This window comes from Microbacterium sp. NPDC076895 (genome assembly GCF_040687115.1).
Classification (GTDB): domain Bacteria; phylum Actinomycetota; class Actinomycetes; order Actinomycetales; family Microbacteriaceae; genus Microbacterium.
On record NZ_JBFBMQ010000009.1, the window covers coordinates 1 to 54995 of the forward strand.

General features: G+C 67.0%; 60 protein-coding genes, 1 tRNA gene, 4 pseudogenes and 1 riboswitch (1 of these 66 running past the window's edge). Of the genes and pseudogenes, 26 read left to right on the forward strand and 39 right to left on the reverse strand.

Annotation, left to right across the window (positions count from 1 at the left end; translation table 11 throughout):
* Nucleotides 1–96: 96 nt before the first annotated feature.
* The 4 genes from gcvP to AB0O89_RS09240 all read right to left on the reverse strand — a co-directional run bounded on the left by gcvP (nucleotide 97) and on the right by AB0O89_RS09240 (nucleotide 6130).
* Nucleotides 97–3012: an aminomethyl-transferring glycine dehydrogenase gene (gene gcvP / locus AB0O89_RS09225; RefSeq protein WP_363496640.1), complete on the reverse strand. Its 2916-nt coding sequence runs from the start codon at nucleotides 3010–3012 to the stop codon at nucleotides 97–99.
* On the reverse strand, nucleotides 3009–3392 hold the full coding sequence (gene gcvH / locus AB0O89_RS09230) for a glycine cleavage system protein GcvH (protein ID WP_363496643.1): 384 nt from the start codon (nucleotides 3390–3392) through the stop codon (nucleotides 3009–3011). Before gcvH ends, gcvP begins: the two co-directional genes overlap by 4 nt.
* Entirely contained in the window at nucleotides 3389–4624 is a 1236-nt protein-coding gene (locus AB0O89_RS09235; RefSeq protein ID WP_363496646.1) for a glycine cleavage system aminomethyltransferase GcvT, read from the reverse strand. Before AB0O89_RS09235 ends, gcvH begins: the two co-directional genes overlap by 4 nt.
* A gap of 164 nt (nucleotides 4625–4788) precedes the next feature.
* Nucleotides 4789–4880: riboswitch (glycine riboswitch) on the reverse strand.
* A gap of 65 nt (nucleotides 4881–4945) precedes the next feature.
* Nucleotides 4946–6130: a MarP family serine protease gene (locus AB0O89_RS09240; protein ID WP_363496649.1), complete on the reverse strand. Its 1185-nt coding sequence runs from the start codon at nucleotides 6128–6130 to the stop codon at nucleotides 4946–4948.
* Nucleotides 6131–6243: 113 nt separating this feature from the next.
* Here AB0O89_RS09240 and AB0O89_RS09245 point away from each other — a divergent pair, with 113 nt between their 5' ends.
* The 6 genes from AB0O89_RS09245 to AB0O89_RS09270 are packed head-to-tail and all read left to right on the forward strand — an operon-like array spanning nucleotide 6244 to nucleotide 12826.
* Nucleotides 6244–7029 (forward strand): NUDIX domain-containing protein, encoded by a 786-nt coding sequence (locus AB0O89_RS09245; protein WP_363496652.1) that lies wholly within the window; start codon nucleotides 6244–6246, stop codon nucleotides 7027–7029.
* The gene (gene nadA, locus AB0O89_RS09250) at nucleotides 7026–8375 is read left to right on the forward strand and encodes a quinolinate synthase NadA (protein ID WP_363496655.1); all 1350 of its coding nucleotides are present in this window, start codon (nucleotides 7026–7028) and stop codon (nucleotides 8373–8375) included. The genes AB0O89_RS09245 and nadA overlap by 4 nt, the downstream gene beginning before the upstream one ends.
* The gene (nadB, locus tag AB0O89_RS09255) at nucleotides 8372–9931 is read left to right on the forward strand and encodes an L-aspartate oxidase (protein WP_363496658.1); all 1560 of its coding nucleotides are present in this window, start codon (nucleotides 8372–8374) and stop codon (nucleotides 9929–9931) included. The genes nadA and nadB overlap by 4 nt, the downstream gene beginning before the upstream one ends.
* On the forward strand, nucleotides 9931–10800 hold the full coding sequence (gene nadC, locus AB0O89_RS09260) for a carboxylating nicotinate-nucleotide diphosphorylase (protein WP_363496661.1): 870 nt from the start codon (nucleotides 9931–9933) through the stop codon (nucleotides 10798–10800). The genes nadB and nadC overlap by 1 nt, the downstream gene beginning before the upstream one ends.
* The gene (locus AB0O89_RS09265; protein WP_363496664.1) at nucleotides 10797–11939 is read left to right on the forward strand and encodes a cysteine desulfurase family protein; all 1143 of its coding nucleotides are present in this window, start codon (nucleotides 10797–10799) and stop codon (nucleotides 11937–11939) included. The genes nadC and AB0O89_RS09265 overlap by 4 nt, the downstream gene beginning before the upstream one ends.
* Entirely contained in the window at nucleotides 11936–12826 is an 891-nt protein-coding gene (locus tag AB0O89_RS09270) for a glycosyltransferase family 2 protein (protein WP_363496667.1), read from the forward strand. Before AB0O89_RS09265 ends, AB0O89_RS09270 begins: the two co-directional genes overlap by 4 nt.
* 7 nt (nucleotides 12827–12833) lie before the next feature.
* On the opposite strand, the gene AB0O89_RS09275 is transcribed toward AB0O89_RS09270, so the two are convergent.
* The gene (locus AB0O89_RS09275; protein WP_363496670.1) at nucleotides 12834–13478 is read right to left on the reverse strand and encodes a DUF2461 domain-containing protein; all 645 of its coding nucleotides are present in this window, start codon (nucleotides 13476–13478) and stop codon (nucleotides 12834–12836) included.
* A gap of 44 nt (nucleotides 13479–13522) precedes the next feature.
* Here AB0O89_RS09275 and AB0O89_RS09280 point away from each other — a divergent pair, with 44 nt between their 5' ends.
* Nucleotides 13523–13732, forward strand: coding sequence for a hypothetical protein (locus AB0O89_RS09280; protein WP_363496673.1), 210 nt, complete (start codon nucleotides 13523–13525; stop codon nucleotides 13730–13732).
* Between the two features lie 167 nt (nucleotides 13733–13899).
* Nucleotides 13900–15444, forward strand: coding sequence for a DHA2 family efflux MFS transporter permease subunit (locus tag AB0O89_RS09285; protein WP_363496676.1), 1545 nt, complete (start codon nucleotides 13900–13902; stop codon nucleotides 15442–15444).
* A 32-nt stretch (nucleotides 15445–15476) separates the two neighbouring features.
* Here AB0O89_RS09285 and AB0O89_RS09290 read toward each other — a convergent pair whose 3' ends face one another.
* Both AB0O89_RS09290 and AB0O89_RS09295 read right to left on the reverse strand, forming a co-directional pair.
* Complete coding sequence (locus AB0O89_RS09290) at nucleotides 15477–15731, reverse strand: hypothetical protein (protein WP_300592971.1); 255 nt, start codon at nucleotides 15729–15731, stop codon at nucleotides 15477–15479.
* Entirely contained in the window at nucleotides 15718–16053 is a 336-nt protein-coding gene (locus AB0O89_RS09295; RefSeq protein WP_300592974.1) for an ATP-dependent DNA ligase, read from the reverse strand. The genes AB0O89_RS09290 and AB0O89_RS09295 overlap by 14 nt, the downstream gene beginning before the upstream one ends.
* A gap of 305 nt (nucleotides 16054–16358) precedes the next feature.
* Between AB0O89_RS09295 and AB0O89_RS09300 the strand changes: the two genes are divergently transcribed.
* Entirely contained in the window at nucleotides 16359–17189 is an 831-nt protein-coding gene (locus AB0O89_RS09300; RefSeq protein WP_300593091.1) for an SDR family oxidoreductase, read from the forward strand.
* A gap of 35 nt (nucleotides 17190–17224) precedes the next feature.
* Nucleotides 17225–17491: a Rho termination factor N-terminal domain-containing protein gene (locus AB0O89_RS09305; RefSeq protein ID WP_300592977.1), complete on the forward strand. Its 267-nt coding sequence runs from the start codon at nucleotides 17225–17227 to the stop codon at nucleotides 17489–17491.
* Here the strand turns inward: AB0O89_RS09305 and AB0O89_RS09310 are convergent.
* From AB0O89_RS09310 to AB0O89_RS09320, 3 genes are all read right to left on the reverse strand, one after another.
* The gene (locus AB0O89_RS09310) at nucleotides 17466–17627 is read right to left on the reverse strand and encodes a hypothetical protein (protein WP_300592980.1); all 162 of its coding nucleotides are present in this window, start codon (nucleotides 17625–17627) and stop codon (nucleotides 17466–17468) included. The genes AB0O89_RS09305 and AB0O89_RS09310 overlap by 26 nt on opposite strands.
* Before the next feature lie 44 nt (nucleotides 17628–17671).
* A complete protein-coding gene (locus AB0O89_RS09315) occupies nucleotides 17672–17989 on the reverse strand; it encodes a hypothetical protein (protein ID WP_300592983.1) in 318 nt (105 codons plus the stop codon).
* A gap of 109 nt (nucleotides 17990–18098) precedes the next feature.
* Complete coding sequence (locus AB0O89_RS09320; RefSeq protein ID WP_363496681.1) at nucleotides 18099–18929, reverse strand: oxidoreductase; 831 nt, start codon at nucleotides 18927–18929, stop codon at nucleotides 18099–18101.
* 112 nt (nucleotides 18930–19041) lie between these two features.
* Between AB0O89_RS09320 and AB0O89_RS09325 the strand changes: the two genes are divergently transcribed.
* Nucleotides 19042–19377: a hypothetical protein gene (locus tag AB0O89_RS09325; RefSeq protein ID WP_300592989.1), complete on the forward strand. Its 336-nt coding sequence runs from the start codon at nucleotides 19042–19044 to the stop codon at nucleotides 19375–19377.
* On the opposite strand, the gene AB0O89_RS09330 is transcribed toward AB0O89_RS09325, so the two are convergent.
* From AB0O89_RS09330 to ychF, 5 genes are all read right to left on the reverse strand, one after another.
* The gene (locus AB0O89_RS09330) at nucleotides 19359–20036 is read right to left on the reverse strand and encodes an alpha/beta hydrolase (RefSeq protein WP_363496684.1); all 678 of its coding nucleotides are present in this window, start codon (nucleotides 20034–20036) and stop codon (nucleotides 19359–19361) included. The genes AB0O89_RS09325 and AB0O89_RS09330 overlap by 19 nt on opposite strands.
* A 24-nt stretch (nucleotides 20037–20060) precedes the next feature.
* Nucleotides 20061–20471 carry a type II toxin-antitoxin system VapC family toxin gene (locus AB0O89_RS09335; protein ID WP_300592995.1) on the reverse strand — a complete coding sequence of 137 codons (411 nt, stop codon included), beginning with the start codon at nucleotides 20469–20471 and terminating at the stop codon, nucleotides 20061–20063.
* Nucleotides 20468–20749 (reverse strand): type II toxin-antitoxin system prevent-host-death family antitoxin, encoded by a 282-nt coding sequence (locus tag AB0O89_RS09340; RefSeq protein ID WP_300592998.1) that lies wholly within the window; start codon nucleotides 20747–20749, stop codon nucleotides 20468–20470. Before AB0O89_RS09340 ends, AB0O89_RS09335 begins: the two co-directional genes overlap by 4 nt.
* A 73-nt stretch (nucleotides 20750–20822) precedes the next feature.
* Complete coding sequence (locus tag AB0O89_RS09345) at nucleotides 20823–21014, reverse strand: hypothetical protein (protein ID WP_300593001.1); 192 nt, start codon at nucleotides 21012–21014, stop codon at nucleotides 20823–20825.
* A gap of 94 nt (nucleotides 21015–21108) precedes the next feature.
* On the reverse strand, nucleotides 21109–22182 hold the full coding sequence (ychF, locus tag AB0O89_RS09350; protein ID WP_363496689.1) for a redox-regulated ATPase YchF: 1074 nt from the start codon (nucleotides 22180–22182) through the stop codon (nucleotides 21109–21111).
* Between the two features lie 83 nt (nucleotides 22183–22265).
* Here ychF and AB0O89_RS09355 point away from each other — a divergent pair, with 83 nt between their 5' ends.
* Both AB0O89_RS09355 and AB0O89_RS09360 read left to right on the forward strand, forming a co-directional pair.
* Nucleotides 22266–22865, forward strand: a complete 600-nt coding sequence (locus AB0O89_RS09355) for a 3'-5' exonuclease (protein WP_363496692.1) — start codon at nucleotides 22266–22268, stop codon at nucleotides 22863–22865.
* 69 nt (nucleotides 22866–22934) lie between these two features.
* On the forward strand, nucleotides 22935–24278 hold the full coding sequence (locus tag AB0O89_RS09360; protein WP_363496695.1) for a DNA recombination protein RmuC: 1344 nt from the start codon (nucleotides 22935–22937) through the stop codon (nucleotides 24276–24278).
* Here AB0O89_RS09360 and AB0O89_RS09365 read toward each other — a convergent pair.
* From AB0O89_RS09365 to AB0O89_RS09375, 3 genes are all read right to left on the reverse strand, one after another.
* A complete protein-coding gene (locus AB0O89_RS09365) occupies nucleotides 24259–24483 on the reverse strand; it encodes a UDP-N-acetylmuramyl pentapeptide phosphotransferase (RefSeq protein ID WP_292708410.1) in 225 nt (74 codons plus the stop codon). The genes AB0O89_RS09360 and AB0O89_RS09365 overlap by 20 nt on opposite strands.
* A 119-nt stretch (nucleotides 24484–24602) precedes the next feature.
* Entirely contained in the window at nucleotides 24603–25592 is a 990-nt protein-coding gene (glpX, locus tag AB0O89_RS09370) for a class II fructose-bisphosphatase (RefSeq protein ID WP_341579698.1), read from the reverse strand.
* An 88-nt stretch (nucleotides 25593–25680) separates the two neighbouring features.
* Entirely contained in the window at nucleotides 25681–26010 is a 330-nt protein-coding gene (locus AB0O89_RS09375; RefSeq protein WP_363496699.1) for a hypothetical protein, read from the reverse strand.
* Between the two features lie 185 nt (nucleotides 26011–26195).
* Here AB0O89_RS09375 and fbaA point away from each other — a divergent pair, with 185 nt between their 5' ends.
* Nucleotides 26196–27227, forward strand: a complete 1032-nt coding sequence (gene fbaA / locus AB0O89_RS09380) for a class II fructose-bisphosphate aldolase (protein WP_363496702.1) — start codon at nucleotides 26196–26198, stop codon at nucleotides 27225–27227.
* Between the two features lie 45 nt (nucleotides 27228–27272).
* On the opposite strand, the gene AB0O89_RS09385 is transcribed toward fbaA, so the two are convergent.
* Together AB0O89_RS09385 and AB0O89_RS09390 are read right to left on the reverse strand one after the other, a co-directional pair.
* Complete coding sequence (locus tag AB0O89_RS09385) at nucleotides 27273–27836, reverse strand: DUF6264 family protein (protein WP_363496705.1); 564 nt, start codon at nucleotides 27834–27836, stop codon at nucleotides 27273–27275.
* The gene (locus tag AB0O89_RS09390; RefSeq protein ID WP_363496708.1) at nucleotides 27833–28879 is read right to left on the reverse strand and encodes a 4-hydroxy-3-methylbut-2-enyl diphosphate reductase; all 1047 of its coding nucleotides are present in this window, start codon (nucleotides 28877–28879) and stop codon (nucleotides 27833–27835) included. The genes AB0O89_RS09385 and AB0O89_RS09390 overlap by 4 nt, the downstream gene beginning before the upstream one ends.
* Nucleotides 28880–28934: 55 nt before the next feature.
* Here AB0O89_RS09390 and xseA point away from each other — a divergent pair, with 55 nt between their 5' ends.
* The 7 genes and pseudogenes from xseA (at nucleotide 28935) to AB0O89_RS09425 (ending at nucleotide 35005) form a co-directional block, all read left to right on the forward strand.
* Nucleotides 28935–30230, forward strand: coding sequence for an exodeoxyribonuclease VII large subunit (gene xseA / locus AB0O89_RS09395; RefSeq protein WP_363496711.1), 1296 nt, complete (start codon nucleotides 28935–28937; stop codon nucleotides 30228–30230).
* A gap of 1 nt (nucleotide 30231) precedes the next feature.
* The gene (locus AB0O89_RS09400; protein ID WP_300593026.1) at nucleotides 30232–30489 is read left to right on the forward strand and encodes an exodeoxyribonuclease VII small subunit; all 258 of its coding nucleotides are present in this window, start codon (nucleotides 30232–30234) and stop codon (nucleotides 30487–30489) included.
* Nucleotides 30489–31079: pseudogene (locus tag AB0O89_RS09405) on the forward strand (DUF4245 family protein); the annotation flags it as partial. The gene AB0O89_RS09400 and the pseudogene AB0O89_RS09405, both read left to right, overlap by 1 nt.
* A gap of 12 nt (nucleotides 31080–31091) precedes the next feature.
* A pseudogene (locus tag AB0O89_RS09410) lies at nucleotides 31092–31765 on the forward strand (carbonic anhydrase).
* Nucleotides 31766–31813: 48 nt separating this feature from the next.
* The gene (locus AB0O89_RS09415) at nucleotides 31814–33208 is read left to right on the forward strand and encodes a class II fumarate hydratase (protein ID WP_363496714.1); all 1395 of its coding nucleotides are present in this window, start codon (nucleotides 31814–31816) and stop codon (nucleotides 33206–33208) included.
* A gap of 46 nt (nucleotides 33209–33254) precedes the next feature.
* Complete coding sequence (locus AB0O89_RS09420; RefSeq protein WP_363496717.1) at nucleotides 33255–34352, forward strand: HAMP domain-containing sensor histidine kinase; 1098 nt, start codon at nucleotides 33255–33257, stop codon at nucleotides 34350–34352.
* Nucleotides 34349–35005: a response regulator transcription factor gene (locus AB0O89_RS09425; RefSeq protein ID WP_300593035.1), complete on the forward strand. Its 657-nt coding sequence runs from the start codon at nucleotides 34349–34351 to the stop codon at nucleotides 35003–35005. The genes AB0O89_RS09420 and AB0O89_RS09425 overlap by 4 nt, the downstream gene beginning before the upstream one ends.
* A 206-nt stretch (nucleotides 35006–35211) precedes the next feature.
* Here AB0O89_RS09425 and AB0O89_RS09430 read toward each other — a convergent pair whose 3' ends face one another.
* The 3 genes from AB0O89_RS09430 to AB0O89_RS09440 form a co-directional block, all read right to left on the reverse strand.
* Nucleotides 35212–36525, reverse strand: coding sequence for a PhoH family protein (locus tag AB0O89_RS09430; protein ID WP_300593097.1), 1314 nt, complete (start codon nucleotides 36523–36525; stop codon nucleotides 35212–35214).
* A 239-nt stretch (nucleotides 36526–36764) separates the two neighbouring features.
* Complete coding sequence (locus AB0O89_RS09435) at nucleotides 36765–37889, reverse strand: aminotransferase class V-fold PLP-dependent enzyme (protein ID WP_363496720.1); 1125 nt, start codon at nucleotides 37887–37889, stop codon at nucleotides 36765–36767.
* Between the two features lie 50 nt (nucleotides 37890–37939).
* The gene (locus AB0O89_RS09440) at nucleotides 37940–38728 is read right to left on the reverse strand and encodes an isoprenyl transferase (protein ID WP_363496723.1); all 789 of its coding nucleotides are present in this window, start codon (nucleotides 38726–38728) and stop codon (nucleotides 37940–37942) included.
* Between the two features lie 167 nt (nucleotides 38729–38895).
* Here AB0O89_RS09440 and AB0O89_RS09445 point away from each other — a divergent pair, with 167 nt between their 5' ends.
* A complete protein-coding gene (locus AB0O89_RS09445) occupies nucleotides 38896–39585 on the forward strand; it encodes a hemolysin III family protein (protein ID WP_228177181.1) in 690 nt (229 codons plus the stop codon).
* Nucleotides 39586–39609: 24 nt separating this feature from the next.
* Here the strand turns inward: AB0O89_RS09445 and AB0O89_RS09450 are convergent, their stop codons facing one another.
* Nucleotides 39610–39906 (reverse strand): hypothetical protein, encoded by a 297-nt coding sequence (locus tag AB0O89_RS09450; RefSeq protein WP_363496726.1) that lies wholly within the window; start codon nucleotides 39904–39906, stop codon nucleotides 39610–39612.
* Between the two features lie 65 nt (nucleotides 39907–39971).
* Between AB0O89_RS09450 and AB0O89_RS09455 the strand changes: the two genes are divergently transcribed.
* Together AB0O89_RS09455 and greA are read left to right on the forward strand one after the other, a co-directional pair.
* On the forward strand, nucleotides 39972–40391 hold the full coding sequence (locus AB0O89_RS09455; protein WP_363496729.1) for a DUF4307 domain-containing protein: 420 nt from the start codon (nucleotides 39972–39974) through the stop codon (nucleotides 40389–40391).
* Between the two features lie 79 nt (nucleotides 40392–40470).
* Nucleotides 40471–40962 (forward strand): transcription elongation factor GreA, encoded by a 492-nt coding sequence (gene greA, locus AB0O89_RS09460; RefSeq protein WP_363496732.1) that lies wholly within the window; start codon nucleotides 40471–40473, stop codon nucleotides 40960–40962.
* Nucleotides 40963–40973: 11 nt separating this feature from the next.
* On the opposite strand, the gene ilvA is transcribed toward greA, so the two are convergent.
* Together ilvA and AB0O89_RS09470 are read right to left on the reverse strand one after the other, a co-directional pair.
* A complete protein-coding gene (ilvA, locus tag AB0O89_RS09465) occupies nucleotides 40974–42200 on the reverse strand; it encodes a threonine ammonia-lyase (RefSeq protein WP_363496735.1) in 1227 nt (408 codons plus the stop codon).
* Nucleotides 42197–43390 carry an AI-2E family transporter gene (locus tag AB0O89_RS09470; protein WP_363496738.1) on the reverse strand — a complete coding sequence of 398 codons (1194 nt, stop codon included), beginning with the start codon at nucleotides 43388–43390 and terminating at the stop codon, nucleotides 42197–42199. The genes ilvA and AB0O89_RS09470 overlap by 4 nt, the downstream gene beginning before the upstream one ends.
* 62 nt (nucleotides 43391–43452) lie before the next feature.
* Here AB0O89_RS09470 and AB0O89_RS09475 point away from each other — a divergent pair, with 62 nt between their 5' ends.
* On the forward strand, nucleotides 43453–44364 hold the full coding sequence (locus AB0O89_RS09475; protein WP_363496741.1) for a hypothetical protein: 912 nt from the start codon (nucleotides 43453–43455) through the stop codon (nucleotides 44362–44364).
* Nucleotides 44365–44388: 24 nt separating this feature from the next.
* On the opposite strand, the gene AB0O89_RS09480 is transcribed toward AB0O89_RS09475, so the two are convergent.
* The 5 genes from AB0O89_RS09480 to AB0O89_RS09500 all read right to left on the reverse strand — a co-directional run bounded on the left by AB0O89_RS09480 (nucleotide 44389) and on the right by AB0O89_RS09500 (nucleotide 49940).
* Nucleotides 44389–45282, reverse strand: coding sequence for a M48 family metalloprotease (locus tag AB0O89_RS09480; protein WP_363496744.1), 894 nt, complete (start codon nucleotides 45280–45282; stop codon nucleotides 44389–44391).
* A 17-nt stretch (nucleotides 45283–45299) separates the two neighbouring features.
* Nucleotides 45300–45869 carry a LemA family protein gene (locus AB0O89_RS09485; RefSeq protein ID WP_292708368.1) on the reverse strand — a complete coding sequence of 190 codons (570 nt, stop codon included), beginning with the start codon at nucleotides 45867–45869 and terminating at the stop codon, nucleotides 45300–45302.
* 66 nt (nucleotides 45870–45935) lie between these two features.
* Complete coding sequence (locus AB0O89_RS09490) at nucleotides 45936–47249, reverse strand: D-arabinono-1,4-lactone oxidase (RefSeq protein ID WP_363496747.1); 1314 nt, start codon at nucleotides 47247–47249, stop codon at nucleotides 45936–45938.
* Complete coding sequence (locus tag AB0O89_RS09495) at nucleotides 47246–48475, reverse strand: alanine racemase (RefSeq protein WP_363496750.1); 1230 nt, start codon at nucleotides 48473–48475, stop codon at nucleotides 47246–47248. The genes AB0O89_RS09490 and AB0O89_RS09495 overlap by 4 nt, the downstream gene beginning before the upstream one ends.
* Nucleotides 48476–48587: 112 nt before the next feature.
* Nucleotides 48588–49940 carry a DUF222 domain-containing protein gene (locus AB0O89_RS09500; RefSeq protein WP_363496753.1) on the reverse strand — a complete coding sequence of 451 codons (1353 nt, stop codon included), beginning with the start codon at nucleotides 49938–49940 and terminating at the stop codon, nucleotides 48588–48590.
* 72 nt (nucleotides 49941–50012) lie between these two features.
* Between AB0O89_RS09500 and AB0O89_RS09505 the strand changes: the two genes are divergently transcribed.
* On the forward strand, nucleotides 50013–50474 hold the full coding sequence (locus AB0O89_RS09505; RefSeq protein WP_363496756.1) for a GNAT family N-acetyltransferase: 462 nt from the start codon (nucleotides 50013–50015) through the stop codon (nucleotides 50472–50474).
* On the opposite strand, the gene AB0O89_RS09510 is transcribed toward AB0O89_RS09505, so the two are convergent.
* From AB0O89_RS09510 to AB0O89_RS09545, 8 genes and pseudogenes are all read right to left on the reverse strand, one after another.
* Nucleotides 50458–51138 carry a response regulator transcription factor gene (locus AB0O89_RS09510; RefSeq protein ID WP_300593076.1) on the reverse strand — a complete coding sequence of 227 codons (681 nt, stop codon included), beginning with the start codon at nucleotides 51136–51138 and terminating at the stop codon, nucleotides 50458–50460. The two genes, AB0O89_RS09505 and AB0O89_RS09510, sit on opposite strands and share 17 nt — an antisense overlap.
* A pseudogene (locus AB0O89_RS09515) lies at nucleotides 51135–52235 on the reverse strand (ATP-binding protein); the annotation flags it as partial. The gene AB0O89_RS09510 and the pseudogene AB0O89_RS09515, both read right to left, overlap by 4 nt.
* Nucleotides 52228–52452: pseudogene (locus AB0O89_RS09520) on the reverse strand (potassium-transporting ATPase subunit KdpA); the annotation flags it as partial. The pseudogenes AB0O89_RS09515 and AB0O89_RS09520, both read right to left, overlap by 8 nt.
* A 1-nt stretch (nucleotide 52453) precedes the next feature.
* Nucleotides 52454–52543, reverse strand: coding sequence for a K(+)-transporting ATPase subunit F (kdpF, locus tag AB0O89_RS09525; protein WP_300593079.1), 90 nt, complete (start codon nucleotides 52541–52543; stop codon nucleotides 52454–52456).
* Entirely contained in the window at nucleotides 52540–52677 is a 138-nt protein-coding gene (locus AB0O89_RS09530; RefSeq protein ID WP_300593082.1) for a hypothetical protein, read from the reverse strand. The genes kdpF and AB0O89_RS09530 overlap by 4 nt, the downstream gene beginning before the upstream one ends.
* A 239-nt stretch (nucleotides 52678–52916) precedes the next feature.
* Nucleotides 52917–52989 (reverse strand) — tRNA-Leu (locus AB0O89_RS09535).
* A 53-nt stretch (nucleotides 52990–53042) separates the two neighbouring features.
* Nucleotides 53043–54425: an FAD-dependent oxidoreductase gene (locus tag AB0O89_RS09540; protein ID WP_292708826.1), complete on the reverse strand. Its 1383-nt coding sequence runs from the start codon at nucleotides 54423–54425 to the stop codon at nucleotides 53043–53045.
* 23 nt (nucleotides 54426–54448) lie between these two features.
* On the reverse strand, nucleotides 54449–54995 hold the end of the coding sequence (locus AB0O89_RS09545) for a S8 family serine peptidase (RefSeq protein WP_363496898.1). The gene runs 680 nt beyond the window's last position; only the last 547 of its 1227 coding nucleotides appear in the window; its start codon lies off the right edge, out of view; the stop codon is at nucleotides 54449–54451.

A 54995-nucleotide genomic window follows, 5' to 3' on the forward strand; every position in this document is an offset into this window, starting at 1 on the left:
CCCCGGCTGGCTGCACTTCTACAATCAGCACAGACGCCACTCCGCAATCGGAGCCGCACCCTTCAGCAGACTCAACAACCTGCCTGGACATCACAGCTAGGCGAAGGACTCGGGGGGCGGGCAGGCGCAGACGAGGTTGCGGTCGCCGTAGGCCTGGTCGATGCGGCGCACCGGGGGCCAGTACTTCGAGCGCACCAGGGAACGAACCGGATACACCGCCCGCTCGCGCGAATACGGATGCGGCCAGTCGCCGACCGCGATGGCCTCGGCTGTATGCGGCGCATTCACCAGCGGATTGTCTCCCGCGGGCCACTCCCCTGCGGCCACCGCGTCAGCCTCGGCCTTGATCGCGATCATCGCCTCGATGAACCGCTCGAGCTCACCGAGATCCTCAGACTCGGTCGGCTCGACCATGAGCGTGCCCGCAACGGGGAACGACATCGTCGGCGCGTGGAATCCGTAGTCAATGAGGCGCTTGGCCACGTCATCCACCGTGATCCCGGTCGCCTCCCGCAGGGGGCGCAGGTCAAGGATGCACTCGTGCGCGACGAGCCCGTTCTCTCCCGCGTAGAGCACCGGGTAGTGCTCGCGCAGGCGGGCCGCGATGTAGTTCGCCGCCAAGACCGCGCTGCCGGTCGCCTGACGGAGGCCCTCGGCGCCCATCATCCGCACGTACGCCCACGAGATCGGCAGGATGGATGCCGACCCATACGGCGCACCCGAGACCGGACCCCCGGCAAACACCGCGCCCTCGGCATCCGCCAGCGACGGATGCCGATCCCGCTGCGCCATCGGATGCGAGGGCAGGAACGGCGCGAGGTGCGCCTTCGCGGCCACCGGGCCGACTCCCGGCCCGCCACCACCGTGCGGGATCGCGAAGGTCTTGTGCAGGTTCAGGTGCGACACGTCGCCACCGAGATCACCGAGGCGCGCGTACCCGACGAGCGCGTTGAGGTTCGCGCCGTCGACGTACACCTGGCCGCCTGCCTCGTGCACCGCCGCGGTGATCGCCAGCACCTCGTGCTCGTACACGCCATGCGTTGAGGGATACGTGATCATGAGCGCAGCGAGCGTCTCGGCGTGCTCGGCGATCTTCGCCTGCAGATCGCCGAGATCGACATTTCCGGCCTCATCGCAGGCGACGACCACGACCCGCATCCCGGCGAGCACAGCGGATGCCGCGTTCGTGCCGTGCGCGGATGACGGAATGAGGCACACGGTGCGCTGCTCGTCGCCCCGCGAGCGGTGGTACCCGCGAATCGCGAGCAGGCCCGCGAGCTCGCCCTGAGATCCGGCATTCGGCTGCACCGAGACGGCGTCGTAGCCGGTCACCTCGGCCAGCCACGTCTCAAGCTGATCGATCAGCTCGAGATAGCCCTCGACGTCGGATGCCGGAGCGAACGGATGCATCCGCGCGAACTCGGGCCACGAGACCGCCGCCAGCTCGGTAGCGGCATTGAGCTTCATCGTGCACGAGCCCAGCGGGATCATGCCGCGATCGAGCGCGTAGTCGCGGTCGGCGAGCGTCTTGAGGTACCGCATCATGGCGGTCTCGGACCGGTGCGCGTGGAAGACCTCGTGGGCGAGGTAGGCGTCCGTGCGCCGCAGCCCGTCGGGGTACATGCGCACTGCGGCCAGCGCAGTGAAAGCTGAACCCTCGGGAGATTCCGCCGGTGTCTCCACCGCGCGGATCTCGCCCGCAGCGCCGAACGCCGCGAGCAGATCCGCCTCGATCGACGGATCGGCAGCGCTCACCTCGTCGAGCGAAATCCCGACCGTGGTCTCATCCACGCGTCGCAGCAGGATGCCGAGCCCCGCCGCGGCCGAGACGACGGCATCGGCATCCGCGACCCGCGCGTGGATCGTGTCGAAGAAGTGCTCCGTCAGCACCTCGACGCCGCGCGCGCGCAGCGATCCGGCGACCAGGGCGGTCTTCGCGTGCACGCCCTGAGCGATCCGCTTCAGTCCCTCCGGACCGTGATACACGGCATACATCGCCGCCATGACGGCCAACAACACCTGCGCGGTGCAGATGTTGGACGTCGCCTTCTCACGACGGATGTGCTGCTCGCGCGTCTGCAGCGACAGCCGGTACGCGGGGCGACCGTCGGCATCCACCGATACGCCGACCAGGCGCCCCGGCAGCTGCCGTTCGAGTCCCGCGCACACCGCGAGGTATCCGGCGTGGGGTCCGCCGAAGCCCATCGGCACCCCGAAGCGCTGCGTCGTCCCGACTGCCACATCGGCGCCGAGCGAGCCGGGCGAGCGCAGCAGCGTCAGAGCGAGCAGGTCGGCGGCCACCACGGCAAGCCCGCCATGAGCGTGGATCGCCGCAATCGCCTCGCTCGGATCTCCCACCCGGCCCGATGCGCCGGGGTACTGGATGAATCCGCCGAAGGCCTCGGGAAGCACCTCGGGCTCATCGAAGGACACGACCCGGATGTCTATCCCGAGAGCTTCGGCCCGGTGCCGCAGCAGCGCGATCGTCTGCGGGAGCGCATCAGCGTCGACGAGGAACACACTCGAGGCGCTCTTCGACGCGCGGCGGGCGAGCAGCATCCCTTCGACCACGGCTGTCGACTCATCCAGCATCGAGGCGCCAGCGGTCGCCATACCCGTGAGATCGGTCACCATCGTCTGGAAGGTGATCAGCGCCTCGAGTCTGCCCTGCGAGATCTCGGGCTGGTATGGCGTGTAGGCGGTGTACCACGAGGGGTTCTCGAAGACATTCCGCGCGATGACGGCGGGAGTGACTGTGTCGTAGTACCCGAGCCCGATTAGCGAGCGCGAGACGCGGTTGCGCGAGGCGAGCGCCCGCAGCTCCCCGAGCGCCTCCGCCTCGGTCGCGGCGTGCGGAATGCGCGATCCGTCCCGCGGAGCAGCGTGAATGGATGCCGGAACCGCCGCCTCGACGAGCGCATCGACGCTCTCGTAGCCGAGCGCATCGAGCATGGTGCGCTGGGCAGCGGCGTCGGTTCCGATGTGACGCTCGGCGAAGGATCCGACGATCATGCAGCGCCGCCGGTCAGGGCGACGTAGGCGTCACGGTCCAAGAGCGCATCGATGTCGGCGGGCGTGACTTTGAGCTTCATGAGCCAGCCCGCACCGAACGGGTCGGAGTTCACGACAGACGGGTCATCAACTGCCTCATGGTTGACGGCGAGGACCTCACCGTCAACGGGCGCGAACAGCTCACCGACCGACTTGGTCGACTCGATCTCGCCGCAGACCTGGCCGGCTGACACGCCGTCGCCGACGCCCGGCAGCTCGAGGAAGACGACATCACCGAGCTTGTCGGCGGCGTAATCGGTGATCCCGATCACGGCTTCATCGCCCTCCAGGCGCAGCCACTCGTGCTCGGCGGTGTACTTCAGGGTCGTCAGGTCGGTCATGTCGTCCTCCGGTAAAAGGGCAGGGTCGTTACGGATGCAGGAATGAGGGTGCCGCGCACGTCGATCGCCAGTTCGGTGCCGGGCGCGGAAACAGTGGGATCGACAAACGCCAGAGCGATCGGATGCCCGAGGGTTGGGCTCAGCGCGCCGGAGGTGATCTCACCGACGACGGGGGCACCGTCGACCGACGGAGCAACGACGGTGTAGCCGGCACGTCCGGCGCGGCGGCCCTCAGACACGAGTCCGACGAGCACGCGGCTGTCGGCATCCGAGGCCTGTGGAGCCCGCTTCCCCACGAAATCCGGCTTGCCGTCGGCGACGCTGCGCGCAAGCCCCGCCTGGGCGGGAGCCGTCTCGAGCGAGAGCTCGTGGCCGTAGAGCGGCATGCCGGCTTCGAGCCGCAGGGTGTCGCGGGCCGCGAGGCCCGCGGGTACGAGGCCGCGCGGCGCTCCCGCGGCCAGCAGGGCGTCCCAGAGGGCTCCCGCTGCGCGATGGGGCACGAGCAGTTCGAAACCGTCCTCACCGGTGTAGCCGGTGCGGGCGATGAAAAGCGGCGCGCCAGCGAAGGATCCGGCAGCCCAGGCGTAATAGCCAAGGTCCGCGAGCGCGGGCGAAACGCCTTCGATGCCGGATGTTGCCGTCACGATCTCCTGCGCCGCGGGGCCCTGCACGGCAACGAGCGCGAACTGGTCGGTCACGTCCTCGATCTGTGCCGTATCGGAGACGCCCGGGATGACCGCGAACGACGTGACGCCGCGGTCGATCCTCGGCTCCGCGAGGAAGGATGCCGCAACCGGCGCCCGCGCGGCGCGGAGCGCGAACGCGTCGGCAACGGCATCCCGGTTGCCGGCGTTGGCGATGACGAGATACCGGTCGTCGGCGATGCGGTAGACGATGACGTCGTCGATGATGCCGCCGTTTTCGGTCAGCACGAGCGAGTACTTCGCCTTGCCGACCCGCATGCCCGAGTGATCGCCCGAGAGCGCGTAGTCGAGGAACGCGCCGCTGTGCTCTCCCGTGACCAGGAACTCGGCCATGTGTGAGATGTCGAACAGGCCGGCTGCCTGCCGCACCGCGTGGTGCTCGGCGAGGTCGGATGCGTAGCGCACCGGCATCTGCCAGCCGCCGAAGTCTGTGAACGCGGCCCCGAGCGCGACGTGTCGATCGTGGAGCGGCGAGCGTTTCGGTTCAGCGGCCGCCTGTGCGGTATCTGGTGGTGCGGGGTGTGACATGAGTTCTCCCGGTCGTCGGACGGGGGACGCCCTTCGGCGCCCGTGAACTCCCCCTCTGTCTGTGGCCTGAGAGTTTCGCGCGGCATCCGAGTGAACCGGATGCTGTGCTTTCACCGTCGGCGGCCGCCACCCGATGCATGGGTGATGACGCTTTCCAGAGTGGCCGGACGTGCGCGGTACGCGGACCTGAGAGATTGGCGGGGAGGCTTGCTCCTTCGGTGCCCGGTGTGACCCGGGGCTCTCCCGCACCCGTCATGTGGCCGGATCTTCAGTTGCGCGGCCAGCATATCCCAGCGCCCGGGTCCCGCCAGCCGGCGCGCCTCAGGGCGTGCAGGAACCCGTCGAGACCGGCTCGGCCAGAGCGGGAGCTTGCGCAGCCAACGGGGCGAGCACATCCGAGGTCACCGCGTACCCGACATCCGTTCCGTCATCGGCCCGGGCGAACACGACACCGGCCGCCTCCCCGCCTGCGGTCAGCACGGGACCCCCGGAGTTCCCCGGTGCAACGCGGGCATCGAGCGCGTAGATCTCGCGGCTCACGGTCGCGGTGTCGTAGATGTCGGGGACCTGCGCGGTTCCCACCGACCGCACTGACGCCTGCCCCAGCGTGAACGGGCCGCCATAGGGATAGCCGGCAACCGCCGCGGTATCGCCCGCACGCAGCGGTGCGACGACGGGCAGTACCGCAACATCCTCGGTCTCCACGGCGATGACGGCGAGATCCTGGTTGGGGTCGAACCAGACGACGCGGCCCGCCTGCGCGATGCGCCCCGGCAGCTCGACGACGATCTGCTCCATCCCGGCCACGACGTGCGCGTTGGTGATGACGCGGTCATCGGCGATGACGAAACCCGATCCGGTCATGCCCCGCGAGCATGAGAATGCGGTTCCCGAGATGCGAGCCACCGACTGGGCGGCTGCGCTCAGGGCGGGGTCATCCAGCGCCACCGGCGGGGCTGTCGGTGCCGCGGCGGGAAGATCCAGCAGCGTCCCCATCCGGGGCAGGGCGTCCACGAAGACCGTCTGCCGCAGCTGCGCGAGGGCAGCGCTCACCGGTGGCGGCGTCAGCGCATCGATCGTGGCGAGGACGCGGGAGGACGAGGTCGCGGCAGTGACCAGCGGCACACCTGAGATAGCGGCGCTCTGGGCGACCAGCGAGAGCGACAGGGCGGTGGCGACGACAGCGACGACCCCGCCCAGCAGACGGTCGATCACGTGAAGGCGCAGTTTTTCGGCTCCGCGCCTGAGGGCACTGCCGACCGCGCCCCCAGCTATCGCACCGCCGACGAGCAGCACCACGACCCCGGCGATGAGCACCGGCCCGCGCCAGTCCGATTCGGGCAGCAGCGGCGCGACGACCGGCAAGAGCCACCAGACCGCCACACCGCCGACGGCAAGGCCTACCGCCGAGCCGAGGATCGCCAGCACGCCGCTCCCGATTCCCCACGCGAGCGCGCCGAGCAGCAGGATCACGACGAGAACGTCGGTGAGGATGCCGAGGACCACAGATCCAGTCTGTCGACCGATCCGCCGACCAACCTGGGGGTTTTCTTCCAGCCCGCCCGAGTTGCGGTTCTGGTCATGGTGACTCTACGATCGACTCCGTAGTTAGAGTCACCATGACACAAACCATCCTCGCTCCCGACACGCCGCGCGCAGCATCCACCGATGCCATCCGCGTCGCGGTGTCGACCGTAATTTTCACGGTCCGCCGCGACCCCGGAGACGGGTCGGGGCGCCTCATGATGCCGCTCGTGCGTCGAACCCGCGAACCCTATGAGTGCCTGTGGGCACTGCCCGGTGGGTGGCTCGACGCAGGCGAAGGCCTGGATGCCGCGGCCTCCCGCACCCTCTCCGAAACGACGGGTCTGACGCCGAGCTATCTGGAGCAGCTGTACGCGTTCGGGGCCGTCGACCGCTCCCCCACCCGCGTCGTGTCGATCGTCTACTGGGCACTCCTGCGCGCCGACGACGTTGACACCCAGCGCGCCGCCCACGAGGCAGCGGGCGATGCTCCCGAGAACGTCGCCTGGTTCGACGCGAACGCGCCGGGCACTCTCGCCTTCGATCACAACGAGATCGTGTCGTACGCCCTGTGGCGCCTGCGCAACAAGGTCGGCTACAGCCGCATCGCGCACGGCCTGCTCTCGGACCTGTTCACACTGGCCGACCTTCGCGAGGTCTACGAGGCGATCCTGGATCGGCGACTCGATCCCGCGAACTTCCGACGCCAGGTCGAGAACTCCGGAAACCTCATCCCCACCGACCGGTTCCGCACCGGCAGCCATCGTCCCGCCCGCCTCTACCGCTACAACCAGGATGTCGAACTCGCCGACCGGGGCCCGCTGAGCGCCGCGCGGCCGGGCGGCATCCGCACCTCCTCGCCCGAATCGAGCACCTCATGACAGCTGTCAACATCGCCCTCGCCCCGCGCCCCATCGATCCGTCGGTCGACCACGAGATCCACGGCATCGTCTCGGGGTCGCTGCAGGGCGAGACCTGCAACACCGACCTGGCGACGGCACCGTGGAGCTTCGACACGGTGCCGGGCTACGGGCCTGGAGCATCCGAGGGCGATGTCATCCCGACCGGTGCACCGCGTCAGGGCGAGCTCCCGCGGGAGTACCGCGAGGCCACAGAAGACGAGCTGGACGCCCGGATCATCGCGGCGAAGAAGACCCTCGGCGACCGCGTCGTCGTGCTCGGACACTTCTACCAGCGCGAAGAGGTCGTGCGGCACGCCGACTACGTGGGCGACTCGTTCCAACTCGCCAACGCCGCGAAAGCACGCACGGATGCCGAGGCCATCGTGTTCTGCGGCGTGCACTTCATGGCTGAGACCGCAGACCTGCTCTCCGGACCCGATCAGGCGGTCATCCTGCCCAACCTCTCGGCCGGATGCTCGATGGCCGACATGGCTTCGATCGACGAGGTCGAGCAGGCGTGGGAGGAGCTCGCCGACATCTACGGCGACCTCGATACCCCGGATGTCGAGGGCCTGCTGCCGGTGATCCCGGTGACCTACATGAACTCCTCGGCGGCGATCAAGGGGTTCGTGGGCCGCCACCACGGAATCGTGTGCACCTCCTCGAACGCGCGGACCGTGCTGGAGTGGGCCTTCGAGCGGGGCCGGCGCGTGCTGTTCTTCCCCGACCAGCATCTCGGCCGCAACACCGCGAAGGCCATGGGCGTGCCGCTCGAGCAGATGCCGATGTGGAACCCCCGCAAGCCCCTGGGCGGCAACGACGACACGACTCTGGATGCCGCGCGCGTCATCCTGTGGCACGGATTCTGCTCGGTGCACCGCCGCTTCTCGGTCGCTCAGATCGACAAGGCCCGCGCTGAGCACCCCGGCGTCCGTGTCATCGTGCACCCCGAGTGCCCCATGGAGGTTGTCGACGCAGCTGACGAAGCCGGCTCGACCGACTACATCCGTAAGGCGATCGAGGCCGCGACCGAGCCGACGACGTTCGCTATCGGCACGGAAGTGAACCTGGTGCAGCGCCTCGCGGCCGAGCATCCACAGCACGAGATCTTCTGCCTCGATCCCGTCGTCTGCCCATGCTCGACGATGTATCGCATCCACCCTGGCTACCTCGCGTGGGTGCTGGAGTCGCTCGTTGCCGGCGAGGTCGTCAACCGCATCACGGTTCCGGCCAACGTAGCCGACCCAGCCCGCGTCGCTCTCGAGCGGATGCTGGCAGCTAAGCCCCCGGCAGCCCCCGCTGCAGCCTGGGAGCAGGCGTCATGACATCCGCACCGCGCGTGATCGTCGTTGGCAGCGGGATTGCGGGCCTCACCGTTGCCCTGCACGCCGCAGCCGGCGGATGCCTCGTAACGGTGGTGACCAAAAACGTGCTGGAGCACGCCAACACGCGCTACGCGCAGGGCGGGATTGCCGGAGTCATGTTCCCCGACGACCGGGTCGAAGACCACATCCGCGACACCCTGGTCGCCGGCGCCGGACTCGGTGATGAGGCAGCGGTGCGAGTACTTGCGACCGAGGGACCGGAGCGGATCCGTGAGCTTGTCGCGCTCGGCGTCGCGTTCGATCGCGACGAGCACGGTGAGTTCCGCAAGGGTCTCGAGGCCGCGCACTCCTACCCCCGCATCCTGCACTCGGGAGGCGATGCGACCGGAACTGAAATCGAGCGCGCTCTGGTCACCGCCGTGCGCGCAACGGCGGCGACGGTCATCGAGCACGCGTTCCTGGTCGACCTCATCGTCGAGGAGGGTCGGGTGCGCGGCATCCGGATTCTGCGCGACGCCCGTGACGGAAACGCGGGGACGCCCGACGAGCTGCGCGCCGATGCCGTCGTTCTGGCAACGGGGGGCATCGGCGAGCTGTTCGCGCACTCGACGAACCCCGCGGTAGCGACCGGTGACGGGATCGCTGCGGCGATTCGGGCGGGAGCCGCTGTCGCTGACCTCGAGTTCGTGCAGTTCCACCCGACAGTCCTCGCGGCCGGCGACGCGTTCCTCGTCTCCGAGGCGGTGCGCGGCGAAGGCGCAACGCTCATCGATGAGGACGGTCACCGCTTCGTGTTCGACGACCATCCCGACGGTGAGCTCGCGCCGCGGGATGTCGTCGCCCGCGCGATAGCCCGGGTCATGAGGCAGCAGGACGGACGCCCCGTGCTGCTGGATGCCACGGCCATCCCCGCGACGGATGCCGATGCCCGCGCCGCGTGGCTGAGGAAACGCTTCCCAACGATCGACGCCGCGATGCGTGAGCGGGGCCTCGATTGGGCACGCGTTCCCGTGCCGGTGACGCCTGCCGCCCACTACCTCATGGGTGGCATCGTCACCGACCTCGAGGGGCGCTCCTCGCGTCCCGGGCTCTACGCCGTCGGCGAGGCCGCCCGCACCGGCGTCCACGGGGCGAACCGTCTCGCATCGAACTCGCTCCTGGAGGGAGCGGTCTTCGGCGCCCGCGCCGGGGATGCTATCGCGACGGATGTCGCATCCGGCCTATGGCCCGCGCAAGCACGCGACGACATCAACCCCGCTCCGTCCGTGGGCGTGACCGGAAGTCTGGCGGTCCCCTCGCCGGCCTTCTCGCGCGCCGCGCTTCAGGACCTCATGTGGGAGAACGCGTCGCTGGTGCGAGACGAGGAGGGGCTCGCCCGCGCCGCCAGCGTCATCGACACCTGGCGAGCGCAGGAGCGCTCTCCGCGGACCGAGCGCGAGTACGAAGACGAGAATCTGTTGCTTGTCGCCGAGCAGGTCGCGGCGGCTGCGCGTGCTCGGAAGTCTTCGGCCGGTGCCCACTTCCGCCGCGACGCCGAGCTGGCGGCGGTGCGCTGATGCTGACCCGCGCCGAGATCGACCGGGTGGTAGCTGCGGCCCTCGCCGAAGACGCACCGTGGGGCGACGTGACAGCGGAGGCCTTCGTCCCGGCATCCGCCCGCGCCCGCGCCGAGCTCGTCGCGAGGGAGGACGGAACCTTCAGCGGCGGAGAGGTGTTCGCCGCAGCTTTCGCGCTGACGGATGCCGCAATAGCCGTGACTGTGCACCGAGCCGACGGTGAGACGTTCTCGGCAGGCGACGTGCTCGCCACCGTCGAGGGTCCCGCCCGCGGCGTTCTCACCGCCGAGCGCGTCGGACTCAACTTCGCCCAGCGGATGTCGGGAATCGCCACCTCTACCTCGCACTATGTCGAGGCGGTCGCGGGAACCGGCGCACGGATTGCCGACACCCGCAAGACGACCCCGGGGCTGCGCGCGTTCGAGCGCCACGCGGTGCGTAGCGGCGGAGGCCACAATCATCGGCATTCCCTCTCGGACGCCGTGATGGTCAAAGACAATCACCTCGCTGTCCTGGCAGCTTCGGGAGTGTCCCCCACGGAGGCTCTCCGCGCGGGGATCACAAGCGTTCCCCACACCATGCGCGTCGAGGTGGAGGTCGACCGTGTCGATCAGATTCCCGCGGTGCTCGCGGCAGGGGTCGACATCATCATGCTCGACAACTTCTCGCTCGACGAGCTTCGGGCGGGAGTCGAGCTGATCGCGGGCCGGGCCGTCGTCGAGGCATCCGGCGGCGTCTCCCTCGACACCGTCGGGGCGATCGCTGCGACCGGTGTCGACGTGGTCTCGGTCGGAGCCTTGACGCACTCGGCCCCCGCGATCGACCTGGGCCTGGACATCCAGATCGAGTCGGGCACCGGCGGGTCGTGAGCGTCAGCTACCTCGACAACGCCGCAACCACGCCGGTGCGTCGGGAGGTGCTGGAGGCGATGACCCCGTACCTCACGTCGCACTACGGCAACCCGTCGAGCCACCACACCATCGGCGAGCAGGCAGCTCGCGCCCTGGCCGATGCCCGGGCGCGGGTCGCCGCTGTCCTCGGCCTGCGGACCACGGACGTGATCTTCACGTCGGGGGCAACCGAGGCGAACAACCTCGCGATCAAGGGCGTCGGGATAGCAGCGCAGCAGCGGCGGGGCGCCCGGCACGTGGTGACCACCCCGATCGAGCACGAGTCGGTGCTTGCCTCTGTCGACTACCTGACGCGCATCCACGGATTCGAAGCGACCCTCGTGCCGGTCGACGCCACCGGCCGGGTTGATCCGGATGCCGTGGCAGCGGCCATCCGTGACGACACCGCGATCGTCAGCGTCGGCTACGCCAACAATGAGATCGGCACGGTTCAGGATGTCGCGGGTCTGCTCACTGCCGTCGGCGGGCACGTGCCCCTACACCTGGATGCCGTCCAGGCGGCCGGATGGCTGCCCCTGGCCGGCCTCGGTGCCGACGCGCTCTCGATCGCCGGCCACAAGATCGGTGCACCCAAGGGCATCGGTGTGCTCGGCATCCGATCCCGCATCCCCCTGGAACCCGTGCTGCACGGCGGGGGGCAGGAGCGGGAGCGGCGCAGCGGCACCGAGAACGTCGCCGGAGCTGTGGGCCTCGCGCGCGCACTCGAACTCGCGGATGCAGAGCGCAGCGACGCTGCCGAGCGCGTGGCTGCCCTGCGCGACGACCTGATCGCGGGAGTGCTCGATCGGGTGCCGATCGCGCGGCTCACCGGGCATCCGGAGTACCGGCTTCCCGGGACGGCGAGTTTCACGTTCGCGGGGGTGAACGGCGAGACCGTGCTGCTCGAGCTCGAGCGGCGGGGAATGGTCACATCGAGCGGCTCGGCCTGCGCAGCCGGGAGCGAGGAGGCCTCGCACGTGCTGCTCGCTCTGGGTGTCGCACCGGACGAAGCCCGCACCGCGGTGCGCGTCACGCTCGGACACCACGCCGCCGGCTCGGTCGCGCCAATCGTCGAGGCCATCGAGGCAGCTGTTGCCGCCGTAGGATCCGGGGTATGACCGACCCGGCGATCACCGTCATCGTTCCGGGTCTGGATGTCGCACCGTACGTGCCGGCAGCGCTCGATTCCCTTCGAAACCAGACCCGCGGCGACTGGCGTGCGATTCTCATCGATGACGGCTCGGCCGATGAGACCGGTGAGCTCTTCGAGCGCGCAGCCGTCCGCGATGAACGGTTCCGGGCCCTGAGGCTGCCCCGCGCGCGGGGACTGGGGGCGGCGAGGAACGCCGGACTGGATCTTGTCACGACGCCCTTCGTGGGGTTCCTTGACGCTGACGACGAGTTCACACCGTCAGCGCTCGAGCGCATGATCGGCACGCTGGAACACACCGGAAGTGACTTCGTCATCGGAGCCTACACACGGCTGCGGCCCCAGCCCGACGGCTCGTACCTCGACGGGCCGATACAGCCGTGGGTTGCCGCTGCAACAGCACCCGAGCGGCATCGGGTGACGCTGGACGAGCACCCGGCGGCGACGGGCAGCATCGTCGCGTGGGCGAAGGTGAGCCGGGCGCGGGTGTGGGATGACCTCCGCTTTCCCGAGGGTCGGCTCTACGAGGATCAGGTCGTTGCGCAGCGGATGCTGGTGTCGGCATCCACCTTCGACACGATCCCCGACGGCGTCGTGCGGTGGCGGATGCGGCCCGACGGATCGTCGATCACCCAGCGTGAGGCCGAGCTTGCCGTGCTACACGATTGCCTCGACGCGATGGCAGAAGGACTCGACGTGCTAGCCGGCCACGAGGAAGCGCTCCGCGCCCGCATCAGCCTCATCCGTGACATGGACGTGCCACGTTTGCGCACGATCGCCGACAGCCACCCCGACCCTCGCTATCGCAAAGCGCTGAATACCTTCGAGGCGAGGCTCGAGGACCGGTTGAGCTGAGGTACCGTCAGCGGGCCTCGGGGTCTGTCGCGATGTTTGCGTGCAACCAGTCGCACCACACCGACACGACGTGCCAGGCCGCACGGATCTCATCCAGAGCGTCCGGCGTCCACATCCAGCCGTCAGGTTGCTCTTCTCGCCCAATGGCCAGGTGGCGAAGCCGCAGCAGATCGATGCGCGGGTGATCGACAGAGAATCCCCGAGGCGCGGTGCGCAGCTCGTCGTCGCGCATCGGCTCGAAGCCCCCAGCGCGAACCTCGGCGAGGGTGGCCTCGAGATCGGGCGCCGTCCTGGCATCATCGACAAGCGACCGGAACGCCGCCAGCTGTGAGGGCGAGGGCTGGTACATCCCGCCGCCGATCAGCAGCCCGGATGCCGACAGCTGCAGGTAGTGCGCGGCTGAAGCGCGAGTGACGAGGCCGATCTGGAGCTTGTAGGGCGACTTGTCGGCGCTGAAGCGCACGTCACGATACGGGCGGAAGATCTTCACAGTGCCGAACTCCGGTTCGAGTTCCTCAGCCAAGGCCTCGAACGGACCGGCGACGTTCTCGGCGAAGCGCGACTTCTGGCTCTGCCACCACTCCTTGGTGTTGTTGACCGCCAACTCATCGAAGAAGGCCAGGGCATCAGGATTCAGGCCGTCGAAGCTCACGCCTGGAGCATAACCCCGGGCGGTGACACCGGTAGGCTGTGACCATGACTGCGAACGACGGCGCCGGCACTGGACACGAAGACCTGGACGCGCTTCGCAAGGAGATCGACGAGCTGAAGTCGATCCCCGAGGAGCAGCTGATCTCCCCCGCCCCGGCCGACCTGCTCGACCGGGAGCCCACGCCGCACCCGACCAATGCGATCGGGTCCGAGCAGCGGGACAAGTCGGTGGACGAAGAGACGCTCGACGACTGAGTCCGGCTCCGACCAGGACGAGTTTCTTCCGCTCAGCGGGAATCGAATGTCGGTTCCCGCCGTTATCGTGAACGTCGCCACCTCGCGTGGCTCTCGTGCGCCCGCTCTCGGCGTCCCCTCCCCTTTTCGACTCCGACGACACGCGCCCTGATAGTGAGGACCCGCCCGTGGCAGCGACCAATGTAAACCCGCAGACCGGCTCGATCCCGGTCATCCCTGCAGGCCCCGACTCCGCGACGCCCGTCCCGGGGCTGAACCTGCGCCCCGAGGAGAGCCGGATCATCTGGCTCCTCCTGTCTGCGGCTTTCGTCGCGATCCTCAACGAGACCACGATGGGCGTCGCGATCCCTCACCTCATCGTGGATCTCGGCATCACCGCGGTCGCCGCCCAGTGGCTGACGACGGCATTCATGCTCACGATGGCGGTGGTCATCCCGATCAGCGGCTTCCTCCTGCAGCGCTTCACGACCCGGCAGGTCTTCCTCGCAGCGATGACGCTCTTCTCGACCGGAACAGCCGTGGCTTTCATTGCGCCCGGCTTCGAGATCCTCCTCGTCGCCCGCGTCATCCAGGCCTCGGGCACCGCGATCATGATGCCGCTGCTCATGACGACGCTCATGACCATCGTGCCGCCGCATGCGCGTGGCCGCATGATGGGGCGGGTCAGCATTGTCATCGCGCTCGCTCCGGCGATCGGCCCGTCCCTGTCGGGACTCATCCTCGATTCCCTGGGGTGGCACTGGATCTTCGGCATCGTCCTGCCGATCGCAATCGCAGCTCTCGTGGCCGGCGCGATCTGGATCCGCAATCTCGGCGAAACCACCCGCGCACCGATCGATGTGCTGTCTGTGATCCTGTCGGCGTTCGGATTCGGTGGCCTCGTCTATGGCCTGAGCCAGATCGGCGGCGCGGCAAGTCACGGCGGATCGCAGACCGACGCCGCAGCTGAAGCCGGGTCCACGATGACCCTGGTGATTGCGATTGCGGTGGGCGTCGTCGCGCTCGCGCTGTTCGTGTGGCGTCAGCTCGTGCTGCAGCGCAAGGATGACGCGCTGATGGACCTGCGCGTGTTCCGTTCCCTGAACTTCTCCCTGTCTATTGCCCAGATGGGCGTCCTCTCGATGGCGTTCTTCGGGGCGATCACGGTACTTCCGCTCTACCTCAGCCAGGCTGTGGGTGCGACGGCGCTGGAAAGTGGTCTCCTGCTGCTGCCGGGTTCGCTCGCCATGGGCTTCGCCGGGCCGATCGTGGGCCGCATCTACGACGCATCGGGCACCCGCGTACTGCTGGTTCCCGGCGCCATCCTCGCTGTCGCCTCGCTCTGGGCGTACGCGAGCTACGGCGCCGACACCTCCATCTGGGTCATCCTCGTCACCCAGATCGTGCTGTCGCTGGGTCTCGCGCTCTCGTTCACGCCACTGTTCACGGCGTCGCTCGCCTCGCTCCAGCCGCGGTTCTACTCCTACGGATCGGCGGTCCTCGGCACCGTGCAGCAGGTCGCAGGCGCTGCGGGCGTGGCTGTCATGGTCACGACGATGTCCGCGATTGCGGCTTCTGCCGTCGAAGCGGGACTCCCGGCCAACGAGGCAGCCGCGGCCGGGGCACGCGGCGCGTTCCTCGTGTCGGCGATCGTTGCGCTGCCGATCCTCGTCGGGGCCTTCATCATCCGCAAGCCGGCTGACCAGCCTGAGGGAGTTGTCCCCGCGCACTGAGCGCGCGAGCGAGAAGGTTCGTGCCGCTGCGATCAGCGGTTGTCGATCGTGCCCAGATCCTCCGCTCCAGTGAGCTCGCGCTCATCCTCGGGCACCGGCACGAGCGCGATAGGAACGCCGGGTGTCAAGAGCAGGAACGCCTCCCGACGCATCCCCTCGCCGTCGTTGACCCGGAGCCACTGCGGAGCGCTCAACATTCCGTCGAGAACCTCCTGACGGACGTCGTCGAACTCTCGCCCACCGACGCTGTAGAGCTCGCCGCCGTAGACGATGTCAATGCGCTTCATTATTGCCTCCGGGCACCGGGTCGCCTTCCCTGGGTTCAGGCACGACGTAAAGGCCAGACGGGGAGTTCGCCGTGAACGCGAGGGCTTCCACCCATGCCATGTTCAGCTGCGGACGACGTCCACCGTAGAACTTGTAGACGAGCGAGCACCGCGGGTGGACCCACACTGTTGTTCGGCCATCACCAATGCTCGCATCGTCCTTCCAGGTGAAGTGAAACGCCTCGTTCCGCCTCAGCTTCGTCCCGATCACGACCTGCAAGTGCGCCAACGTCCGATCGTCGAAGTCGACCTTGACGGTGCCGTCGTAGATGAACTTTCCCATTCCGCTCTTTCTCCCCTGTGTGGGCACTCCCCGAGTCGCCGGGAAACCCCGTAGTGCGGGTCTCCGTATGATTGCAGACCCCCAGTCAGTATGCGACCACATCTACCGCGATCGTGTCGACAGCGTGCGTGCCGGTGCCAGCCGCACATCAGCACCTACGGTGCGTGCGCTCGTTGCGTTACCTCCGTCGGCCTTCGTGGTCAAGTCCCTGCCCGGAGCGCACCGCAGCTTCTAGCATCGCGCTCGTGACTTCACACGACACACCCCAGGACCCCCGCACCGCTCACACGACTGCTGACTTCCCGATGCAGGAACAGGCGCAGCCCGGGCTCGAAACCGAGATGGGACCCCGTCCCGACCATGGCGAGGGAACGTACGTAGGTCACGGCCGACTTGCGGGCAGGCGTGCTTTGATCACAGGCGGAGACTCCGGAATCGGTCGCGCGGTGGCGATCGCCTTCGCGCGCGAAGGAGCGGACGTTGCGATTGCCTCGTTGCCGGAGGAGCACGAGGATGCGGAAAAGACGGTGTCCCTCATCCGTGACTCGGGGGTGCGCTCAGCCTCCTTCAGCGGAGATGTCCGTGACGAAGCCTTCGCCGAGAGGATCGTCGCCGACACCGTCGCGGAGTTCGGCGGAATCGACATCCTTGTACTGAACGCCGCGTATCAGCGCGACCGCGACAGCCTCGCCGATCTGGAAACTGCCGAGTTCGACCGGGTCTTTCGCACCAACCTGTACGGCATGCTGTTCTCCGCGCGCGCTGCGATGCCGCACCTCGGCGCAGGGTCGGCGATCATCGTCACGGCGTCGATTCAGGCTTTCGATCCGTCCCCCGGTCTCGTGGACTATGCCATGACAAAGGCGGCCCAGGTCGCGTTTGTCCGCGCGACGGCCCAGGATCTGGGTCCGCGCGGCATCCGTATCAATGCTGTCGCGCCCGGTCCGATCTGGACGCCCCTGATCCCGGCCACCGACTTCGATGAGGAGAAGCTCACGACGTTCGGAAGCGACACTCCCCTCGGCCGCGCCGGGCAACCGGCGGAGCTGGCCGGGATGTATGTGTATCTCGCGAGCGACGAAGCCTCATACGTGTCCGGTGGCGTCTTCCCGGTCACCGGAGGTCGCGCGCTGTAACTAGCCCCTTAAGCATCCAGAGAAGGGAGACACCGGTGCCTGGACGTCGGAACTCGAGCCTGAAAGACCCGGAGCTGTACGAGGAGCTCCGGGACGACGGAGCATCCAAGGAGAAAGCCGCGCGCATCTCGAATGCAGCGGCAAACCGCGGTCGGTCGACCGTCGGTCGCAAGGGTGGCGAATCGGGCAGCTACGAGGACTGGACTGTCGATGAACTAAAGAAGCGGGCGAAGGAGCTGGGGCTGTCTGGCTATTCGTCGATGCGCAAGAAGGAACTCATCGACGCGCTGCGGAACCACTGAGGTTCGGGATGACTTTGACAATTCCTCCGAGCACGGCAGCCAGCAGCGACACGAGCTCTGTCAGCAGCACACCGAACACGGTGACAACTGCCGCGAGGACGCCTGCCCAGATTCCAGCGGTTCTCAGAGCCTTCATGCACTCAGGCTAATGCGTCAGCGGCAATGGCGGGCGTGGCAAGGTCAGAGCTCCAGCGGCCACGGGTCATCCGGCGGGCCGCCTCGACCGCCGTCGAGGCGCATCCTGCGGCGGTGGATCTCTTCGATCGACGCAGGGTCGGGCTCCATGGTGGCCTCTCCGGGCACCGACTCGACAATGAGCGCGGCTGCCTCATTCAGGAGCATTGTCACCGTGACGCGATGTCCCTCTGCGTTCGTTGCCGGCACTGTCACTGCATCGGCCGTCCGGTGCTCGCTCAGGATCCGGGCGTAGTCGATGAGGGCATTGGCGGTGTCATCGTGCATGAACAGAGACCTACCGGCGTAGTGCACATGCTTCATGTGGGCAACCTAAGCCCGCGCGTCGTTGACCACGACCCTCTTGACATCCCGGCTCGGATGGTCAGAATTCCCGCCGAGCATTGCATCGCTTGGAAATCGTGGCGGCTGTTCACATGGCCAGGCGTCTGAGGATGAGGTCCATGACCCGGTCCGGGAGCAGGCGACGTGCGGCCACAACGACCTTGGCCGACGCCGGAGTCGCATATCGGGTCTTCGGCCGCCACACTGTCGCCGCGTGCACGATCGTGGCCGCGACATCCTCCGGGGTCCCGGAAGCCGCCGAGCCGTCGACGCGCTCGTAGTTGCGGACGAGGGCTCGGGCCTGCTCGGCATACGGGCCGGCGCCCGAGTACTCCTGCGCGCTGCGGCGCGAGATCGTATTCCATTCGGTTCGGATCGGCCCAGGCTGGATGATGACGACGTCGATCCCGTGCGGGGCAAGCTCGATCCGCAGCGAGTCTGAGAGGCCTTCGACCGCGAACTTCGTGGCGTGATACCAGGAGCCGATGGGCTCGTAGATGCGCCCGCCGATGGACGAGACGTTGATGATGCGGCCGCGCCGGAGAGCGCGCATCGTCGGGATCACGAGCTGGGTGAGCCGCGCCAACCCGAAGACGTTGACCTCGAACTGACGACGGGCCTCGTCGATGGGAACATCCTCGAGTGCGCCGTAAGACCCGTATCCGGCGTTGTTGACGAGCACATCCAGACGGCGCTGGTCTTGGATGATACGGTCGACGCCAGCGCGCAGGGATGCGTCATCCGTCACATCCATCTCGATCACGTGGCATCCGGATGCCTCGAGCTCCTGCATTCGGTCGACCCGCCGCGCTGCGCCGTAAACGATCCAGCCACGCGCGGCGAGCGCGAGTGCTGTTGCGTGACCGATCCCTGAGGAAGCGCCGGTGATGAGGACGACGGGGCGTGGCTTCGGGCTCATGCCCCTAGTCCATCACGCCCCGCGGCGCGCAGGTCCGGATGTCGGAGGCCCGACCTAGCCTGCAAGGCATACCGAGAGCGTGCCCCTCTCCCGATGGAACAGGAGCACGTTCATGACTACGCACAACTCTTCCGCTGCAGCGACTCCAGCGGCGTTTGACGACCTCGTCCTCACCTGCTGCCACATCCGCGAGGGCGAGCGCCCCGTCGGATTCGTCTCGCATGACTCGCTCGGATGGGTCTTCACGTGTGGCCGGGGCGACCACTGGACCGACTGCTGGGGTATGGCACACGCCTATCACTTCACGGACGCCGACGTCTCGCTCGTTCTGCTCGGCGCACTCGGTGTCGGCGGGCAGGCTGCGCGCTTCGCCGCAGATCACGCCTGGCTGACCCTTCCCAACTTCGAGGCAAGCGAGAGCGTGCCAGGTCAGTCCCAGTCGAGGTAGTCCTCGATGGGCCAGGCCGTCTCCCCGACGTGGGTCAACGGGAACAGGTCGCGCGCACCCTCGATCGTGACGAGGCTGATCCGCTCGGGAGCGCTCGCCGCCAGCGCCTGCCCGTTCGCCGGCGGCGCCACCTCATCGTCGGCTCCCTGGATGATCAGGATGGGGATACTCGGCGGAATCTCGAGCGCGGCGATCACTGGCGTGGCGGTGCGCGCGGCGCTCTGCATGGCGACGAGGTCGGCCTTGCGGGCGTTCTCGGGCACCTCGGACTCAGCGGATGCCGCGGCACCCTCGGTCCCTTCAACACCGAGAAGCAGGAGCCCACCGAATCGCCCAGGGTGCTCGAGCGCGGCGACACGTGCGACGGTGCCGCCGAAGCCGTGTCCGCCGACCCAGGAGAAAGCGAGGCCGAGGTGATCCATCACGTCGATGACGTCGCGAGCGAGATCGTGCATCGTCGGCCCGATCCCCGACTGCGGACGACGGCTGCCGATGCGTACGACGTGGAAGTCTTCCTCGGCGAGCGCTTCGGCAAGTGGCCCGAGGTACCCGATGTTGAGTCCCTGCCCCGGCAACAGTACGAGAGACGGGCCGTTGCGGCGGTCGTCGGCGTACGGGATCGCTCGCCCCTCGGGTTCGAACGTCTCGATCTCAGCCATTGCGTTTCGTCCTCTCGCATCTGGTCAGGAGTTGGCAACCGCTCCGGGAGCGATCACAGCCAGGCCCGCGGTGCGCGCAGCCTCGCCTAGCCTGCGGTCGTAGGTGAGCACGGCATCCACATCCAGACGTATCGCCGCCTCCAGATGCAGAGCATCAAGTGTGCGCAGGTACGGCATCGGCAACAGCCCGGCAGATCGGTAGATCGCACGATCGAGCGCCGCGAGCGAGACCCCGTCGAGGATCTGGCTCACCTTGGCCTGGTCGCGTCCTTCTCTGAGGGCGATGCGGCGAAGCTCCGTCTCGAGCAGGTCGCTCGAGACCAGCTGCATCGGAGTTTCATCAAGCCACCGCACGAGCGCTGGCGTTTCAGGCTGAGCAACCAGGAGCGCCCCCAACGCTGACGTGTCTGCGTAGACGAGGGATACGTCAGTCAAGCGCGATCCTCGCGCAGTTCATCAAGAATCCGAGCCATCGGAGCGTCACTTGCGGTCGGCTCGGGCGCCAGCGCAGCCCAGCCGGCAGTCCTCCTGGCAGGCCGCACGATCAACAGCGTCGGCGCAGGTGCGTCAAGTGGGACGATGCGTCCAACCGCAACTCCACGGTTTGTCAGCACGAAGGACTGCCCCTCCGCCACCTCACGAAGAACGCGACCCGACTCGTTTCTCAGCTCGCGCTGGGAGAGTGTCTCGATCTGGTTCTCGCTCGCGCTCACGAACCGAGCGTAGCACTCGCGCTACAGACGCCGACTCAGTTGTTGAACCCGAACTCCACGACGTGCCCCGGGGTTAGATCTCTGGAAACGCCTCGAGTACTTCGCCCCGTTCGCCGATCTCGTCAAGCTCGCCCTCAATCTCATAGAGAGCGTTGTACACAATGTCCAATAGGCCGTACGGATCCCGCCAGCTCCGGCCAACTCTGGTTGCGAACCTGGCCAGGATCTCGATCGCGTCATCCGCAACCTGGCGGGACTCCTCCATATGCATATTCGTACCGCGATGAGCCGAGCGAACTCATGCAACCTTAGGCGCGTACACGCGACGATGGTGGAACCAGCCGCTCACCTGCTGCGTGCTAGTTGTTGAAGCGGAACTCCACGACGTCGCCGTCCTGCATGACGTAGTCCTTGCCTTCGAGCCGCGCCTTGCCGCGAGCGCGGGCTTCGAGCACCGAACCCGCGTCGACGAGATCGTCGAACGAGATGACCTCGGCCTTGATGAAGCCCTTCTCGAAATCGGTGTGGATGACGCCGGCGGCCTGGGGCGCCTTCCATCCCTTACCGATCGTCCACGCACGGGCCTCCTTCGGGCCGGCGGTGAGGTAGGTCTGCAGGCCGAGAGTGTCGAATCCGATCCGGGCGAGCTGGTCGAGGCCCGACTCGTCCTGGCCGGTCGAGGCGAGAAGTTCCGCAGCATCCTCGGGGTCGAGGTCGATGAGCTCGGACTCGATCTTCGCGTCGAGGAACACTGCCTGCGCGGGAGCGACGAGCGCCGCGAGGTTCGCCTTGGCGTCGGCATCCGTCAACACAGACTCGTCCACGTTGAACACGAAGATGAACGGCTTGGCAGTCAACAGACCGAGCTCGCGAATCGGGGCCAGATCGATTCCGGATGCTGACAGCAGCGTCCCGCGCTCGAGCGCGTCTTTCGCGGCGAGCGCTGTCTCGAGCACGACCGGGTCGAGCTTCTTGCCCTTGACCTCTTTCTCGTACCGCGTGATCGCCTTCTCCAGCGTCTGCAGGTCAGCGAGCTGCAGCTCGGCGTTGATGGTCTCCATGTCGCTCTTGGGGTCGACGGCGCCGTCGACGTGCACGACATCCGAGTCAGCGAAACCGCGAACGACCTGGGCGATGGCGTCTGCCTCGCGGATGTTGGCGAGGAACTGGTTGCCCAGGCCCTCCCCTTCGGAGGCGCCGCGGACGATGCCGGCGATGTCGACGAACGAGACGCTGGCCGGAAGAATCCGCTCGGAGCCGAAGATTCCGGCGAGGGTGTTCAAGCGCGGGTCAGGGAGGTTGACGACCCCGACGTTCGGCTCGATCGTCGCGAACGGGTAGTTAGCCGCGAGCACCTGGTTCTTGGTGAGGGCGTTGAAGAGGGTCGACTTGCCGACATTCGGGAGTCCGACGATTCCGATGGTAAGAGCCACGGGGGTCCAGTCTACGGGGGCGGCGCCGTCTCGCCCCGGCGCGCCTCGGGGGCGATGTCGGATGGGCAGGCGATGCTGAAGCCGTGTCACTGGATTTCACCGCAATCGACTTCGAAACGGCGAATTCCAGCAATGCCTCAGCGTGCGCCGTCGGCCTCGCTCGCGTGCGTGATGGGCAGATCGTCGAGAAGGCGGGGTGGCTCATCCGCCCGCCATTCCCCCACGACCGCTTCTTCGAGATCAACACCCGCATCCACGGCATCCGCGAACAGGATGTCGTCAATGCACAGACCTGGGCGGAGCAGCTTCCCGACCTGTGCGCGTTCATCGGCGATGACGTGGCGATCGCCCACAACGCCGGATTCGACATGAGCGTCATCCGCCGCGCCTGCGAGGCAACCGGAACCGCATGCCCCGATCTGACCTACGCGTGCACGGTGCAGATCTCGCGCCGCACGTACGACATCCCGTCGCACCGCCTCCCCGCCGCGGCCGCGGCTGCGGGATACGCGGGCTTCGTGCACCACGAGGCTGTCGCGGATGCCGTGGCCTGCGCGCACATCGCCATCGACGCAGCCCGCCGCGCGGGCGCATCCGACATCACATCGCTCGCCGAAACACTCGGGGTCCGGCTCGGACGCCTCGAGGGATTCGCCGCAGTAGCCGAGACGATCTTCGCCTGACAGGCCACTCTCGCGCCGGTCGCGGCGCGGTGATCTCGCGATGTCGGTGGCCCGCGGCATCCTGACGGCATGGACGCATTATTGGTGTCGGGAATCATCCTCGGGAGCCTCGCCGCAGGACTCATCGCGGGCTGGGCGTTCGGCGCGGCGGGCGCTCGGGCGCGATCGATGGCTCAGCTGGCCACCGTGCGCGAGCAGCTTGCCGCGACCACCGCCGCACACGAGGCGACGCTCGCGCAGCTCGCCCAGCAGAAGGAGTGGTATCGCGACCTTGTCGCCCAGACCCGCTCCGACCAGGCAGCCCGCGAGGAACGCGAGCGACGGGAACAATCAGTGCTCCGCGCCCTCGAACCGGTGCGCGAGACGCTGCAGTCAATGCAGATGACGGTCGCCGAGCTCGAACGCGAACGACAGAACCAGTACGGCACGATCGCCGAGCAGCTGCGGCGAGCTCAGCAGTCCGACGAGGCCCTGCGTGCCACAACCGAGAGCCTCGCCAGCGCCCTCCGCTCCGGCAGCACGCGCGGCGTGTGGGGCGAGACGCAGCTGCGCCGGGTCGTCGAGGCCGCCGGGCTCACGCGGCATGTCGATTTCGACATCCAATCGACGATCGAGACGGATGCCGGTGCCGGCCGCCCCGACATGATCATTCGCCTGCCGGGAGATAAGGCCATTGCCGTTGACGCCAAGGTGCCCCTTGACGCGTATCTGGAGGCGGCGGCAGTACCCGAGACCGCGGTCGGCGCCGAAGCCGCATCCCGCCGTGCGCTGATGGATAAGCACGTGAAGGCCATGCGCGCGCACGTCGACGCCCTGGCGAAGAAGACGTACTGGGCAGGTTTATCGTCGAGCCCCGAGTTTGTGATCTGCTTCGTGCCGAGCGAGTCGCTGCTGTCGACGGCACTGGATGCCGACCCCACGTTGCTCGATTACGCCTTCGGGCGACGCGTCGCGCTGGCGTCACCGGTCAACCTGTGGGCAGTGTTGAAGACCGTCGCCTACACCTGGACCCAGCAGGATGTCACCGCGGATGCCCGGCGCCTGTTCGATCTCGGCAATGAACTCTTCACGCGGCTCGGCGGCCTCGCATCGCACGCCAACGACCTGCGCCGGTCGATCGAACGGACTGTCGAGTCCTTCAACCGCTTCGCCGGAACCCTCGAGTCACGCGTGCTCGTGACGGCGAGGAAGTTTCCCGGAATCGACGACACGAAACTGGATGCCGTCACGGGCCCAGCATCAATCGAGTCAACACCCCGTCACCTGACAGCGTTCGAGCTCCTGGAACCGGAGCCGGGGCACGACGCAGGCGGAGCTTCGGCGACGGCCGAGGTCGATCCGGCCGGTCGCATCACGGCCGATCTCGGTGACGTCCGGGGTCGTATTCAGTCGCCTACGCGCCGCCCGGAATGAGGCTCAGCAGCGCGACAACCGTGCCCGACACCAAGATGAACGCCCCGATCGACCACCACACCGAGGGTTGGTGTCCCACGGGACGACGAACACGGAACAGCACGTCCGGTCGTCGTGCGGGATCGCTGGCATCGGCGATCACTGCCTGAGCACCGGTGTGCGGTCCCGTTCGGGGATTCCGGTCTTCGCTCGGTGGTGTCGACATGGCGTCACTCCTCGCTTCCGTTCGGACTCCTCCGATTCTGCCAGAGGTCCACGCCGAGGCTGCCTCACCGCGCCCGGGAAGCAATGCCGTCCGTCAACGCAACGTGGTGCTTCCGGGCCTCAGAGCCACTTCGATACGAGGTGCTCGGACGAGATCCGACGCAGCGTCCCCGATGCTCCGCGGAGCACGACGCTCTCGGTGTAGACGTACCCACCCTCACGCCGAACCCCGGCGACAAGCTCGCCGTTTGTCACGCCCGTGGCGACGAAGATCGTGTTGTTACCCCGAACCATGTCGTCGGCTTCGTAGATGTGTCCGTCGACCTTGAGGCCCGCATCGATCGCTCGCTGCGCCTCGTCGTCATTGCGAGGCCAGAGCCGCCCCTGGATGTGGCCGCCTAGCGCCTTGATCGCGCACGCCGTGACGATTCCCTCGGGGCTGCCTCCGATACCCACGCACATGTCGGTACGCGCGTTGTGGCGGGCCGCATTGATCCCGCCCGCGACATCGCCGTCACTCATGAGGCGCGTGCCGGCCCCAGCTTCCCGGATCTCCGCGATGAGCTTGTCGTGACGGGGACGGTTCAGGACCGAGACGACAATCTCGTCGACTGGCTTTCCCAGCGCCTTCGCGAGCAGACGGATGTTCTCGCCGATCGGGAGGCGGATGTCGACCACACCGACACCGGCGGGTCCGGTCACGAGCTTGTCCATGTAGAAGACCGACGAGGCGTCGAGCATCGTGCCGTGATCCGAAACGGCAAGGACGGAGAGCGCGTTGTTGCGGCCCTCCGCCGTCAGCGACGTCCCATCGATCGGGTCGACCGCAACATCGCACTTCGGCCCTCGCCCGTTTCCGACGCTTTCGCCGTTGAAGAGCATGGGGGCGTCATCCTTCTCGCCCTCGCCAATGACGATGGTGCCGTCGAAGCTCACGGTCGTGAGGAATGCGCGCATCGCGTCAACCGCTGCCCCGTCGGCGGCCTCTTTGGCGCCGCGACCGATGAACGGCACTGACCGGATCGCCGCAGCCTCGGTCGCACGGACCAGCTCGAGAGCCAGGTTCCGGTCGGGATGCAAGGGGCTCATGTCTGCGGTCAGGCTCACCATGATTTCACCCTAGCCACGCAGGCCGCCTCGCCCGCCGACTTACCCGCTCGCGTTCCGACAAGAATCAAGATTCTTGTCGGAACAGCAATCAGGGGCGAACGGCCGGCGCCGTCGTCGCATCGAAGTGTTGCGAGACCAACAGAATCCCCCCAGACGAGTTCGCCGAGTTCGCCAGGTCCTCGATCCATTCACGACTGAGCTGCGGCGATTCCGGCTCATCGAAGACGAATCTCAGCGGAATCGACGGATGCAGCCACAGGGTGGTGCGGCCGGGTGCCTGGTCGTCTGGGTGCTGCCACGACACCGTGAAACTCTCGCCGCGACGCAGCTTCGTGGCGATCACCACTTTGAGATGCGCAAGCGCGAGGTCATCGATGTAGATCGGGGTCGCCGATCCCCCGTAATAGACAGTTCCCATGTGCGCAACCCTACGTGCCGGGCCGTGAATAACGGCCGACATGGCAGAACCTTCATGTTCGGGTTACAGGTCGCCCCTCCGCCGGGGAATCTCACGGCCGACCGTCTCGGCGCGCGCTGACACGCTTCGCTAGAGTGACGGTGAACCCCCACCGAGGTGATTCCCCACCGACAAGGAGCGCACTCATGCCCGTCGCAACCCCCGACCAGTACGCCGAGATGCTCGACCGCGCCAAGGCAGGCGGGTTCGCCTACCCGGCCATCAACGTCTCCAGCTCGCAGTCAATCAACGCCGTGCTGCAGGGCTTGGCAGAGGCCGGTTCGGACGGCATCCTGCAGGTGACGACCGGCGGCGCCGACTACTTCGCCGGGCACACCGTCAAGGCACGGGCCACGGGAGCACTCGCCATGGCGAAGTTTGCCACCGAGGTCGCCAAGAATTACCCGATCACGGTCGCCCTGCACACCGACCACTGCCCCAAGCCCGCGCTCGAAGACTTCGTGCTGCCGCTGCTTGCAGCATCCGAAGAGCAGGTGAAGGCCGGTGGCGAGCCGATCTTCCAGTCGCACATGTGGGATGGATCGGCAGTCCCGCTGGGCGAGAACATCGAGATCGCCAAGGAGCTTCTGCCCCGACTGAAGAACATCAATGCGATCCTCGAGGTCGAGATCGGCGTCGTCGGCGGCGAAGAGGATGGCGTCAAGCACGAGGGCACGAACGACGCGCTCTACACCACGACCGGCGACGTCACCCAAGTGGTTGAGGCACTGGGCCTCGGCGACCAGGGCCGCTGGATCGCCGCGCTTACCTTCGGCAATGTGCACGGGGTCTACAAGCCCGGCAACGTCAAGCTCAAGCCGGAACTGCTCGGCGAGATCCAGGAAGGCATCGCTGCAAAGTTCGGCACGGCGGCAAAGCCCCTGGACCTCGTCTTCCACGGTGGCAGCGGTTCGACCGAGGAAGAGATCGCGCTGGCTGTCGCGAACGGTGTGATCAAGATGAACATCGACACCGACACGCAATACGCGTTCACGCGCTCCGTCGCCGGCTTCATGTTCAGCAACTACGACGGCGTCCTGAAGGTCGACGGCGAAGTCGGCAACAAGAAGGCGTACGACCCCCGTGCATGGGGCAAGGTGGCGGAGTCCGCGATGGCGGCACGCGTCGTCGAGGCCACGCAGCAACTCGGTTCCGCGGGCAAGTCGCTCGGCGTCTGAGCTCCGCCGCGTAGGCTATCAGTCTGCCGAACCGCGTATCTGGCCTCAGGAGATCGAGGTCAGGTACGCGGTGAAAGCGGGGTCTGACATCAGCGGAACGATCGCGAGCGCGCCGACGACCAGATGAGTGACGACGGCGCCGACAAGCGGAACCCACCACGCGATCTTGCCGGCCATGGTCCGCCGCACTGAGAACCATGCGGTGATGAGGTAGCCGATGATCAGCGCGACGGCAGCGGCGGTTCCCCACGTCTGTCCACCGTCGAGGTTGGTGAACTCGCCGGGGATCCCCATGACTTCGAAGACCGTTGCGGCGTACTGCGGAAAGTCCAAGAGGGCGAGCGCCGCTACAGCAACGTTCACCAACGCGTAGGCGAGCAGGGCGAAGGTGACGATGCGGTCGATGGCCCGCGAGCGTCCGGGGTCGACCGACGCGCGCGGCACCGCTCCTGCTTTGTTCGCGGATGCCGACGCGGGCGCATCCGTCACCGACTCGCCGGTCTCGATCGACCAGGTGGCGTCGGGCTTCTGGATGCGTGCTCGCTGCTCCTCGGGTGTCGCATAGACGCCGTATTGCGGCTCGGGTCGGTCGTCCTTGTCGTCGCTCATGCGCGCACGCGCCCGCCCCGGTGCTCGCCGGTGCTCTGCCGCAACTCCTTGGGGAGGGAGAACATCAAGTCCTCTTCGGCCGTGCGCACCTCTTCGACGTCGCGAAAGCCTGCCGCCGCAAGATCCTCGAGCACCTGCTGAACCAGCACCTCGGGGACAGACGCACCGCTGGTGACACCGACGCTGGCAACCCCCTCGAGCCATTCCTGCCGAATCTCGTCCGCGTAGTCGACGCGATACGCGGCCTTCGCGCCGTACTCGAGAGCGACCTCGACCAGTCGCACGCTGTTGGACGAGTTCGCCGAACCGACCACGATCACGAGGTCAGCACCCTGTGCAACCTTCTTGATGGCGACCTGGCGGTTCTGGGTCGCGTAGCAGATGTCGTCTGAGGGCGGATCCTGCAGCTCGGGGAACCGCTCACGCAGGCGACGGACAGTCTCCATCGTCTCGTCCACCGAGAGGGTCGTCTGCGACAGCCACACCACGCGGGAGGGGTCCCGCACCTCGACGGTGTCGGCCTCCTCGGGCGAGTTGACGATCGTGATGTGCTCCGGCGCCTCACCAGCTGTGCCCTCAACCTCTTCATGACCGAGGTGACCGATCAGAAGGATCTCAAACTCGTCGCGGGCGAAGCGCACGGCTTCGCGGTGCACCTTCGTGACCAGCGGGCAGGTCGCGTCGATTGCCTGCAACTGGCGATCGGCTGCCGACTGCACGACAGCGGGCGACACCCCGTGCGCGCTGAAGACGACGTGCGCGCCCTCGGGCACTTCGTCGACCTCGTCAACGAAAATGGCGCCCTTCTGCTCGAGTTCGGTCACGACATGGATGTTGTGAACGATCTGCTTGCGCACGTAGACGGGCGCGCCGAATCGCTCGAGTGCCTTCTCGACGGCGATCACGGCTCGATCAACGCCCGCGCAGTATCCCCGGGGCGCAGCCAGCAGCACCCGCTTGGGTCGATCGACCGGGATATCCTGGAGGCGCTCACGGCGCCGCGGAACGCGGGGCATGGGCATGTGTACCGCGGGAGTGCTCATCGGTCCGATTCTACGGGGGCGGCCTGAGCGCGGGCCGGGCAAACTGAAAGGGACCATGACGACGTTTCAGCCCGAGCACGTTCCCGGACAGGCTCCGCCGCCGGATTCCGTGCATCCGCGGGACACGAGCGCCCAGTCCCCGACCTCGGTGGCTCGCCTGGGCGACACCATTCGCGGGTTTGTCGAGACGTGGGGGTCGGTGTGGGTCGAGGGCGAGATCACATCGTGGAACCTTCGCGGTGGCAACGTCTTCGGACGCATCAAAGACCTCACGACTGACGCGACGATCTCGATCCGAATCTGGTCGAGTACGCGCCAGCGGCTCCCCGCCGACCTCGCCGTCGGCGATCGGGTCGTCGCGTGCGTCAAGGCCGACTACTTCACCCGAACGGGTGATTTCAGCTTCGCCGTTTCGGCGATGCGGCATGTGGGGCTGGGCGACCAGTTGGAGCGGCTCGAGCGGCTCCGGGTCCAGCTCCGCGGCGAAGGGTTATTCGACCCCGCTCGCAAGAAGCAGCTCCCGTTCCTCCCGCACCTCATTGGCCTGATCACGGGCGAGAACTCGGATGCCGAGAAGGATGTGCATCGCAACGCGGAACTGCGCTGGCCGCGTGTGCGGTTCCGCACGCAGTACGCGGCTGTGCAGGGGGATCGTTGCGTACCCGAGACGATCGCGGCGTTGAAAGCCCTGGATGCCGACCCCGAGGTCGACGTGATCATCATCGCTCGGGGCGGTGGCGACCCGCAGACCCTCCTGGGATTCAGTGACGAGCGGCTCGTGAGGGCGGTGGCGGCGGCATCCACCCCCGTGGTCAGCGCCATCGGACACGAGAACGACCATCCGATCCTCGACGATGTGGCGGATCTTCGAGCATCCACGCCGACGGATGCCGCAAAGCGCGTGGTCCCGGACGTCGCCGAGCAAAGGGCGCTCGTGTCTCAGTTGCTCAGCCGCGCCCGCACCCGGGTGACACAGCGACTGGCCCATGACATCACCCAACTCGAACAGCTTCGCTCACGCCCCGTGCTGCGCAATCCCGAGAACGTGCTGGCCCAGCGAGCGCAGCACATCGAGCTTCTGGTCGCGCGCGGGCGCGACCACGCCGAGCGCGCCGTGGCCGTGCAAACCGCACATACCGCGCAGTTGCGCGCAGCTGTACGCGCCCTCTCCCCCGCGTCGACGCTTGCCCGCGGGTATGCGATCGCGCACGTCGCTGGTGGCGTGATCGTGCGGGATGCCGAGCAGGCGCCGTCTGGGACAGAGGTCACGGTGACCGTCGGACGCGGCTCGTTCGCTGCGCGTTCGGGAGGCGAGGTTGACGAGACCAGAACCCCCGACAGGCCGCTCTAGGATGGAAGCCATGACCGCCGCGAACCCGCCTGCACCGGGGGACGTCGACGGCCTCTCGTTCGAGCAGGCTCGCGACGAGTTGGTTCGGGTCGTCGCAGAACTGGAGCAGGGCGCACCAACTCTCGAGGAGTCGCTTCGACTCTGGGAGCGCGGCGAAGCTCTCGCGGCGCGGTGCGAGCAGTGGCTCGTCGGCGCGAAAGAACGCCTGGATGCAGCGCGTGCAGCCTCGACGCCACCGACGGGCGGGGACCAGTCGTGATGGCGCAGCGTGAGCGAATCGTCGCCGAGCTCGGCCGTCCTGAAACTCCCGAGGAGACGGCGGCGCGCAAGGCCGAGTCATCCCGCGTCTATCGCTCGAGTCAGACGTTTCGCAATCTTGTTGCGGCCCTCGTGATCACCCTCGGCATCGTCGCAATCGTCATCTTCGCCGTGCCGCGCGGCGAGCCACCAGCGCCCAAGCCGATCGACGTCGCTGCGGTAGCCGAGGATGTCTCGGGCACCCTCGGGGGTGGGGTTGCGATCGTCCCTGTCGTTCCCGAGAACTGGCTGGTCACCTCCGCCGCCGTCGCAGGAGACGACCCGCGCACGTGGACGGTGCTGTACGTCCCTGCCGAAGACGCCGGATTCGTGCGGGTCTCCCAGGGCTTCAGCGCAGACGCGACATGGCCGACTCGCGAGCTCTCCGGGGCAGATGCGGCGGGAACCATCGTCATCGACGGTGTCGAATGGACCGAGTACGACATTCCCGACCCTGCCCGCGCCGGCAACATCTCGGCTGCTCTGAGTACGACCGCCGGCGACGACACGATCCTGGTCTACGGCGCAACGAATACCGAGACCCTCCGCGTGGTCGCGGCGGGTCTGACCGATCAGATCGTCACCGCCCAGGAGGAAAGCTCATGACGCACACCGCGACTCCCGCCGAGGTGTGGGGCGACATGCGTGAGGGCAATGCCCGGTTCGTCTCGGGCGACCCGTCGCACCCACGGCAGGATGTCGAGCGTCGTCACGAACTGGCCGGGGGCCAGCGCCCGCGTGCCGCACTGTTCGGGTGCGCAGACTCGCGCCTCGCCGCGGAGATCATCTTCGACCAGGGCCTCGGTGATCTGTTCGTCGTCCGAAACGCCGGTCAGGTCATTTCCGACTCTGTCGTGGGCAGCCTCGAGTACGCCGTCGCGGTCCTCGAGGTCCCCCTCATCGTCGTGCTCGGCCACGACGAATGCGGTGCCGTTGCCGCCGCGATCGAATCCACCACCGTGGATGCCCCCTCTCTTCCGCCACACATCTGGCGCCAGATCGCCCCCATCGTTCCGGCGGTCCGGCGCGTGATTCGCGCGTCCGACGGCAAGCCCGTGGATGCCGAAGAAGTAGGCCGCGAGCACCTGCGTGACACCGTCGCTGAGCTCCTCCACTCCTCCGAGCTCATCAGCGATGCCGTCGCCGCCGGTACCCTCGCGATCGTCGGAGCGAACTACCGGCTGTCTGAAGGCACGGCGATCCCCGATGTCATCGTGGGCGCCGCCGAGAACCCCTGATCACTGCGGGCAGACGCCCGAACCCACCTGAAGCGAAGGAACGAGGACGTGACTGACATCGAGTACCGCATCGAACACGACACGATGGGCGAGGTGCGCGTTCCCAAGAACGCACTGTATGCCGCGCAGACCCAGCGGGCCGTCGAGAACTTCCCCATCTCGGGCGATGCGCTCGATCCCGCGCAGATCGTGGCGCTGGCGCGCATCAAGAAGGCCGCAGCGCTGGCCAACCGAGACCTCGGCACCCTGGACGCTCAGATCGCGGAAGCGATCGCTGCGGCGGCCGACGAGATCATCGGTGGTGCTCACGCCGACCAGTTCCCGATCGACGTGTACCAGACCGGCAGCGGAACGTCGTCGAACATGAATATGAACGAGGTGCTGGCTACCCTCGCGACGCACAGCCTCGGCCACACCGTGCACCCGAACGACCACGTCAACGCTTCGCAGTCATCGAACGACGTCTTCCCCACCTCGGTGCACGTCGCAGTGACCCAGGAGCTGATCGATGACCTCATTCCCGCGCTTGACCACCTGGCAGTAGCCCTCGAAGAGAAGGCAGAGCTCTGGAAGAGCGTCGTGAAGTCCGGCAGGACTCACCTCATGGATGCCACTCCCGTCACCCTGGGCCAGGAGTTCGGTGGCTACGCGCGCCAGATCCGCCTCGGCATCGAGCGTGTTCGGGCTGTCATCCCGCACGTGGCCGAGGTGCCGCTGGGCGGCACCGCCGTCGGTACCGGAATCAACACTCCTCTCGGATTTCCGCAGAAGGTCCTGGAGATCCTGGTCGCTGAGACCGAGCTGCCGATCACCGAGGCCAAGGATCACTTCGAGGCCCAAGCTAACCGCGACGCGCTTGTGGAGGCATCGGGTGCTCTGCGGACGATCGCGGTGTCGCTCACGAAGATCAACAACGACCTGCGCTGGATGGGGTCAGGCCCGAACACGGGTCTCGCCGAATTGCGGATCCCCGACCTGCAGCCGGGCTCGTCGATCATGCCCGGCAAGGTGAACCCTGTCGTTCCCGAGGCGACCTTGATGGTGTGCGCGCGCATCATCGGCAACGACGCGACGATCGCCTGGGCGGGAGCCTCGGGCGCGTTCGAACTGAACGTCGCGATCCCTGTCATGGGGACGGCACTGCTCGAATCGATCCGGCTGCTCTCGAACACGGTCCGGGTCCTGGCAGACAAGACGATCGCGGGTTTGGAAGCCAACGTCGACCGCGCCTCTGCCTTTGCCGGCATGTCGCCGTCCATCGTGACGCCGTTGAACAAGCTGATCGGCTACGAGGCGGCGGCCAAGATCGCCAAGCACGCGGTGGCCGAAGGGATCACGATTCGGGAAGCCGTCGTTGCCCTGGGCTACATCGAGCGCGGCGAGCTGACCCTCGAGCAGCTCGACGAGAAGCTCGACCTGCTGTCGATGACCCACCCGGGCTGAGCTGGCGTGGATGCGCGGAGCCGACGCTCCGGGCCATAATCACCCCATGACACGGTCCCAGCGGCCGCGATCCGCGCGCACTCGCATCGTCACGGGAGTGGCGCTGGCGTGCGCAGTCGCCCTCGCCCTCGTCGGGGGCGTGACGTTCACGGTGCAGGCTGCGGCGCTGTGGCGTGCCGGAACGCCGCTGGATGGCCTGCTGATTCCCATGATCGTCTTCGGCGTCGCATCCGTCGTCACCATTGCTCTCGTCGCCCTCGTCGGCTGGTTCGTCGCCGGGGCGGCACTGCGGTCGATCGCGGAGGTGCGTGAGGTCGCCGACAGCATGACGCTGGCCGATCTCAGCCGCCGTCTGCCATCCGAGGGAGGCGATAGCATCGCTGACCTGTCACAGACTGTCAATTCGATGCTCGACCGCCTCGAGGGTTCGGTTGACTCGCAGCGACAGCTGCTGGATGACGTGCGTCACGAGCTGAAGACCCCGATCACCATCGTGCGCGGACACCTCGAGATCATGAATGCGTCGGATCCCGCCGACGTCGAAGCCACTCGGGCGATCGGCATGGCGGAGCTCGATCGCCTCAACCGACTGGTCGAAGACATCGATCTCTTGGCAGCGGCGGAGACCGACACCTACGCGTCTGATGAGATCGATCTTGCCGCCCTCAGCACACGCATGGCGGACATGGTCGCCGTCATTCCCGGACACGACTGGCGCGTCACCGATAGAGCTTCAGGGCTGATGCTCGGCGACGGTGACCGCCTCCTTCAGGCGTGGTTGCAGCTGGCTGACAATGCCTCGAAGTACTCACCCGACGCGAGTCCGATCGACATTGGCAGCACGGCTGACGCAGGAGAAGTCCGTTTCTGGGTGCGCGACCACGGTCCCGGCGTGCCGCCGGCAATGCGCCATCGCATCTTCCGTCGATTTGACCGAGCGGGACGACGCCGAAGTGTGGGAGGCTCAGGGTTGGGATTGGCAATCGTCGATGCCATCGCGAAAGGCCACGGTGGCCATTGCGAGGTGACCGATACCCCCGGGGGTGGGGCAACGTTCACGATCCACGTGCCGCACACCAGCGGCGCGTCCTATCCGGCGCCGGTGCGCGCCGATGACGTGATCCATCAGGGGGGAAAGCGGTGACGAGGATCCTCATCGCAGAAGACGAGCCGCAGATCTCAGCGTTCGTGGAGCGGGGGCTGCGCGCAGCAGGCTACGACGTCGTTGTCGTCGACGACGGTCCCCCTGCGCTCGACTTTCTTCGGGGCGGGGGGATCGACCTCGGCCTCCTCGATATCGGTCTGCCCACGGTGGACGGGCTCGAGGTGCTTCGGCAGATTCGTCGCGAGGGTCGCACGGTGCCGATCATCATGCTCACTGCCCGCACCAGCACCCGGGATACTGTCGAAGGCCTGGAGTCCGGGGCGAACGACTACATCCGCAAGCCATTCACCTTCGAGGAACTGCTCGCGCGCGTGCGCTCGCGGCTGCGGGAGGTACCCACCGACGCGGGGACGACGATCGTGCATGGCGAGGTCTCGCTCGACCTGTTGTCACGGCGGGCACTGGTTGCAGGACGAGAGGTGGAGCTATCCGCTCGCGAGTTCGCCCTCGCTGAGCAGTTCCTCCGCAACCCGGGTACGGTCTTGTCTCGCGAGCAGCTTCTCAGCCGCGTCTGGGAGATGGACTTCGATCCGGGGTCGAACGTCGTCGACGTGTACGTGCGCTATCTGCGGGGCAAGCTCGGCGCCCACCACATCGCGACTGTCCGCGGCGCCGGCTACCGCTGGGAGTAATGAGAATGCCCCCGGCGTCTGGGGTGTCGCCGGGGGCAGGCCGGTTATTGGGGGGTCACCGACCGGAGGGCCTCGCGATCTGGGGGGCTCGCGGAACCCGTTGCACCCATGGTGACAGAAGCCAGGGCCCCGATGACCGACCGCTCGATGAGACTCTTCTCATGGTTTCCTTCGCGCGCGCCCGGCGTGCGCTCGGAGCGATCCCGTCAGGACAGCTCTCCCGACTCCAGAAGGTCGGTGACCAGAGCCGCAATCGCCGAACGTTCCGAGCGCACCAGGGTGACGTGACCGAACAGCGCCTGGCCCTTGAGGGTCTCGATGACGGAGGCGACACCGTCGTGGCGCCCCACCCGGAGGTTGTCTCGCTGGCCGACGTCGTGGGTGAGCACCACTCGCGAGTTCTGGCCGATGCGGCTGAGCACCGTCAGCAGCACGTTGCGTTCGAGTGACTGGGCCTCATCGACGATCACGAAAGCGTCGTGCAGGGAGCGACCTCGGATGTGCGTCAGAGGCAGGACCTCCAGAAGTCCCCGTTCCACGACCTCGTCGAGGACGTTCCCGGAGACCACGGATCCGAGCGTGTCGAACACCGCCTGACCCCACGGGTTCATCTTTTCTGCCTGGTCACCGGGCAGGTAACCGAGCTCCTGACCGCCCACCGCGAACAGCGGACGGAAGACGATGATCTTCCGCTGCTGCTGCCGCTCGAGCACAGCCTCGAGCCCAGCACACAGGGCAAGAGCCGACTTGCCTGTGCCGGCCCGGCCACCGAGGGACACGATGCCGATCTCCGGATCCAGAAGGAGATCGATCGCGACGCGCTGCTCAGCCGAACGACCGTGCAGCCCGAACACGTCGCGGTCGCCGCGAACGAGCCGGAAACCGCCATCGCCGGTGACACGACCAAGGCCCGACCCCCGCTCAGAGTGGATGATCAGGCCCGTGTTGACGGGAAGGCCCGTCACCTGGTCGCTGGTACCGACCTCGCTCTCGTAGAGATCGCTGAGTTCGTCGCCGGAGATGTCAAGGGTGGCTATGCCAGTCCACCCGGAGTCGACTGCCTGCTCAGCGAGGTACTCTTCGGCCGAGATGCCCAGGGACGCAGCCTTGACCCGCATCGGGAGATCCTTCGAGACGACGGTGACCTCCTGGCCGTCGGATGCGAGGTTCATGGCCACGGCAAGGATGCGACTGTCGTTGTCTCCGAGTCGCATACCCGAGGGCAGTGCATCGGGATTGGTGTTGTTCAATTCGACGCGCAGGGTCCCACCGGCGCCGACAGGAACCGGGAAGTCAAGTCGCCCGTGCTCGACCCGCAACTCATCGAGATGACGTAGCGCCTGCCGCGCGAAGTAGCCGATCTCGGGGTCGTGCCGCTTCCCCTCGAGCTCGGTGATGACCACGACCGGGACCACGACGTTGTGCTCTGCGAATCGGAAGAACGCGCGCGGATCGCTCAGCAGCACCGATGTGTCGAGCACGTAGGTGCGCAGCGTCTGATCCTGCTCGGCATCCTCGATCCGGTGATCCTGGTGAACCCGGTCCTGTGCCTGTGCTGCCCGTGTGGTCACAACCCACTCCCGCCCCGGGTGGTAATTCCCGGTACCCAGCGAGTCGACCAGGGGTCACGAGTCGCGGTCCTGACGGCCGACCCGGTCGGGCGCCTTGCCCGACGAGTTGAACGTACGACGGGGAGCGGGTGGCGTAGGCATCGACACGCTGTCGGTCCCGTTACGTCGAGGTAAATTCCTCGCGGGTTCTACCAGGCTCGCGAAGCAGAGTAGGCCGAAAGTGCGGAGGCGAACAGCGAGAGGGATTCGTCGTCGGTCCCGGCGTGGGTGGAGACGCGGATCGTGCCGCCGCGAGGAGTAATCGTGACTCCTGCGTTGGCGAGCGCAGCCGCCAGCGGTGCGGCATCCTGCGGTTCGGGAGCCAGGGTCACGATTCCCGCGCGAAGCTGGGGCTCTCGAGGAGTGATGACGGGAATGGCGTTCTCGTCGGCGATCTCGATCACCCGCGTCGCCCGCGTCTCGACTGCTGCGCCGATCGTCGCCACACCAACCTCGTGAATCTCATGGAGCGCACTTCCGAGGCGCGCAGCCGCAAGCGAATCGGCCTTCGAAACGATGAAGGCGCGCGCGTCACGCGACGGCTCGGGCACCTCATCCACGGGGAGACCATCGGCTACCCCCGCATAGCCCGAGAGCACGGGAGCCAGCCGATCGACCGCACGCGGGCTGTAGGTGGCGACGCCGGTGCCGCGTCCGGCGCGCAGCCACTTGTATCCGTTGGCACAGACGACATCCGCCGCACCGTAATCGGCGTCTACTATCCCGAGCCCCTGGATCGCGTCGACGATGAGCAGTCGGTCTCCGATCACATCGCGGAGGGCGCTGAGGTCGACGCGATAGCCGGTGCGAAAATCCACGAGGCTCACGGCGACCGCCGTGACCTCATCGGTGAGGGCTTCGCGGACGACATCCGGGGTCACGAACCCGTTCCCGGGCTCGAGCCACGCCGCTCGCATCGTGCCGAGCGACGCCTCGGCGCGCGCCGCGGCGATCGTCAACGCCGGGTACTCGGCACGAGAGAGCAGAAGCGTGCCGCTGAGGCCGTAGATCGCCTGCTGCAGGCCGTGACTGGTCGAGGGCTGAATGACGATCTGCTCCGCGGGAACACCCAGCACGGATGCCGCGTGAGAGCGCGACTGGTCGACGTGCTCGTTGACGAGGTCAACGCTCGAGCGGCGGCCTGTTCCGAGGAGCTCGGCATCCGCGTGCACTTCGCTGCGAACAACTGGCGAGAGCGGTCCGAATGCCGCCCAGTCGAGATAGCCGGGCTCGGAATCGAAGGACTCGATATACGTCGTGATATCACCCGTCACTGTCACATTTTCGCACGCCGGACGAAGGCGTGGGCTGGCGCAGCGGTCCCTCAGCCGCCGAAGCGGCGCTCCCGACTCGCATAATTACGCAGCGCACGAAGGAAGTCCACTTCCCGAAGGTCGGGTCCGAGCGCCTCCATGAAGTAGAACTCGCTGTGTGCGCTCTGCCAGAGCAGGAAGTCGCTGAGCCGTTGCTCTCCGGAGGTTCGGATGACGAGGTCGGGGTCTGCCTGCCCCCCGGTGTACAGGTGTTCACCGATCTGCTCGGGCGTGAGGCTTGCGGCAAGCTCCTCGAGGGACCCGCCCTCCCGATCGTGGGCGGCGATGATGCTGCGGACGGCATCCACGATCTCGGAACGCCCCCCGTAACCGACAGCCAGATTCACGTGAAGGCCGGGGTTGCCAGCTGTCCGATCTTCCGCGGCGCGGAGCACCCTGGTGAGCTCAGGGGGTAGGAGCTCACCTCGACCCACGTGCTTGACCCGCCAGTCGCGAACCCGCGAGATCTCCTCGGCAAGCTCAGCGATGATCTGAAGCAGGTCGTTCAACTCGGCGGCATCGCGCTTTCGGACATTGTCGGTCGAGAGCAGGTAGAGCGAGACGACCTTCACTCCGAGGTCGTCGCACCACTCCAAGAACTCCCGCATCTTCGCGGCTCCCGCTCGATGACCGTGTGCGGCGGTCTCGTAGCCGAGCTGACGCGCCCAACGCCGATTTCCGTCGATCATCATCGCGATGTGATGCGGCATGTTCTCGGGGGTCAGCTCACGGCGAAGCCGAGCGGTGTAGAGCCGATACAGCGGGCCCTTGCCACGCGCTGTCCCGAGTCCCGATGCCACACGGCCACGTTACTCCTGCCCCCGGCCGGGTACGGCGAGCTGCCACGCGCCGACGCGTGCCCCCGCGGGAATACTCCGGCTCGTAGGCTCGGAGGGTGAGCTCTGGCGTGAACCATCCCACTGATCGCCCGGCCCCCGAGTGGGACGAGTCGGTCGATGGCGCCGAGATGCCTCGGCTGCCGCTGATCGAAGAGGCTGAGTCGGTCACTCCTGAGGAATTGAAGCCCTCGTGGCGTGGCTGGATCCACGCAGCCACCTTCCCCATCGCGATAGCTGCAGGCATCGTCCTGATCGCCCTGTCCCAGGGAGCGGCCGCGAAATGGTCGGCCGCAGTGTTCATGCTGACGTCGCTGTTGCTGTTCGGGAACTCGGCGCTGTACCACCGGTTCCGGTGGAAGCCGAAGACCCGCGCGGTCCTCAAGCGCATCGATCACGCGAACATCCTGCTTCTGATCGCCGGCACCTATACCCCGATCGCGGTGCTCGCGCTACCGACGAGCCAGTCGATCATTCTGCTTTCGCTGGTCTGGGGTGGGGCGATTCTCGGCATCCTGTTCCGCGTGTTCTGGATCGACGCCCCACGCTGGCTGTACGTGGCGCTCTATCTCGTGCTCGGATGGGCTGCGGTCATGTACATCGTGCCGCTGTTCCAGGCCAACGTCGCGATGATGGTTCTGGTCGCGGTAGGCGGCATCCTTTACACCCTCGGTGCCGTCGTGTATGCGCTCAAGCGTCCTAACCCGTGGCCGAACCACTTCGGGTTCCACGAGATCTTCCACGTGTGCACGGTGCTGGCGTTCCTCTGCCACTGGACGGCGTGCCTGCTCATCGGCCTCAGCCCCGCCTATCACGGCTAGGACTGCCGCAGCGGACCCGCGCAGCTAGGACCGCTCGGATCCGTCGACACTGGGAGATGCGTCGCCGTCGGTCTCGTCGGCTTCGGGCGATCGCTCCGCGTCAGCTTCTGCCTTCTCCTCGGCATCCAGTTCTTCGCGGATGTCGGCACGCACCCGGCCACGACGGATGCGGCGCATCATGTCGGTGATGAGCAGGATGACCACGACCGCCAGCAGTGCGATGACCAGAAAGCCCCACGGCCCCGGAGTGACGAGGTCGGGATTGACCGTCTCCGACGGGCTTGGAACCGGGGTCGAGGTCCCCAACAGAATGCGCATCATGTCTCGTTTCGACTGGCCAGCGTCTAGCCTGGAGTTCCAGCCTAACGACTCACGAGACACCCCCGATGACTACCGCACCCCCCGCCGCTGACGACACAATCCGCGCGAAACTCGACGATCGCTACGGACGACGACGCGGGCGCCCCTCGCGCTGGGTGATCATCCTCGGTCTCGCGATCGTCGTCGCAGTCATCGGCTGGTTCGGCTGGATGACGGTGGCAACCTCGCTCGAGAGCGTGGATGCCGACACCACCGGGTTCGCTGTGGTCGATGACGGCACCGTAAGCCTGAGCTTCCAGATCACCGCGCCGCTTGAACGCGAAGTCGCGTGCATCCTTGAGGCGCAGGACGAAGAGCATGGAATCGTCGGCTGGCGGGTGCTCGTGATCCCGCCCTCGAGCGAGCACACCCGCGCGTTCGTCGATACGATCCCGACGACGGCGGCAGCGACGACGGGTTTGATCAACTCGTGCTGGGTGACGTAATCTAGCCAGACCGTAATCAACGACGCCCTGGCGATGCCGGGGCGTCTTGCCATATCGGCGCCGACGAAAGGAGACGCTCGTGTCCAGCGATGCCCCGGTGACCTTCCTGACCCAGGAGGCCTTCGACCGCCTCAACGCGGAGCTCGAGCACCTGTCAACCGTCGGCCGTGAAGAGATCGCCAAGCGCATCGAAGCTGCGCGTGAAGAAGGCGACCTCAAGGAGAACGGCGGCTACCACGCCGCCAAGGACGAGCAGGGCAAGCAGGAAGCTCGGATCCGTACGCTCCAGGCGCTGCTCAAGAACGCCACAGTGGGCGTCGCGCCCGAGAGCAGGGGCGTCGTCGAGCCGGGCACGGTCGTGACAGCTATCGTCGCCGGAGGAGAAGAGGTCTTCCTTCTCGGTAACCGCGAGATCGGTGCCGGGTCCGAGCTCGATGTCTACAGCGAGGCGTCGCCGCTCGGCTCTGCCATCCTGGGCCTGAAGGAAGGCGACACGACGTCGTACACCGCACCCAACGGGCGCGAGATCGCGGTCGAGATCGTCAAGGTCGAGACCTACGGCGGGCAGTAGGCCGCCGTAGGTCAGTCCGCGTCGACGTGGACGACAAACCCGGCGTTGTGGAGCGTCGCGATGACGTGGGCCTTGTGTTCTTCACCGCGCGTCTCGACACTCAACTGCAGGATCACCTCGCTGATCTGAAGACCCTGCCCGTGACGGGTGTGCAGGACTTCGATGACGTTGGCGCCAGCAAGCGCAAGCAGTTCTGAGACCCGGGCCAGCTGTCCCGGGCGATCCGGCAAGGGGATGCGCATCGTCATGTAGCGGCCGGATGCCGACAGTCCGTGTGCGACGACGCGTTGCAGCAGAAGCGGGTCGATGTTGCCGCCCGACAGGACGCACGCGGTCGGACCCTGAGCCGTGACCTTACCGGCGAGGATGGCGGCGACGCCGACCGCCCCAGCAGGCTCGACGACCTGCTTCGCACGTTCGAGCAACACGAGGAGCGCCCGCGCGATGTCGTCCTCCGACACGGTGACGACCTCATCCGCCAGCTGGCTGATGATCTCGAAGGGCAGATCGCCCGGCCGGGCGACGGCGATTCCATCGGCGATCGTCGCCCGCGTGGCAACTTCTAGGGGTCGCCCGGCTGCGAGCGACGCGGGGTAGGCCGCGGAGTTTTCGGCCTGCACACCGATGACGCGCACCGTGCGGCCGACTGCCGCGGCGCGCGCCTTCACCGCGGCAGCGACACCCGACAGCAATCCCCCGCCGCCGATCCCGATGATGACGGTATCGAGGTCGGGCATGTCATCCATCAGCTCGAGGCCGAGGGTGCCTTGCCCGGTGATGATATCCCCGTGGTCGAAGGGGTGAATCAGGACGGCGCCGGTACGCTCCGCGAACTCAGCCGCGAGGCGAAGCGGGGTCTCCACGGTGGCACCCTCGAGGATGACGTCAGCGCCATAGCCGCGTGTGGCCAGGAGCTTGGGAACGGGCACCCCGAGCGGCATGAAGATCGTCGCGGGGATGCCGAGCTCGCGGGCAGCAAGCGCAACTCCCTGGGCGTGGTTGCCTGCCGATGCAGCAACGACGCCGCGCGCGCGCTCATCCTCGGTCAGCCGCGACAGCCGATACGCAGCACCGCGGATCTTGAACGAGCCGGTCCGCTGCAGGTTTTCGAGCTTGAGTGCGACAGGGACGCCGAGGAGGTCGGTCAAATGCAGGGACTCGTCCATCGGGGTGCGTCGGATGACGCCGGAGAGAGTTGCTGCAGCATCCTCGATCTCGGCCAGGGTGGGGATGCTCACGTGCTGATTCTCCTCGGGCGGGGAACTGTCGACCAAATCAGGTCGGGGGCGTCGCGTTTCGCACCGGGCTCCCATGCCCGGTCACCGAGGTAGACCGCCACGACGTTGACGAACGCGGCGAGCGGCACGGCGAAGAGGGCTCCCGGGATGCCTGCTATCAGCGCGCCGCCGGCGACCACGAGGACGACGGCAAGGGGGTGCACCTTGACCGCCGATCCCATGAGAAGCGGCTGAAGCACATGACCCTCGAGTTGCTGAACGCCGAGCACGACCACCAGCATCCACAGCGCGATCCAGGGTCCGTTGTAGACGAGGGCAAGAAAAACGGCGAGCGCGCCGGTGACGACGGCACCGACGATGGGGATGAAGGAACCGAGGAACACGAGCACCGCGATGGGGATCGCGAGCGGAACGCCGAGCAGGAACGCACCCAAGCCGATCCCGATCGCGTCGATCGTGGCGACGAGCAACTGGGTTCGTGCATAGTTGGCGACGGTCACCCAGCCGGCACGGCCGGCGCCATCGACAGCGGGTCGCGCCGCTCGCGGAAACAGCCGCGTAGTCCAGCGCCAAATCCCTGATCCGTCGGCGAGGAGGGTAAGGAGGATGAAGATTGTGAGCAGCGCCCCTGTTGCGACGTGCCCGACCGTGGTGCCGATGGCCAGCGCACCCGACCACAGGAGCTCTGCCTGCTGCTGAATGAAGGTCCAGGCCTGCGCGAGCAGGTCATCGATCTGGGTCTCGGTCAGGTGGAGCGGCCCGTCGATCAGATACTGCCGGAACTGCTGTATGGCCTCGATCGTACGCGTCTGTACCGAAGACCACTCGCGCGTGATCTGCCAGATGGCGAGCCACAGTAAGCCGGTGACGATCGCTGCCGTGCCGAGGACGGTGATGGCGATCGCAAGCCACCTGGGGAAGCGCAGGCGCAGCATCCCCGCGAACGCGGGCCAGACCAGCGCCGTGATCAGGATCGCGATCAGCAGCGGTATGACCAGCAACTTGAGCTGAATGACGAGCCAGATCCCGACACCGATCGCCGCGGCAATGACCAGGAAGCGCCACGCGTACGCGGCGGCAAGCTGGAAGCCTGAGGGGATGCCGCGCGTTTGCTGCATCGTGACGATCCGTCGCCGGTCCCGGATCGCGTCGAAGAACGACCCCGTGGGCTTGTCGTCGGACGTGCTCATCCGTTCAGTCTAGAACTGGCACATGCCGTGAACCGGATGTGCTGGCGCGCTAGCGTGGGGGTGTGAAACGTGGCCCCCTGATCGCCGTCGTTGCGGCGGGAGTCGTGCTTCTGGCAGTCGCCGGACTTGTGCTGTGGCTTCTCCAGCGCCCGCCGGGACCGCAGGCAGTCGCCGAGGACTACCTCCGTGCGCTGGTCGGCGGCGACGCCGACACGGCGTTGGATCTCGTCGCCTCCGACAGCCTCGATCCGTCGTTGATCGAAGCCGCGTTCGCGGGGGCTACTGCCACGATCTCGGATGCCGAGGTCACAGGCGTCATCGAGGATGGCGAGACTGCCACCGCGACGATTACCTACACCCTCGATTCGACCTCCGGCTCGGGTGAGCTGATGCTTCAGCAGACTCCCACCGGCTGGAAAGTCGCCCCAGACGGGCTCGGTACTGTCACGATCACCTCGACACTCGGTGACGCCGCCGCGATCGGCACAGCGGTGTTCGGGGTGAACGAACCCGTCCTGTTGCTGCCCGCGCTCTACGAGATCGACGCCGCTCCGGTCGGCATCCTGACCGGAGCGCTGACCGTCGCCGTGGCACCTGGCTCGGCCGCGACAGCAGCACTGCAGCCGCAGCTCTCGGACACCGCGCTTGAGACGGCATCCGCGCAGGTGCAGGCATACGTCGACGCATGCACCGCTCCTGCCGATGCGGTGCCCGAGAACTGCGGCATCCGGGTTCCCTGGGCCGCAGACCTCGCCACACTGACCTCGCTCTCTTTCCGCGTCGAGACGGCACCGACGCTCGCCTTTGCCGAGGACCTGTCGAGCTTTGCCGCTACCGGCGGGGTCCTCGTCGCGACGGCATCCGGAACGACCAGGGACGGTGCGCCGGGAACGTTCACCTATCGCTCCGACGACTGGTCGCTGCGCGGAGGCATGGTCTTCAGCGGCAACCAGCTCGTTCTGTCGGTCGACTGACCGACTCGGCTGTGACCGGCAACCTCAGAACTGCCCGCCCATCGTGTGCAAGCGCTCGATGCGGTCTGGGATCGGCGGGTGGGTTGCGAACAGGCGCGACATACCCTTGGCGCTGAGCGGGTTGGCAAACCACAGGTGGGCCATCGACGTGTTCTCGCGGCGGAGGGGTTGCGCGTGCTCCTCGAGCTTGGCCAGTGCCGAGGCGAGGCCGTCCGGGTCGCGGGTCGTGAGCGCGCCGGTTGCGTCGGCGAGGTACTCGCGTTGACGCGAGATCGCGGCCTGGACCGCACCAGCCAGAAGTGGTGCGACGATCGCTGCGACGATGCCGAAGATGAGGAAGAACAGCTGCGCTTGGCTGTTGTTGCCCCCGGAGCGGCGCAGACCGCCGAAGAACGCCATGCGCATCAGGATGTCGGCCAGCAGCCCCACCGCCACGACGAGGCCGAACACGATGAGCGACACCCGGATGTCGTAGTTGCGGATGTGGCCGAGCTCGTGTGACAGCACGCCCTCGAGTTCGCGGTCGGTCATGATCTCGAACAGGCCCGTCGTCACGGTGATCGCAGCCTCCTCGGGCTTACGGCCGGTGGCGAAGGCGTTCGGTGCGGCATCCTCGACGACGTACAAGCGCGGCATCGGTGTGCCGGTCGTGATGCACAGGTTCTCGACGAGCCGGTAGTAGCGCGGCGCCTCCTCGCGGGACACAGGGATGGCGCCGGCCATCGCAAGCGCCTCACGGTCGGCCGCGAAGTACTGCACGGTGGCGTAGCCGACGGCGAAGATCAGCACGAAAGCGGTCACCCACCAGTTGTTGCCCATGAGCCATCCGGCGAGCAGCCCGATGGCTCCCAGGCCCAGGACGAACAGGACGAGGATGAACCAGGTGTTGCGCTTGTTCCGCGCGATGGCGCTGTACATGCGACCTCAGGGGTCGATCAGAACTGAATGCGCGGCGGCTCGGAGATCGCTGCCCCGTCGACGACCTCGAAGAACTCCCGCTCAGTGAAACCGAGATTCTTCGCGAAGAGGTTGTTCGGGAAGACCTTGATCTTCGTGTTCAACTCGCGAACGCCACCGTTGTAGAAGCGGCGGGATGCCTGAATCTTGTCTTCGGTGTCGACCAGCGCCTGCTGCAACTGCAGGAAGTTCGTGCTGGCCTGCAGCTGGGGGTAGGCCTCAGCGACGGCGAACAGCGACTTGAGCGCTTGCTGCACGTGGCCTTCGGCGACACCAGCCTCTGCGGGCCCGGATGCGGAGAGTGTCTCGGCTCGCGCCTGGGTGACGTTCTCGAACACCGCTCGCTCGTGGGCCGCGTAGCCCTTGACGGTCTCGATCAGACCCGGGATCAGGTCCGCTCGTCGCTTGAGCTGGACGGTGATGTCGCTCCACGCCTCATCGACACGCACGTTCAGCTGCACAAGCGAGTTGTATGTCGCCCAGAGATAGATACCGACGATGACGATGAGCGCCACGACGATCAGTACCGGGATCAGCCACTCCCACATGGCCCCCATCCTAGGGGACTCGGCTGCTCGCTGACTGTGAGTGCGTCGGGTGCCGCCACCACCGGATCAGGCGCCGAGAACCCGTTCCAGGTAGGTGTTCTGGAACGCACGACGCGGGTCGAGCCGGTCGCGTAGCGACACGAAGTCATCGAACCGGGGGTACCGCTCACGCAGCTGCTCAACATCCAGCGTGTGCATCTTGCCCCAGTGCGGTCTTCCGCCGTGGGCGAGCATGATCTGCTCGACGGCGGTGAAGTACTCCGTGGGGTCTTCGCGCCAGTATCGGTGGACAGCGATGTAGCCCGAGTCGCGGTCGTGCGCTGTCGAGAGCCACCGATCATCGGCGGCGGCGAATCGCACTTCTACGGGGAAGGAGATCCGCCATCCACGGGCACGAATGAGCGCGCGCATCTCGTCGAAAGCCGGACGCACCGCCGCGGCCGGGAGCGCATACTCCATCTCGCGGAAACGCACGGTGCGGCTCTGGGTGAATACGCGGTTGGAACGGTCGGTGTAGTCGCGGTTGCCGGTGAGCTTGACCGCGAGCCGAGAGAACGGGGGCACGACGGCGGGAACGCGCGCACCGACACCGCACACCGCTCGGTAGACACCGTTCGCGAGGAGTGTCTCGTCGACCCACTTCCCCACCGTCGGCAGGGGCTTGCGGACGGCGGATTCGGGCAGACGCGTGTTGGACTTGGTCAGCGCGACATCCGTGTGCGGAAACCAGTAGTACTCGAAATGGTCGGTGCTCGCGACCCGGTCATCGAGCGTATCGAGCACGTCCAGGAGGGGCTCGGGGCGCTCCGTTGCTTCGAGCACGAAGGCAGGGACGCATTGGACCGTGACATCGACCAGGATGCCGAGGGCGCCGAGTCCGAGCGCGACGGCGGGAAGGAGGTCGGCGTTCTCGGTGTCGCTCACCCGCAGGATGTCGCCGGTTCCCGTGACGAGCGTGACACCGACGATCTGGGTGGATATCCCGCCGAACGCCGCGCCGGTTCCGTGCGTCCCTGTCGAGATAGCACCGGCAATGGTCTGCCGGTCGATGTCTCCGAGGTTCTGCATCGCCAGCCCGTGCGGCGCGAGAAGCCCCGGGATCTGGTGCAGTCGCGTTCCGGCACGCAGAGTGACGCGACGACGTTCGTGATCGATGGAAACGAGACCCGAGAGATCGGTCAGATCGAGCAGGACGTCGGGCGCGATCGCGATACCCGTGAAGCTGTGCCCGGCCCCCACCGCCTTGATACGTCGGCCTCGAGCGAGGGCTGCCTGCACCGACCGCTGCACGGCATCCGCGGATGCCGGGAACTCGACGCTCTGCGGTCGCACCCGCGCCGAGCGTCCCCAGTTCTGCCAGGTACCACCGGGTCGTGTCACAGGAATGCCTTCCCTTCGCCGCGATACGTCGGCGCCTCGCCGACGACCCTGTCACCATCCACGAGCAGATAGTGATCCACGCGCTCGGCGAGCTCCCCGCTCTTGGCATGGCGGAACCACACCCGATCCCCCACGCTCAAGCTTCGAGCGGCTTCTCCCTGCAACGGGGTCTGCACCTCGCCAGCTCCTTCGCGAGGCAGTGTACGAAGGCCCGCGGGCCACACCGGCTTCGGTTGGCGCGACGCGACGGGCGGTCCTGACGCGATCCATCCGCCGCCGAGCACCGTCGCGATGTCGGGAGTCGGCTTGCGCACCACCTCAAGCGAGAAGGCCGCAGCTGGTTGTGGCGCGAAGATCCGGTATCCGTCGAAGAGGTGACCGGCGAACAGGCCGCTTCCCGCCGTCACCTCGGTGACGGCCTGGTCGGATGCCGTGAACTCCAGTGATCCGGTGCCGCCGCCGTTGACGAACTCGAGCGGAGCGATCGGGCGGAGGGCGGCGACGATCGCCTGACGTCGCGCCAGAAGCTCGGCCGAGGATCGTTGCTGCATCCATCGAATGAGGCCATCACCAGAACCGGTAGCATCGCCCTGGCCCGCAATCTGCGCCTCGTACATCATGAGTCCGACGAGTCGGAAACCGTCGCGTCTGGTGATGGCCCGCGCGAGGCTCGCCACCTCCCCCGGTTCGTGCACGGGCGAACGACGCACACCGATATGACCGAGCGCGGGAGCACGCCAGGAAGCGTCAGCGTCGATCGCGAGGCGAATCGTCGGTCGTGCGCCCGGCGGTACGACGGCGTCAACGACGTCGAGCTGGGCAAGATCATCGACCATGAGGGTGATGCGCGCGCAGGCCTCCTCGCTCTGGGCGAGAGCGGCGATGGCAGCGCGGTCAACAGTCGGATATCCGAGCACGACGTCGTCATGTGTTTCGGCGAGCCAGAGCGCTTCGGGCAGCGTGAAGGCCAGGATGCCGACGTAACCCGGGAGCGCCAGGGTTGCGTCGATCGCCTCTCGCACCCGGACGGACTTGCTTGCAACACGAATGGGCACGCCCGCAGCGCGCACCGCCATGTCGAGCGCGTTGTACCGCAGCGCCCCGAGGTGCAGAGTCGCCACGGGGCCGGAAACGTCGGCTATCGCATCCGTTTGTCTGCGCCAATAGGTGGCGGCGTCGGGAGCCGGTTGTTTCGCATCCGCCATGGACTGAGCAAGCGACACCATGACGGCACTCTACTGGCCGAACGCGAGCTCACCGGTACGGCGTGCACGGATCACCTCGCCGAGCTCGCGCCGCGGACCCAGCACATCTATCGTTGCCTGCTCCAAGGCATGTTCAGGCGGCGTTGGGGTAGAAGGTGGGGAGGTGTCGTTCAGGTTTCACGACATACCGGCGGCCGTGCGGGGATACCCACTCCAACGACCCGTCACCCAGATGCGTGATCACCCACCCGCCGTGGTGTCTGACGGTGTGGTGGCCTTGGCACAGCGGTGCCGTGTTCGTCACGGACGTTTCACCGCCGTCGGCCCACGCGACCGAATGATCGATCTGACACTGCGAGGCAGGTTTCCCGCATCCCGGGCCCATGCACCTGTCAGCCCGCCACGTCACCAGTCTCGCCATCTCCGGCGGTGGCCGATACCTCGTGCGCCCAACCGAGACCACGGCCCCGGTCTCCGGGTGGGTCAGAACCCGCATCCACCCCGACGCGTTACCGGCCAGCTCCCGGGCCGTCTCGATCGGGATCGGACCAACCCCCTCCACCTCCGCCGGATCGGTCACCCCCTCAACACCCAGCAGCGCCAGGGCGGGGACGGTGACGACCACGGTCGCGCGGATCCCCCGAGCCTGCTCCGGGTGCTGGGCCACAGTCCCGTCGATGAGGAGATCGCAGAACACGTCAGCACGAATCTCATCCAACGACCGCTCCCCCGAACCATCGGGCGAACCGCCCCGGGTCGAACCGCGGTCGTGGTCACGGATCACCACCGCCTGCTGGGTGACACGCCCGTAGATCGCATGGGCTTCCACCGACGGAACCAGAGCGTGCACCCACGACATCGAATCCCCCGCAGGCTCCACCAGGATCCGACGCCCCCGCACCGCCACCTGGTGACGCTCGGTCAACGTGGGGGCGGTTTCCCGGTCGATCAGGCGGCGTAGCGCCCGCCGGAACGACCCCACCGGCAACGACTCCGCCAACCCCAACGCCCGCCCCACCAACCGTCCCGCAACATCAGGGCCCAACACGTCGAGGTCATCGACAAGGATCTCCGCGTGCCGAACGGTCACCCGCGACCGAGACAACGACTCCAACACCGCCGGGTACGAGTGCACAAGCGACTCGGCGCGAGCGAGCATCATTCCTGCCGCGTTCTCCGTCACCCGCAGAGCCGACGCGAGCTCCAGCCGCAGGGACCGCATCACCAGCTCCCGGGATCCACCCCCGTACCGGGTGACGTCATCGAGGGCCTCCAGGCGCAGGTCATCGACCCGAGCGAACCGCTGCGCAGCGAACACCGCCTCAAGATCAGCAGCCTCAAGCACAAGAGCGACAGCATCCGGACGCGGTGGAACCCAGCCGGCCACCTCAGCATCCCACTCCCGCACATCCCCCTCATGCACGAACCCGTCAGCATCCGGAACCCCGGGCCACCGCCCCGAATCACCCGCACCGACTGCTTCCATACCCCGACACTACGAGGGGCCTCCGACATTCACACCCCGAGCTTCACGAGCCACGAGTGATTGACTTGGCGAGTGGACCTGAGCCCGTGCCTCGCTCGTGATATCGCGGATCTGACGACGTTTCTGGCCACAGCAGACCTTACGATCAGCGGCATCGAGGAACCGGGAGTACGAATCTGGGTCGAGCGAGACGACTCGGGAGAAATGGTCGGAAGCACGGGTTACGAGCTCAGCGGAGATGGTGATCACGCGCTCATTCGGAGTGTTGCCGTAGCGACTCCTGTTCGCGCCCGCGGCCGCGGAAACGCCCTCGCACGGTTCGCTCTCGCTCGGGCAGCCGAGGGAGGCGCGACACGTGCGTGGCTATTCAGCCGGCGCTCTGGCCCGTTCTGGCAGCAGTTGGGTTTTGAACCTGCCAACAGATACGAGCTTGCAGAGGCGCTAGCGAACACCCATCAGGTTCGGTTCTTCCAGCAGACCGGACAACTGCACAACGAACGGGCGTGGTCGCGGGCGATCAAGCCTCAAGGTTGAGTCGGTAGCCCATCCCCGATTCAGTCAGCAGATGGACCGGGTGGCTGGGGTCGACCTCCAACTTCTTACGCAACTGCGAGATGTAGAGACGCAGGTACCCGGTGTCCGTCACCTGCTCGGTGCCCCAGAGGGTCTTTAGCAGCGTCTGCCGCGTCACCAGAGTGCCGGGGTTGCGGGCGAGGAACTCCAGCATCCGCCACTCGGTCGGAGTGAGATGAACACGGGCGCCGCGTCGCCGAACACTCTTGGCTAACAGATCGACCTCGACGTCCCCGAAGCGCACCACGGATTCTCCCGTCGGCGCCGATGAGGACCGCCGTGTCAGTGCACGCAGACGTGCGAGGAGCTCATCGATCTGGAACGGTTTGGTGACGTAGTCATCTGCGCCGGCATCCAGCGCCTCGACCTTGTCGCCGGAACCCGAACGTCCTGACACCACGATGATCGGCACCTCGCTCCAGCCTCGAATGGCGTGGATGACCCCGACCCCGTCGAGGTGCGGCATCCCGAGATCGAGCATGATCACGTCGGGGTATTCCTTGGCGGCGAGCGCGATCGTCGTCGGTCCGTCGGGGGCCGCCACGACGTCGTAACCGTGCGCCGCGAGCGTGATGCGCACGGCCCGCACAAGTTGCGGGTCGTCGTCTGCGACCAGAACCTTCATGACGCCACGCCCGTCCGCTCGTCGGCAGCCGCATCGTCATCCTCGGCCACAGGTGCAGTGCCAAGCTCCACCACCATCGTCAGGCCACCGCCCGGAGTATCCTCGGCCGTCAATGTCCCGCGCATACCCTCGGTGAAACCGCGGGAGAGCGCAAGCCCCAGCCCGAGCCCCGTCGTGTTGTCGGTGTCGCCCAGCCGCTGGAACGGCGTGAACATGTCGGATCGACGATCCGTCGAGATGCCAGGACCACGGTCGATGACCCGCACCTGAACGCGATCACCGAGAACGCTGGTCGTCACTCTCACCGCGGTACCGACCGGCGAGTGACGCTGTGCATTGGAGAGCAGGTTGACCACGACACGCTGCAGCAACACGGGGTCGGCGAGCACATTCGGCACCCCCACGTCCAGAGCAAGCTCCACCGCGCTCGGACCCAAACCGAGTTCGTCGAGCGAAGCGAGCACGACGTCTCCGACATCCGTCGACGTCAGCAAGACGGCGAGTGCTCCGGCCTCGATCCGACTGACATCGAGCAAGTCGGTAAGAAGCCGCGAGAGGGTGTCGAGGCTCTCGACTGCTGTGTCCAGCAGATCCGCGCGGTCCTGCTCACCGAGCGCGGCCCCCGCGGCGCGAAGCCCGCCGACAGCGGCAAGCGCGGCGGCGAGCGGGCGACGAAGGTCATGGCTCACCGCCGAGAGGAGGGCGCTGCGGACCTGATCGGCTTCAGCAAGGATGTCGGCTGCCCGGGCGGTTTCCTGGAGTGCCGTCTGCTCGAGCGCGGCGTCGAGCTGGGCGACCACAACACCCAACAAGCGCCGCTCCGATGCGTCAAGATCGCCGCCGTGAAGTTCCAACCTCGCGCGCTCGCCGATGGGTACGTCGCTGTGTCGCCCGTTCGGCAGCGGCTCGCCGTCGGTTGCGAGCACCTCGCCCGATTCGCCGACGAGGCGGGCGCCGGACATTCCGAACGCCTCGCGCGCACGAGCAACGAGGGCCGGAACGGCGCCCTGACCACGCAGCACCGAGCCCGCGACAGTTCCAATGAGCTCGGCTTCGGCGGTGGCGCGCCGGGCATGACGCGCCGCACGAGCCGACCGCAGAGAAGACGAGAACGCCCCGCGCGTAGGCCTGCCATGTCTGCTCAGAGCGCGAATCGTCTCCGATCAGCCGGTATACGCCTCGTTCGACGCGCCAGTCCTTCGTCGACGCGTAGGTACGGGCTATCCAGTCGCCCAGGGGGCGGTGGAGCAAGGCGAGGATCAGCAGCACGGTGCAGATCTGAAGGATGCCTGCCCAGATCGTCGAAGCATCCACGTCAGAACCTCTCCGGGTTCAGCAGCGCAACGATGAGATAGACGAGCGCAGCCACCGCGAGCGTGACGGCAAGCACAGAGAACACGATCATCGGCGCTCACCTGCGACCGGCAGGGAGGGAGAAGGGTCCGAAGACGGCCGGATCAGCCGCTCGACCCCCTTTGCGATCAGGCCGACGAGCGCGAACAGGGCGAGCGTAGCGGCCACGGAAATGACGTCGAGCACGGGGAACTCCCGGGGTTGCTGTTACGCCGTCGGATGACGGGCGCTGAACAGATGCAACCTCTTCCCCGCAGCGGGGTCGACGATCCTCACGGAATCCATACGGTCACGACCCGCATGCTCACGGATCCTCGACGATGCTCCGCGCCGCGCGGAGCCTCCGGCGGCGTGGGCCCGAGTGTGACTCTCGCCCACCAAAGCGACGAGGCACGCCGCCGCGCTGCGCGCGGCACCGTGCCTCGTACCCCCGGTGGGACTCGAACCCACACTTGAGCGATTTTAAGTCGCCTGCCTCTGCCATTGGGCTACGGGGGCGCCGTTGTCGGCGCTCCCACGCTACCCCGCAGGGGCGCCGGCGACGCGTTGTGTCAGGACTTGGTGCCCGCGGGCTCCTTGGCGGGCACCGCCGACGCAGCCGGAGGCTTCGGGCGTGCCGCGAACTCCTCGAACACGTACCGCGGGTGCTGGACGGTCGACAGGTTCACGATGTCGCGACCCAGCCACAGGTTGTTCCACCAACCCCAGATGACCCGCCACTTGCGCTCCCACGACGGCATCGCCAGGCCGTGGTAGCCACGGTGCGCAAGCCAGGCGATGAAGCCCTTGAGCGCAAGCTTGCCCGACTGGAAGACACCGTTGTACAAGCCAAGGCCTGCGACAGCGCCGAGGTTCTTGTGCACGTACTCCACGGGAAGCTCGCCGCGCAGGACCGCGGTGATGTTCTTCGCCATGAGCTTGGCCTGACGCACGGCGTGCTGTGCGTTCGGGACGCAGTAGCCGCCAACGCCGCCACCGGTCAGGTCGGGCACTGCGGCCACGTCACCCGCAGCCCAGGCGCCCTCGACGATCTCGTCCTCGCTGCCGACACGAAGATCGGCACGGGTGCGGATGCGACCACGTTCCTCGACGGGCAGGTCGCTGCCACGGACGACAGTCGGGTTGGCCATGACACCGGCGGTCCAGACGATCAGGTCGCTCGGAATGACCTCGCCGGTAGACAGCTCGACGTTGCCGCCGACCGCTCCGGTCACCTGTGTGTCGAGGTGCACGGCGCCGCCGCGCTCACCGAGGGACTTCATGACCCACTTGCTGGTCTCGAGCGACACCTCAGGCATGATTCGGCCCATCGCCTCGACGAGGTGGAAGTGAGTCTCCTCGAAGCTCAGCTCGGGGTACTTCTTCAGCAGTGCGGATGCGATCGAGCGAAGCTCAGCGAAAACCTCGATGCCCGCGAACCCACCGCCGACCACGACGACCGTGAGCAGGCGCTCCCGCTCGGGGCCGGGAGGAAGGGTCGCTGCCTTGTCGAAGTTCGAGAACAGCTTGTCGCGGATGGCGACCGCCTCTTCGATCGTCTTCAGACCGATGGCGTTGTCGGCGATTCCGGGGATCGGGAAGGTCCGCGAGACGGCGCCGGCGGTGACGACGATCTGGTCGTACTCCTCCTGCCAGGGCTCGCCGAGCGTTGGGGTGACCGTCGCCACCTTGTTGGCGTGGTCGATACCGGTGATCTTCGCCGTCACAACGCGCGTGCGCTTGAGATGACGACGCAGCGACACCACCGAGTGGCGGGCCTCGATCGAGCCCGCAGCCACCTCGGGAAGGAACGGCTGGTAGGTCATGTAAGGAAGTGGGTCGACAATCGTGACCTGTGCTTCGCCGCGGCGAAGGTGCTTCTCGAGTTTCCAGGCCGTGTAGAAGCCGGCATACCCTCCGCCGACAATAAGGATCCTGGGGGTGGTGTTGCTCACGATGGGAGAACTCCTGAGATGTTTCAGCGGCGGGGGGCGCGGGACGCCAATCGGACGCGTCGGACAGCAGCGGTGACGCCGAGCGCCACCAGTATAGCCGCGACCGTGCCCGCCGCGAGCGGGACCGTCCCGTAGAGCAGCGACTCGGTGCTCGGCAGGAGCGGCGATCCCGCAGCCTGCTGCTCGACGGGAGGGAGGGGCTCGACGGCGGCGGGCGGAACTGTCGGCTCGGGATCAGGCACGAGATTGGCTCGACGGTAGATCGTGATCCACTCCGCGAGACTGCCGAGCGGGTTCTCGCTGACCGAGGGCACGGATGCCGTCACCGCGGCCTCGGCATCCACCAGTCCGTAGCCGTAGAGCGGGTCGGGAAGGTCTGTCACCCCGGCAGGTGGCGTGGCGGTACGGATGATGCGATTGATGACATCGTCGGCATCCATGTCGGGATACGCGGACCGCACGAGTGCCGCGATCCCCGCCACGATGGGCGCGGCGCCGCTCGTGCCGTCCCACTCGACGACCTTGCCGTCCGCTGACACTCCGAGGAGGTTCTCGCTGGGAGCCGCCACG

Coding starts and splice junctions, on each gene's coding strand:
- AB0O89_RS09390 (WP_363496708.1), bottom strand. CDS start 28,879: ATGAGCACTCCCGCGGTACACATGCCCATGCCCCGCGTTCCGCGGCGC.
- nadA (WP_363496655.1), top strand. CDS start 7,026: ATGACAGCTGTCAACATCGCCCTCGCCCCGCGCCCCATCGATCCGTCG.
- AB0O89_RS09325 (WP_300592989.1), top strand. CDS start 19,042: ATGACTACGCACAACTCTTCCGCTGCAGCGACTCCAGCGGCGTTTGAC.
- AB0O89_RS09365 (WP_292708410.1), bottom strand. CDS start 24,483: ATGTCGACACCACCGAGCGAAGACCGGAATCCCCGAACGGGACCGCAC.
- glpX (WP_341579698.1), bottom strand. CDS start 25,592: ATGGTGAGCCTGACCGCAGACATGAGCCCCTTGCATCCCGACCGGAAC.
- AB0O89_RS09280 (WP_363496673.1), top strand. CDS start 13,523: ATGACTGCGAACGACGGCGCCGGCACTGGACACGAAGACCTGGACGCG.
- AB0O89_RS09385 (WP_363496705.1), bottom strand. CDS start 27,836: ATGAGCGACGACAAGGACGACCGACCCGAGCCGCAATACGGCGTCTAT.
- nadC (WP_363496661.1), top strand. CDS start 9,931: ATGCTGACCCGCGCCGAGATCGACCGGGTGGTAGCTGCGGCCCTCGCC.
- AB0O89_RS09320 (WP_363496681.1), bottom strand. CDS start 18,929: ATGAGCCCGAAGCCACGCCCCGTCGTCCTCATCACCGGCGCTTCCTCA.
- AB0O89_RS09485 (WP_292708368.1), bottom strand. CDS start 45,869: ATGTGGGAGTGGCTGATCCCGGTACTGATCGTCGTGGCGCTCATCGTC.
- AB0O89_RS09315 (WP_300592983.1), bottom strand. CDS start 17,989: ATGAAGCATGTGCACTACGCCGGTAGGTCTCTGTTCATGCACGATGAC.
- AB0O89_RS09420 (WP_363496717.1), top strand. CDS start 33,255: ATGACACGGTCCCAGCGGCCGCGATCCGCGCGCACTCGCATCGTCACG.
- nadB (WP_363496658.1), top strand. CDS start 8,372: ATGACATCCGCACCGCGCGTGATCGTCGTTGGCAGCGGGATTGCGGGC.
- AB0O89_RS09300 (WP_300593091.1), top strand. CDS start 16,359: ATGCAGGAACAGGCGCAGCCCGGGCTCGAAACCGAGATGGGACCCCGT.
- AB0O89_RS09455 (WP_363496729.1), top strand. CDS start 39,972: ATGACTACCGCACCCCCCGCCGCTGACGACACAATCCGCGCGAAACTC.
- AB0O89_RS09270 (WP_363496667.1), top strand. CDS start 11,936: ATGACCGACCCGGCGATCACCGTCATCGTTCCGGGTCTGGATGTCGCA.
- AB0O89_RS09295 (WP_300592974.1), bottom strand. CDS start 16,053: ATGGGAAAGTTCATCTACGACGGCACCGTCAAGGTCGACTTCGACGAT.
- gcvH (WP_363496643.1), bottom strand. CDS start 3,392: ATGACCGACCTGACGACCCTGAAGTACACCGCCGAGCACGAGTGGCTG.
- xseA (WP_363496711.1), top strand. CDS start 28,935: ATGACGACGTTTCAGCCCGAGCACGTTCCCGGACAGGCTCCGCCGCCG.
- AB0O89_RS09235 (WP_363496646.1), bottom strand. CDS start 4,624: ATGTCACACCCCGCACCACCAGATACCGCACAGGCGGCCGCTGAACCG.
- AB0O89_RS09360 (WP_363496695.1), top strand. CDS start 22,935: ATGGACGCATTATTGGTGTCGGGAATCATCCTCGGGAGCCTCGCCGCA.
- AB0O89_RS09310 (WP_300592980.1), bottom strand. CDS start 17,627: ATGAAGGCTCTGAGAACCGCTGGAATCTGGGCAGGCGTCCTCGCGGCA.
- AB0O89_RS09400 (WP_300593026.1), top strand. CDS start 30,232: ATGGAAGCCATGACCGCCGCGAACCCGCCTGCACCGGGGGACGTCGAC.
- AB0O89_RS09375 (WP_363496699.1), bottom strand. CDS start 26,010: ATGGGAACTGTCTATTACGGGGGATCGGCGACCCCGATCTACATCGAT.
- kdpF (WP_300593079.1), bottom strand. CDS start 52,543: ATGATCGTGTTCTCTGTGCTTGCCGTCACGCTCGCGGTGGCTGCGCTC.
- AB0O89_RS09500 (WP_363496753.1), bottom strand. CDS start 49,940: ATGGAAGCAGTCGGTGCGGGTGATTCGGGGCGGTGGCCCGGGGTTCCG.
- AB0O89_RS09445 (WP_228177181.1), top strand. CDS start 38,896: ATGCCTCGGCTGCCGCTGATCGAAGAGGCTGAGTCGGTCACTCCTGAG.
- AB0O89_RS09330 (WP_363496684.1), bottom strand. CDS start 20,036: ATGGCTGAGATCGAGACGTTCGAACCCGAGGGGCGAGCGATCCCGTAC.
- AB0O89_RS09480 (WP_363496744.1), bottom strand. CDS start 45,282: ATGTACAGCGCCATCGCGCGGAACAAGCGCAACACCTGGTTCATCCTC.
- AB0O89_RS09450 (WP_363496726.1), bottom strand. CDS start 39,906: ATGATGCGCATTCTGTTGGGGACCTCGACCCCGGTTCCAAGCCCGTCG.
- gcvP (WP_363496640.1), bottom strand. CDS start 3,012: ATGATCGTCGGATCCTTCGCCGAGCGTCACATCGGAACCGACGCCGCT.
- AB0O89_RS09345 (WP_300593001.1), bottom strand. CDS start 21,014: ATGGAGGAGTCCCGCCAGGTTGCGGATGACGCGATCGAGATCCTGGCC.
- AB0O89_RS09245 (WP_363496652.1), top strand. CDS start 6,244: ATGACACAAACCATCCTCGCTCCCGACACGCCGCGCGCAGCATCCACC.
- AB0O89_RS09470 (WP_363496738.1), bottom strand. CDS start 43,390: ATGAGCACGTCCGACGACAAGCCCACGGGGTCGTTCTTCGACGCGATC.
- AB0O89_RS09495 (WP_363496750.1), bottom strand. CDS start 48,475: ATGGTGTCGCTTGCTCAGTCCATGGCGGATGCGAAACAACCGGCTCCC.
- AB0O89_RS09290 (WP_300592971.1), bottom strand. CDS start 15,731: ATGAAGCGCATTGACATCGTCTACGGCGGCGAGCTCTACAGCGTCGGT.
- fbaA (WP_363496702.1), top strand. CDS start 26,196: ATGCCCGTCGCAACCCCCGACCAGTACGCCGAGATGCTCGACCGCGCC.
- AB0O89_RS09510 (WP_300593076.1), bottom strand. CDS start 51,138: ATGAAGGTTCTGGTCGCAGACGACGACCCGCAACTTGTGCGGGCCGTG.